Here is a 57671-nt window from a genome sequence, read left to right as displayed (position 1 = left end):
ACCGCCACCTTGCCGGTGTTGCGGGCAAAGTCACTGGCAGCCTGTACCTTCGGCCCCATGGAGCCTGCGGCGAAGCCGAGGCGTTCAAGTTCGTCCGGGTGGGCCTGGGCAATGGCTTTTTGCGTCGGCTTGCCCCAGTCAATGTAAGCCGCATCGACGTCGGTGGCGATAATCAGAAGGTCGGCTTCCAATTGCTCGGCCAGCAGTGCCGAGCACAGGTCCTTGTCGATCACCGCTTCGATGCCTTTGAGCTTGCGGTTTTCATCGTACATGGTGGGGATGCCGCCGCCGCCTGCGCAAATCACGATGCTGTTCTTTTCCAGCAGCCACTTGATCGGGCGGATTTCAAAGATGCGCTTGGGTTTCGGGCTGGCCACCACACGGCGGTACTTGTCGCCATCGGCCTTGACCACCCAGCCTTTCTCTTTGGCCAGGCGCTCGGCCTCTTCCTTGCTGTAGACCGGGCCGATGAACTTGGTCGGGTCCTTGAAGGCGGGGTCGTTGGCGTCCACTTCCACCTGGGTCAGCAGGGTGGCGAACGGCACCTCGAAGGCCAGCAGGTTACCCAGCTCCTGTTCGATCATGTAGCCGATCATGCCCTCGGTTTCGGCGCCCAGCACGTCCAGCGGGTAAGCCTCGTCAGGCTTGTAGGACAGCGCCTGAAGCGACAGCAGGCCGACTTGCGGACCGTTGCCGTGGGCGATGACCAGTTCGTTGCCGGGGTGAATCTTGGCGATCTGTTCGGTGGCGGTGCGGATATTGGCACGCTGGTTGTCAGCGGTCATGGGCTCGCCGCGACGCAGCAGGGCGTTGCCGCCCAATGCAACAACGATACGCATGGGGAATGTCCTTTAACGAAAGAAGGGAGCGCTGCTCTTGAGTGGGTGTCGCCGCCCCCTGTGGGAGCGGGTTTACCCGCGAATGCGTCAGTAGCCCCAGCCGGGTTGCCTGGGCTGACGCCTTCGCGGGTGAACCCGCTCCCACAAAGGGTCGGGTTGCCCGGCCTGTCGAGTCAGCCCTTACAGGTCAGCCAGGGTCGAAACCAGGATCGCCTTGATGGTGTGCATGCGGTTTTCCGCCTGCTCGAAGGCGATGCAGGCTGGCGACTCGAACACGTCGTCAGTCACTTCGATGCCGTTGGCCAGGTCCGGGTACTGTTCGGCGATCTGCTTGCCTACCTTGGTGTCGGAGTTGTGGAACGCCGGCAGGCAGTGCATGAACTTGGTCCGTGGGTTGCCGGTGGACTTCATCAGGTCGGCGTTCACCTGGTAAGGCTTGAGCTGCTTGATGCGCTCACCCCAGGCTTCGATTGGCTCGCCCATCGATACCCACACGTCGGTATGGACAAAGTCCACACCCTTGACCGCCGCTTTCGGGTCTTCGGTGAGGGTGATGCGGGCGCCGCTTTCTTCAGCGTACTTCTTGCAGCGCTCGACCAGGTCGTCATGCGGCCACAGTGCCTTGGGTGCGGCAATGCGCACGTCCATGCCGAGCTTGGCGCCAATCAGCAGCAGCGAGTTGCCCATGTTGTTGCGGGCGTCGCCCAGGTAGGCGTAGCTGATGTCGTGCAGCGGCTTGTCGCTGTGCTCGCGCATGGTCAGCACGTCGGCGATCATCTGGGTAGGGTGGTACTCATCGGTCAGGCCGTTGAACACCGGCACGCCAGCGAACTTGGCCAGCTCTTCGACGATTTCCTGCTTGAAGCCACGGTACTCGATGGCGTCGTACATGCGCCCCAATACGCGGGCGGTGTCCTTCATGCTCTCCTTGTGGCCGATCTGTGAAGAGTTGGGGTCGATGTAGGTAACGTTCGCGCCCTGGTCGTAGGCCGCCACTTCGAAGGCGCAGCGGGTACGGGTGGAGGTTTTTTCGAAGATCAGGGCAATGTTGTTGCCCTTCAGGTGCTGCTGCTCGGTACCGGTGTACTTGGCGCGCTTGAGGTCGCGGGACAGGTCCAGCAGGTAGCGCAGCTCGCGGGTGGTGTGGTGTTCCAGGCTGAGCAGGTTGCGGTTGTGAATGTTGAACGCCATGACTTTTCTCCTTGAGTTTGGTGAACGCACCGGCCGCCGCTTTGTGAGGGCGGCCGGGGGTAATGGGCGTTAGTAATCGATCGGGTCACGCACAATCGGGCAGGTCATGCAGTGGCCGCCGCCCCGGCCCCGGCCCAGTTCGCCGGCGCTGATGGTGATGACCTCGATGCCGGCCTTGCGCAGCAGGGTGTTGGTGTAGGTGTTGCGGTCGTAGCCGATGACCACGCCCGGCTCGATGGCCACCACGTTGTTGCCGTCATCCCACTGTTCGCGCTCGGCGGCAAAGCTGTTGCCGCCGGTCTCGACCACGCGCAGCTTGACCCCCAGTTGCTCGCCCACCACTTCGATGAACGACTTGTTGACGCGGCGTACATCCATGCCGTACGGCTTGCTTTCGTCCGGGCGGATGATGAAGGGTACGATCTCGCTCACCACTTCCGGGAAGACCGTGACCAGGTCGCGGTCGCAGAAGCTGAACACGGTGTCCAGGTGCATCGCGGCGCGGGACTTCGGCAGGCCGGCGACGATCACTTCCTTGACGGCGCCCTTGGCAAACAGGTTTTGCGCCAGTTGGCCGATGGCCTGGCGCGAGGTGCGCTCGCCCATGCCGATGAGCACGATGCCATTGCCGATCGGCATCACGTCACCGCCTTCGAGGGTGGCGTTGCCGTGGTCCTTGTCCGGGTCGCCGTACCACACCTGGAAGTCGGCGCCAGTGAACTCCTTGTGGAACTTGTAGATGGCGGTGGTCAGCAGGGTTTCCTGGCGGCGCGCCGGCCAGTACATCGGGTTGAGCGTGACGCCACCGTAGATCCAGCAGGTGGTGTCGCGGGTGAACTGGGTGTTGGGCAGTGGTGGCAGGATGAAGCTGGAGTGGCCCAGGTAGTCGTTGTACATCTTGACCACGTCGGCGCCTTCGCTCTGCGGCAGGTCCTGGCCCGCCACACCGCCGATCAGGAACTCGGCCAGGTGGCGTGGCTCAAGGCCTTCGAGCCAGCTGCGCACTTCGTTGGTCAGGCCCACACCGACGGTGTCAGGGGTGATCTTGCGGTCGAGGATCCACTTCAGGGCCTCTTTGTCCTGCACGATGTCGGTCAGCAGGTTGTGCATTTCCAGCACATCCACGCCGCGCTCGCGCATTTTGGTGACGAAGTCGAAATGGTCACGCTTGGCCTGGTCGACCCAGATAACATCGTCGAACAGCAGCTCGTCACAGTTGCTCGGCGTCAGGCGCTTGTGCGCCAGGCCCGGCGAGCAAACCATCACTTTACGCAGTTTGCCGGCTTCGGAGTGGACACCGTACTTCTGTTTTTCAGCGGACATGGTTTCATTCCTCCAATTGAACGAAGACGTGGATCAAAGCGTCAGGAAGCCGTCATACAGGCCAAAGGCTGCCACCAGGGCGCCGATGACCACGGCTGCGAAGATCAGTTTTTCCACGTTGGTGAAAACGGGTTGGCCTACTTCACGCTTGGCCTTGGCGAACAGGATGGCGCCAGGTGCGTAGAGCAGGGCAGAGAGCAGCAGGTATTTCACGCCGCCGGCATACAGCAGCCAGAGGGCGTACAACAGGGCGATGCTACCGATGACCAGGTCTTTCTTGCGTTCGGCCAGGGCCTGCTCGTAGGTTTCGCTGCGCAGTGCCAGCAGGAACGCATAGGCCGCTGACCACAGGTAAGGCACCAGGATCATCGAGGTGGCGAGGTAGATCAGCGACAGGTAGGTGCTGTTGGAGAACAGCGTGATCACCAGGAAGATCTGCACCATGGCATTGGTGAGCCACAGGGCGTTGGCCGGTACCTGGTTGGCATTTTCGCGGCGCAGGAACTCAGGCATGGTGTGGTCTTTGGCGGCGGCGAACATGATCTCGGCGCACAGCAGTACCCACGACAGCAGGGCCCCCAGCAGCGAGATGATCAGGCCGACGCTGATCAGCACCGCGCCCCAGTGGCCGACCACATGCTCCAGTACGGCAGCCATCGACGGGTTCTGCAGCTTGGCCAGTTCCGGTTGGGTCATGATGCCCAGCGACAGCACGTTGACCAGCACCAGGAACAGCAGCACGGTGACAAAGCCGATGACCGTGGCCTTGCCCACGTCGGAGCGTTTTTCCGCCCGGGACGAGAAGATGCTCGCGCCCTCGATGCCGATGAACACCCACACGGTGACCAGCATCATGTTGCGCACCTGGTTCATCACGCTGCCCAGCTCCGGCGTACCCAGAGCCCAGATGTCGGCGGTGAAGATGTCGAGCCTGAAGGCGAACAGGCAGATCAGGGCGAACAGCACCAGCGGCACCACTTTGGCCACGGTGGTGACCAGGTTGATGAACGCGGCTTCCTTGATGCCGCGCAGCACCAGGAAGTGCACTGCCCACAACAGGATCGACGCGCCAATGATGGCGGCCGGCGTGTTGCCTTCACCGAAGATCGGGAAGAAGTAGCCCAAGGTGCTGAACAACAGCACGAAGTAGCCGACGTTACCCAGCCAGGCACTGATCCAGTAGCCCCAGGCCGAAGAGAAGCCCATGTAGTCGCCGAAACCGGCCTTGGCGTAGGCATACACCCCGCCATCCAGGTCAGGCTTGCGGTTGGCCAGGGTCTGGAACACAAATGCCAGGGTCAGCATGCCGACCGCGGTGATGCCCCAGCCGATCAGCACGGCGCCAACCCCTGCGCTGGCGGCCATGTTTTGCGGCAGCGAGAATATCCCGCCGCCAATCATCGAGCCGACGACAAGTGCAACTAACGCGCCGAGCTTTAGTTTTCCGGATGAATCAGACATTTAACAACTCCTGCCAGGAGAAAGTTGACGTCAGCATAAATCCGACGCCGTTGCCGTAAGCTGACTTGTGTCAGTTTAAGGCGACGTGAAGGTAGGAAATTTCCTTCACGGGTGCTCCTGGAGAGTGCCGACAGCTTATGCTGCAAGCCTTGCGCGCTGGCACCTCCATGTCTTTCTAGAGCAAACGCTCTGTTCAGCCTGCGATGCTTGAAGCTAGCCGCTTTTGCCGCTTTCGCAAATTTTTCACAAGAATTTTGAGTTTTATCAGGAACTTTTCTAGTTGCTGTGCAGCTGCTAGCTTTTAAAGGAATGGTGCATAGACAAAGCAGTTATTAGTGCTATAGCTTGAATGGCTTGTTCCATTATAAGTAACAACATCTATATGGCCCGCAGGGCTGTTTCAAAGGCATGACAGCGCGAAAAAATGGGGGAAGCATGAGCGAACCGGGACAGAAGCTGCGCCTGGGCGCGCTGATCGCGCTGGTGGTCGGCTCGATGATTGGTGGCGGGATCTTCTCGCTGCCGCAGAACATGGCGGCGCGTGCCGATGTCGGCGCGGTGCTGATCGGCTGGGGCATCACCGCCGTTGGCATGCTGGCCCTGGCCTTCGTGTTCCAGACCCTGGCCAACCGCAAGCCGGAGCTGGACTCTGGGGTGTACGCCTATGCCAAGGCGGGTTTTGGCGACTACATGGGCTTTTCTTCGGCCTGGGGCTACTGGATCAGCGCCTGGCTGGGCAACGTCGGTTACTTTGTGCTGCTGTTCAGCACCCTGGGCTTCTACTTTCCGGTGTTCGGTGAAGGCAACACGCCAATCGCCATCGGCTGTGCCTCGCTGCTGCTGTGGTCGGTGCATTTTTTGGTGTTGCGCGGCATCAAGGAAGCAGCGTTCATCAACCAGGTGACCACCGTGGCCAAGGTGGTGCCGTTGCTGATGTTCGTGGTGATTGCGGCGTTCGCCTTTCGCGCCGACATCTTCACCCGTGACATCTGGGGCCTGAGCAACCCGCAATTCGGCAGCGTGCTGGAGCAGGTGCGCAACATGATGCTGGTGACCGTGTTCGTGTTCATCGGCATTGAGGGCGCCAGTGTGTACTCCGGGCGCGCCGAGCGTCGTTCGGACGTGGGCAAGGCCACCGTCATCGGTTTTCTCGGTGTGCTGGCGCTGCTGGTGCTGGTCAACGTACTTTCGCTGGGGGTGATGACCCAACCGGAACTGGCCGGGCTGCAGAACCCTTCACTGGCCTCGGTGCTGGAGCATATCGTCGGCCCTTGGGGCGCCTTGCTCATCAGCCTGGGCCTGGCGGTCTCGTTGCTGGGCGCCTTGCTGTCGTGGGCCCTGCTGTGTGCCGAGATCCTCTTTGCCACGGCGCGGGACAAGACCATGCCGCGCTTTCTGGCCAAGGAAAACGCCAACCATGTGCCCGCCAATGCCCTGTGGCTGACCAACTGCATGATCCAGGGCTTTTTGCTGATTACGCTGTTCTCGGCCGGTACCTACACCAGCCTCATCTACCTGGCTTCGTCGATGATCCTGGTGCCCTACCTGTGGTCGGCGGCGTATGCCGTGCTGCTGGCGGTGCGTGCAGAAACCTACGCCGGGCAGCCAGGGTTGCGGCGCAAGGACTTGCTGGTGGCGCTGGTTGCCTTGCTGTATGCCGTGTGGCTGTTGTATGCCGGCGGGCTCAAGTACCTGCTGCTGTCGGCGCTGCTGTATGCCCCCGGTGTGATCCTGTTTGCCAGGGCCAAGCATGAGCAGGGCCAGGCATTGTTCACCACCTGGGAAAAGCTGATTTTCGCCGCCGTGCTGGCGGGCGCTGCACTGGCGGCCTACGGCCTGTATTCAGGGCTGTTGAGCTTGTGACGGGGCAGGGCAGGCGTGCTCCGGGCGTGACCAGATCCACAGGTTGCCCAGGGTCATGCCGGCGATTGCCAGGAACACCGGCCAGTGGTGCTCCAGAAACGTCAGCATCAGGCCCGCGCACAGCAGCATGCTGATGGTCGCGCTTACCTTGGCCCGGCGCTGGATCACCTTGCCCTTGCGCCAGTTGTAAAGAATCGGCCCGAACAGCCGGTGGTTCTCCAGCCATGCAGACAGGCGCGGCGAGCTGCGGGTCGCCGCCCAGGCGGCCAGCAGGATGAATTCGGTGGTCGGCAAACCGGGTATGACGATCGCGACCAGGCCCACCCCGAGGCTCACGTAAGCCAGGATTCCATACAACAGGCGGGCGATCTTCGAGCGGGCAGGTTGGGTCATGGTCTCACTGCAAAAAACGGTTCGGCCACCGGTAGGGTGGCCGGGTACGGCGTATCAGACCAGCGCGGCATCCGCAGCATAGGCATGTTTGAGCAGTTCGGTGAAACGCTCGAAGGCGGCAACGGCACCGCGTTCGGCAGCGGCTTCCTCTTCAGCCGACAGCTCAAGGCCATCGAGGATGCGGGTGAACTGCTTCCAGCCTTCGGCACGGCCACCGGCTGGCTCGCCCAGGTGGCGGGCACCGAAGGTGTCGGACAGCTCCAGGGCCACGGCACGCTTGATCAGAAACGCAGCGCCCAGTTTGGAGCCTTCAGAGACGAAGATCCAGCCCATTGCCTCGCCCAGGCTCGGCTTGCCCACGGCGCCCGGCACGGCAGCCGGCACTTCGGTGTCGAGGTCGGCGAGGTCCAGGCGGGCCTGGTCGGCACGGCAGCGCTCGGCCAGGTCGGGGACGATGGCGATCAGTTGCGGGTCGTTGTACAGGGCTTGCAGCTCGGACTGGAACAGGTACTGGGCAACGACGAAGCGGGCGAAGCTTTCGCGGCTGTCGAAGGGCGCGTGGGATTTGACCAGGGCATCCAGCTCGGCGTGCGGGGCGTGGGTGATCTGGTTCAGGCGCTGGGAGCGCAGGGCTGGGCGTTCGGTCATGGGGGCAGTCCTTGGAAAGAGGGGCGTCTAGATACAAGACGAAACAGCGGCGGCGGGACAGTAAAAAAAACGCGTTTTTCTTCAGAGTTGCAGTGCCTGTGAGATCGAGCGCCGCCCGCGCGGCGCATCGCGAGCTGCGCTCGCTCCTACGTTTGTTTCGGGCCAGTCGCGCCTGTGACAGGCGCGCGCGACCGCCTTGTTTGCACGACGCAATCTCGCGCCATGCGCCAGAGCGTTCGCGCGCAAAACCCACAGGAAAAATTGGCCCGAAACAAACGTAGGAGCGAGCGCAGCTCGCGATGCGCCGCGCGGGCGGCGCTCGATCTGGCAGGCGCTGCAAAACTAAAGGCTTCAGATATCCCAAACCACATTGATACCGAAGTTGCGCCCCGGCATGGTCAGGCGGTCGATGTTGGCTGGCTGGGTCACAGCCGCTTCACCCTGGCCGTCGTAGCTGCGTACCGAATCCCACTGCCAGTATTTCTTGTCGGTGAGGTTGTACAGGCCGGCGTTGATGGTCACGTCGTCGGTGACCTTGTAGTAGCCGGTCAGGTCCAGCACGCCGTAGCCCGGGGTGCGGAACTTCGAGGTGGAACCGTCTGGCGAGTAGAAGCTGGAGTCGTCGACACGGGTCTTGCGCTTGACCAGCGTCCAGCTCAGCAGGCCGCCGTAGTTTTGCTGCTCGTAACCCAGGCCAAACACGCCCTTCAGCGGGTTGACGCTGTTCAGCGGCTCACCGGTGTCATCGTTGCGACCATAGGTGTAGGCAATCGAACCCTGGGTATAGAGGCCCTGTGGCGCGCCGAAGTGATCCAGGTTCAGGCGGCCCTTGACCTCGGCACCCTTGATGGTGGCGTGCTTGATGTTGTTGGCCTGGAAGGTCTGTTCCAGGTTGGCGCTTTGCACGGCATCTTCGTCGATGAAGTCGCGGTACTTGTTGTAGAACACCGCCACGTCGAAGTTACCCGCGTCGAAGTTGCCACGCAGGCCGGTTTCGTAGCTTTTGCTCTTTTCCGGTTCCAGGCCGGGGTTGCCTTCTACGCGGTACCCTTCTTCAAGGTTGACGAACTTTCCGTACATGGACTTGGCGGTCGGGGTGCGGAAACCTTCGGCGTATTGGCCATACCAGGTGTAGTTGTCGTTGAAGGCGTAGGTCACGCCGAGCTTGGGCGACACGCGGTGCCACTTCTTGTCCGCGTCGTCCTGGGAGGTGGGTGCCGTGCCGGTGGACTCCAGGCCACGCAGGAATTCGTCGGTGAACTTCGGCTCCATGCGCGTGTAGTCGTAGCGCGCACCGGGCATGAAGGTCCAGTTGTCCCAGCGGATTTCATCCTGTACGAACAGGCTGTAGGTGTTTACGGTCGGGTCCGGGAAGTCGCTGACCAGCACCTGGCCGTCTGCCGGGCGTTCGGCACCGGCGGCGGAGCAACCGGAGCCCACGGTCAGGCAGGTGCCGGTGCCGCTGCGCGTCCCGGTGATTTTCTCGTGCTTAATCGTGGTGCCATAGGTCAGCAGGTGGTCGGTGACGCCGATGCTGAAGGCCTTGTCCAGCTGGGCGTCGAATACCCACTGGCGGTCCTTGTAAGTGGTGTCACGGGTACGCAGTACCTGGCGGCCAGGCGGTGCGTAGACTTCGTCGGTGTGCTGGTCGGTCTTGGCGATCTGGTAGTTCAGGCTCCACTTCACGTGGTCGGCGACCAGCGAGTCCAGGCCGAACTCATGGTTGATGCCGAAGCGCTCGCGGGTGATGGTGTCGTTGCCGCTGCGCGCCTTGTAGTAGCCCATGCCGCCAAAGCCCGGAATGAACGGCCCGCCCACGGCGCTGAGGATGTTCTGGTCGCGGTCATCCTTGTAGCGCTCGTAGGTGATGCCCAGGCGCGCGTCGTCGGCGTAGTTCCAGCCAAGCTTGGCCAGTACGTTGGTGGTGCGCACGTCCATCGGGTTGGCTTCGGTGCGCGACAGGCCGGCACCGCTGTGGCTGCCGTGGGTTTCGGTCTCGTGGCCGTTGCGTTGGCTCAGGTGCAGCAGGCCATCGAAATCACCCTCGCGGCCGGCGACGGTGGCAGAGGTCAGCCAGCTTTCGTCGGCCGAGCTGTAGCCGGTCTTCAGCCGGGCACCCACATCCTTGCCGGGCTTGATGATGTCGTCGGGGTCGAGGGTGAAGTAGCTCACCGCGCCGCCGATGGCGTTGCTGCCGTATAGCACCGAGGCCGGGCCGCGGAGGATTTCCACGCGCTTGACGATTTCCGGGTCGACGTAGTTGCGTTGGGTCTGGGCGTAGGGGCCGTAGAAGAAGCTGTCGGGAATCGACACGCCGTCAACCTGGGTGAGGATCCGCTCGCCGTCGATACCACGGATGTTGTAGCCGTTCGTGCCGCTGCGCTGGCCGGTACCAGCCACCGACACACCCGGCTCGTAGCGCACCAGGTCCTGGATGTTGTTGACGTTCTGCCGGTCCAGCTGCTCGCGGGTCTGTACGCTGACGGTGCTCGGGACCTGGCTGACGTCCTGGGCACTACGGGTGGCGCTGACGGTCACCTGCTGCAGGGCGATTACGTTGCCGCCAGTCTGGCGCTCTAGGACCACGTTGCCGTTGCTGATCTTGCGAAAACTCAGCCCGGTACCCTGCAGCATGCGCTTGAGCGCGGCATCTGGCGGCAGCGAGCCTTGCACACCCGGGGAAGCCACGCCGTCGGCCAGCTCGGCGCTGAAGCCGACCTGCCAGCCGGTGACCTGGCTGAAGGCGTTGATCGCCGACACCAGCGGCTGCTGGCCGATGCTGAAGCGGTAGTCACCCATGCGCGGGCTGCTGGCCTGGGCCGGTTCGGCGGCCAGCGCGGGCAGGCTGCAGGCGCCACTGGCGAGCAGGGCCAGTGTCAACAGAGACAGTTGCCCTGTACGGCGGGGAAGGGTGGACGAGCGGGTTGGACCAGTGGACATCGAAAGCGCTCCCTGATGCGCGGGCTGTTATAGGTGATTGCTGTTCTCGTTTTCAAACAAGAATCAGTTGCATTGGCTATAACGAGACGGGCGGGGGAGTGCGATCGCGTAAAAATAATTTCGGGGTCAGTTCAAAATCACCAGCGCAGGGTACTCGTGCAGCTGTGCCGAGGTGATGTGGGCCAGTGCGCGCAGGGTTTCCAGCGGCTGGTCGAGGCGGTAGTTGCCGGTGACTGCAACGTCTTCGAGCTGGGCATTGCGGTTGATGATCCAGCCGGGATAGTAACGGCGCACTTCAGCCAGCACCTGGCTCAGCGGGCAGTTCTCGAACACCAGGCGGCCGTCGACCCAGGCCAGGTCCTTTTGCATGTCGGCGCGTTGGCGCTGGCCGAAGCCCTGCGGGCCGACGCTGATGCTGTCGCCGGCACTCAGGCGGATGCGCTGGTCGCGTGCCCCTTGCAGGTCGACATCGCCGCGTTGCACCCGCACCTGCGCTTCGCCATCGAGGTAGCGCACGGCAAAGTCGGTATCGCGCACCTGTGCGCGCACCGGCCCGGCCTCTACCTCAAGCGGCAGCAATGCGCCCTCGGGTATCTGGAAGTAGGCCTCACCCTGCAGCAGGCGGGCAACCTGGCGGCCGTCCCTGCGATCGCTGGCAAATGCCGAGTTGGTGTTGAGCAGCACTTTCGCGCCGTCTTCCAGCTGCAGGCGCTGGCGCTCGCCCACCACGGTCAGGTGGTCGGCCTGCAGGCGGGTGGGCAGGTTACCGACGGTGAACAGCCCGACCAGCAGCACTGCGGCGGTGGCCAGGGGTTTCCAGTGGCTACGCAGGCGCCCGCGCCACGAGCGGCGTTGCTGCTGGTGCATCTGCGTGGCCGCCTGGTGCAACGGCGTACCGTTCCACAGTGCTTCTGCCTCGACATAGGCCTCGGCGTTTTCCGGTGCGGCGCTCAGCCAGGCTTCGAAGGCCTGGGTGTCCTCGGTATCGGCGCATTGCAGGCGCACCAGCCAGTCCAGCGCCTCGTCCATGGCACGAGCACGGGCACGAGGCCCGGCAGGTGACGGGCGAGGGGCAGGGCTGTCGGTCACGGTGAATCCTTGAATGGTTTTTGCGAATGATCAAGGCTAAGGCGGGGTGTGGCAAGGGCTTTGCGTTACCGCCCGGCTGCGCTCGGCTCACTTGAGGCGTTCGGCAACACCCATGCAGATCGCCATGATCAGTTTCAGTTCCTTCTGCACCGTGCTGGGCGAAACACTCAGTTGTTCGGCAATTTCCAGGTAGGTGGCGCCATGCAGGCGGCTGAGGATGAAGATGCGCTGCTGGCGTTCGCTCAGCTGGTTGAGGCTGACGCTCAGGTGCTTGAGCAACTGCTCGGCATGGGCGGCATCCTCGCTGCTGGTAGCGGGCGCGGCCACGCTGTGCAGCACGTCGTCGGGCACATCGTCGACCAGCATGCGTGCCTGCACCCGGCGCGCGCGCAGGTGGTCCAGCGCCAGGTTGCGCGCGGTCTGGAACACGAACGGCTCGATGTGCTCGATGGGCCGCTCGCCCAGGGCGCGGGACACCCGCAGGTAGGTTTCCTGCAGCAGGTCTTCGGCCGTGCTGGGGTTGCCGACCATGCGCTGCAAGGTGCGCAGCAGGGTAAGGCGCTGGACGAGGAAGACGGAGTTGAACCGGGACTGACTCACGGGAGGACCTGGCCGACGAAAGGTTAATGATAATGCTTATCATCTATGCCGTTGGTCAAGTGTGAAAATGTTAGGAAAAGGTAAAGATTGTGAGTTCCCAGTCGCTGCGCATTCCTTGTAGGAGCAGCCTTGTGCTGCGAAGAGGCCGGTAGCCGCACAGAAAATGATGGGCTTTACCGGCCTCTTCGCAGCACAAGGCTGCTCCTACAGGGGAGCGTATGCCCTATGGATTACCGGGCCTGGCACAACGCCAGGCAGTTATCCAGCATGCGGTTGCTGAACCCCCACTCGTTGTCATACCACGCCAGCACCTTGAGCATGCGCCCGTTGGCCCGGGTATGGTTGGCGTCGAAGATCGAAGACAGCGGGTTGTGGTTGAAATCGCAGGAAACCAACGGCAAGGCGTTGTAGCCCAATACCTTGGAATGCTTGCTGGCTTCAAGGAACAGCTGGTTGACCTGCTCGGCCGTGGCTTCGCGCTGGAGGTTGACGGTGAGGTCCACCAGCGACACGTTGATCACCGGCACCCGCACGGCCATGCCGGTCAGCTTGCCGGCCAGCTCCGGCAGCACCAGGCCGACGGCCTCGGCGGCGCCGGTCTTGCTCGGGATCATCGACTGGGTGGCCGAACGCGCGCGGTACGGGTCGCTGTGGTACATGTCGGTCAGTACCTGGTCGTTGGTGTAGGCGTGAATGGTGGTCATCAGGCCTTGCTCGATGCCGAACTCGCGGTGCAGCACCTGGGCGATCGGCGCCAGGCAGTTGGTGGTACAGGAGGCGTTGGAAATGACCTGGTGCGAGGCCCGCAGGATGTCATGGTTGACCCCGTACACAACGGTGGCATCGGCACCCTTGGCCGGCGCCGACACAATCACCTTGCCCGCCCCGGCAGCAAGGTGTGCAGCGGCCTTGGCGCGGTCGGTGAACAGCCCGGTGCACTCGAACACCACGTCGATCGCCTCGGCCTTCCAGGGCAGTTCGGCCGGGTTGCGGATGGCACTGACCGCGATACGGTCACCATTGACCGTCAGGCTTTCGTGGTCGGCCTCGACCGTGGCCTCGAACGTGCCGTGCACGCTGTCGAACTTGAGCAGGTGGGCGTTCATGGCGCTGTCGCCCAGGTCGTTGATGGCGACGACCTGCAGGTCCTGGCGGTAGCCTTGGGTATACAGTGCGCGCAGGACGTTGCGCCCGATGCGGCCGAATCCATTGATGGCGATGCGAAGGGTCATGGCAGTACCTCTGGCAGTCCGAGTGAAACCTGTGGCAAAAAGGAGCTTCACTGAAACGGTTTTGTTGTTGGAATTACAAGATTATTCACTGGCTGATAGAAAACAAGCCTTTTTAGTGGCAGTATTTTGTTTAAACATACAACGAGTGGTTGGGCGATGTGCCTCCACCGATGCAGCAGGCTCCTTACCTTGAGCCTAGGCCGCAATCGTTTGGAGGGGAAATGCCCGGTAAACCGCCCTTACAATTAGCCTGGAGTCCAGTACATGCATCCGCGCATCCTTGAGGTCACCCAGCGGCTGATCGAACGCAGCCGTGCCACCCGCGAACGCTACCTGCAGCTGATTCGCGGCGCGGCCAGTGAAGGCCCCATGCGTGCCAGCCTGCAGTGCGCCAACTTCGCCCATGGCGTGGCCGGTTGCGGCAGCGAGGACAAGCAGACTCTGCGCCTGATGAACGCCGCCAACGTGGCCATCGTCTCGGCCTACAACGACATGTTGTCTGCCCACCAGCCGTACCTGCACTTCCCCGAACAGATCAAGCAGGCCCTGCGCGAGGTCGGTTCGGTCGGCCAGTTTGCCGGTGGCGTGCCGGCCATGTGCGACGGCGTGACCCAGGGCGAGCCGGGCATGGAACTGGCCATCGCCAGCCGCGAAGTCATCGCCATGTCCACGGCGGTAGCGTTGTCGCACAACATGTTCGATGCCGCGCTGATGCTGGGCATCTGCGACAAGATCGTCCCAGGCCTGATGATGGGCGCGCTGCGCTTCGGCCACCTGCCGACCATCTTTGTCCCGGGCGGGCCGATGGTGTCGGGCATTTCCAACAAGCAGAAGGCCGACGTGCGCCAGCGCTATGCAGAAGGCAAGGCCAGCCGTGAAGAGCTGCTGGAGTCGGAGATGAACTCCTACCACAGCCCCGGTACCTGCACCTTCTACGGCACCGCCAACACCAACCAGCTGGTGATGGAAGTGATGGGCCTGCACCTGCCGGGCGCTTCGTTCGTCAACCCGTACACGCCGCTGCGCGATGCCCTCACTGCCGAGGCCGCGCAGCAGGTGACGCGCATGACCAAGGCCAGCGGCAGCTTCATGCCGCTGGGCGAAATCGTTGACGAGAAGGCGTTGGTCAATTCCATCGTCGCCCTGCACGCCACGGGCGGCTCGACCAACCACACCCTGCACATCCCGGCGATTGCCCAGGCGGCAGGTATCCAGCTGACCTGGCAGGACATGGCCGATTTGTCCGAAGTGGTGCCAACCCTGTCCCACGTGTACCCCAACGGCAAGGCCGACATCAACCACTTCCAGGCTGCTGGTGGCATGGCCTTCCTGATCCGCGAGCTGCTCGATGCCGGGCTGCTGCACGAAGACGTCAACACCGTGGCCGGCCACGGCTTGCGCCGCTACACCCAGGAACCGTTCCTCGACAATGGCCAGCTGGTATGGCGCGAGGGGCCGCAACAGAGCCTGGACGAAAGCATCCTGCGCCCGGTGGCGCGGCCGTTCTCGGCCGAAGGCGGCCTGCGGGTGATGGAAGGCAACCTGGGCCGTGGCGTGATGAAGGTTTCTGCTGTCGCCCCCGAGCATCAGGTGGTCGAGGCCCCGGCGCTGGTGTTCCACGACCAGCAGTCGCTGGCCGATGCGTTCAAGGCTGGCGAGCTGGAGCGTGACTTCGTCGCCGTGGTGCGCTTCCAGGGCCCGCGTTGCAACGGCATGCCCGAACTGCACAAGCTCACACCCTTCCTCGGTGTGCTGCAGGACCGTGGCTACAAGGTGGCGCTGGTGACCGACGGGCGCATGTCCGGTGCCTCGGGCAAGATCCCGGCGGCCATCCACGTTTGCCCCGAGGCGTATGACGGCGGCCCGCTGGCGCGGGTGCGCGATGGTGATATCGTGCGGGTTGATGGTGTCGAAGGCACGTTGCGGGTCATGGTGTCGGCCGAGGAACTGGCCAGCCGCGACCTGCCGCCGGCCCCCCAGGGCAACGACCTGGGCTGCGGGCGTGAGTTGTTCGGCTTCATGCGCATGGCGTTCAGCCCGGCAGAGCAGGGCGCCAGTGCGTTCACCTCGGCCCTGGAGAACCTTAAATGAAGGACCTGCTGGTTGGCGACATCGGCGGCACCAATGCCCGTTTTGCGTTGTGGCGTGACAACCAGCTGCATGAGGTGAAAGTCTTCGCCACCGCGGACTACACCAGCCCGGAGCAGGCCATCGAGGCTTACCTCGAAGGCCAAGGCATTGCCCGCGGCGGGTTGGCGGCTGTATGCCTGGCGGTAGCCGGGCCGGTCGATGGCGATGAATTTCGCTTTACCAACAATCACTGGCGCCTGAGCCGTACAGCCTTCTGCAAGACCTTGCAGGTCGAGCGGCTGTTGCTGATCAACGACTTCACCGCCATGGCGCTGGGCATGACCCGCCTGCGCGAAGGGGAGTTCCGCGAGGTGTGCCCGGGTCAGGCTGACCCGTTGCGGCCTGCGTTGGTGATCGGGCCAGGCACTGGCCTGGGCGTCGGTTCGCTGCTGCGCCTGGGCGAGCAGCACTGGCAGGCCTTGCCCGGGGAGGGCGGCCATGTCGACCTGCCGGTGGGCAATGCCCGCGAAGCGGCGATCCACCAGCAAATCCACGGGCAGATCGGCCATGTCAGTGCCGAGACTGTGCTCAGCGGCGGTGGCCTGGTGCGGCTGTACCAGGCAATCTGTGCACTGGATGGCGACACACCCAGGCACAAGACCCCGGCGCAGATTACCGACGCCGCGCTGGGCGGCGAGCCACGGGCGCTGGCGGTGGTCGAGCAGTTCTGCCGGTTCCTTGGGCGTGTGGCGGGTAACAACGTGCTCACGCTGGGCGCGCGAGGCGGGGTCTATATTGTCGGCGGCGTGATTCCGCGCTTTGCCGAGCTGTTCCTGCGTAGCGGGTTTGCCGCGAGTTTTGCCGACAAGGGCTGCATGAGTGGCTATTTCGCTGGCGTGCCGGTGTGGCTGGTGACGGCAGAGTTTTCCGGGTTGCTGGGGGCCGGGGTCGCCTTGCAGCAGGCGTTGGATCACTGACTGGGGCCGCTTTGCGGCCCTTCGCAGCACAAGGCTGCTCCTACAGGATGGCGCAATTCCTGTAGGAGCAGCCTTGTGCTGCGAAGGGCTGCAAAGCAGCCCCTGTAAAAACAGGCAATGAAGACCTGTAACTAACAAGAGGAAGGACCACCTTGAGCACTGCCGGCAAATCGATCCTGATGGTCGACGACGACCAGGAAATCCGCGAACTGCTGCAAACCTACCTGAGCCGCTCCGGCTTCCAGGTGCATGCCGAAGCCGATGGAAAGGGCTTTCGTCACGCGCTGGAAACCACCCCCTGCGACCTGGTCATTCTCGACGTCATGCTGCCCGACGAAGACGGCTTCAGCCTGTGCCGCTGGGTGCGCCAGCACCCGCGCCAGGCACGGGTGCCGATCATCATGCTCACTGCCAGCTCCGATGAAGCCGACCGGGTCATTGGCCTGGAGCTGGGCGCCGACGACTACCTGGGCAAACCGTTCAGCCCTCGTGAACTTCAAGCAAGGATCAAGGCCCTGCTGCGCCGCGCCGAATTCGGCCAGTCGGCGCCGGGTAGTGCGGTGCTGGCTTTCGACGACTGGCGCCTGGACACGGTCAGCCACCGTCTGTTCCACCACGACGGCGAAGAGGTGATTCTGTCCGGCGCCGACTTCGCCCTGCTCAAGCTGTTCCTCGACCATCCGCAGCAGATTCTCGACCGCGACACCATCGGCAACGCCACCCGTGGTCGCGAGCCGATGCCGCTGGACCGCATCGTCGACATGGCGGTCAGCCGCCTGCGCCAGCGCCTGCGCGACACCGACAAGCCCCCTCGGCTGATCCGCACGGTGCGTGGCAGCGGCTACCTGTTGGCGGCGCATGTCTGCAGTGCGCCCTGAGCGGCGCTGGCGCCTGCTGCCGCGCTCGCTGTTGGGGCGCATGCTGCTGCTGACCCTGTTGGTGGTGCTGCTGGCCCAGGGCTTGTCGAGCATCATCTGGGTGGCCCAGCTGCGTGCCAGCCAGCTGCAGGGCCTGCGGGCCAGCGCCAGCAGCCTGGCCCATTCCATGAGCGCCAGTGTCAGTTACTTCCGCTCGTTGCCGGTGGCCTATCGGCCCATGGTGCTCGACCAGTTGCGCAGCATGGGCGGCACGCGCTTCTTCGTCTCGCTCAACGCCAAGCCGCTCGACATGCCGATGCTGCCCATCACCCCGCGCAAGCAGGCGGTGATCGATGTGTTCCAGCAGGTATTGCATGAGCGACTGGGCTCGCAGATGGACATTTCCGTCGAGTTCGTCGCGCCCGACGACCTGCGCATTTTCAACAGCGGCCTGAAACTCGATGAGCTACCGCGCTCCTGGGCGCATTACTCGCTGACCCTGGAGCCGCTCAAGCCGCCGGTGCTGGTGACGCAGATCCGCCTGGGCGAGGGCGAGTGGCTGTACATCGCCTCGCTGCTGCCCGAGCCCTATACCAGCCTTGAGGCCGAACGCCTGCCACGCCAGCAGATCGGTTTCATCGTGCTCACCACCGCCTTGCTGCTGTTGTTCATCGGTTTGCTGGTGCACTGGCAGAGCTGGCCGCTCAAGCGCCTGGCGCGGGCTGCGCGGGAAATGTCACTGGGCGCCGATGTGGCGCCGGTGGCAGAAGCGGGTGGCAGCGAAGTGGTCGAAGTAAGCCGGGCGTTCAACAGCATGCGCGAGCGCATCAGCCGCTACCTGACTGAACGCAGCCAGCTGTTCAGCGCCATCTCCCACGACCTGCGCACGCCGATCACCCGGTTGCGCCTGCGCGTCGAGCTGCTGGAGGACGAGCGCCTGCAGGCCAAGTTCAGCCAGGACCTGGACGAGCTGGAACTGCTGGTCAAAGGTGCGTTGCAGTGTGTGAAAGACACCGACATCCACGAGAACATCGAGCCGGTCGACCTCAACCAGGTGCTGGAGATTCTGGCAGAGCCTTATCTGCGTGATGGCCGCATCACGCTCGAAGGCCGGGGACTGGCGCCTTACCCAGGCAAGCCGCTGGCGCTGCGACGCTGCATCGGCAACCTGATCGACAACGCCATCAAATACGGCGAGCGGGCACGGCTGCGCATCATCGACAGTGCCGAAGGCTTTGTGCTGCAGGTGGACGACCAGGGGCCGGGGGTGCCGCAGCAGCAACTGGAGCAGGTGTTCGAGCCGCATTTCCGGCTGGCCGGGCAACAGCAGGGGTATGGGCTGGGGTTGGGGATTGCCCGCAACATTGCCCATAGCCATGGGGGCGAGGTGAGCTTGCTGAACCTGAGGGAGGGTGGGTTGCGGGTGACCTTGTACCTGCCGCGGGGCATGGAGTGAAGCGGTGTGTTGCCTGCGCGGGCAATGTAACCAAACGATGACATTCACGCATCGCTTCGTTACCTGGCGGGGCGGGCGCGCTGTTTAGACTGCATGCAACGCAAGCGACCGACTTGCACGGCATAACAACAAGAAAGGTGCTTCGATGAATCCCACGCTCCGTCTCGCTGCCGCAATTTCCCTGGCTTCCTTCCTCCCGCTCGGTGCCCAGGCTGCCGAACCCAAAGGCAGTGTCGAGGTGGTGCACTGGTGGACCTCCGGGGGTGAAAAAGCGGCTGTCGATGTGCTCAAGGCCCAGGTCGAGAAAGACGGCTTTACCTGGAAGGATGGCGCCGTCGCGGGCGGTGGCGGTGCCACGGCCATGACCGTGCTCAAGAGCCGCGCCGTGGCCGGCAACCCGCCGGGTGTCGCACAGATCAAAGGGCCAGACATCCAGGACTGGGCTGCCACCGGCCTGCTTGACGGCGACGTGCTCAAGGATGTGGCCAAGGAGGAAAAGTGGGACGCATTGCTCGACAAGAAGGTCGCCGACACCGTGAAGTACGACGGTGACTATGTCGCCGTGCCGGTAAACATCCACCGTACCAATTGGCTGTGGATCAACCCCGAAGTCTTCAAGAAAGCTGGCATCGACAAGGCGCCTGCCACCCTCGACGAATTTTACGCTGCTGCCGACAAGCTCAAGGCGGCCGGCTTCATCCCGCTCGCCCACGGCGGCCAGCCGTGGCAGGACAGCACGGTATTCGAAAGTGTAGTGCTGTCGGTAATGGGGGCAGACGGCTACAAGAAGGCCATGGTCGACCTCGACAGCACCGCCCTGACCGGCCCGGACATGGTCAAGGCGCTGACCGAACTGAAAAAGGTCGCTACCTACATGGACCCGGATGGCAAAGGCCAGGACTGGAACCTGGAAGCGGCCAAGGTCATCAACGGCAAGGCCGGCATGCAGATCATGGGCGACTGGGCCAAGAGCGAATGGACCCTGGCGCAGAAAACCGCCGGCAAGGATTACCAGTGCGTGCCGTTCCCCGGTACCGAACATGCCTTCCTCTACAACATCGACTCGCTGGTGGTGTTCAAGCAGAACAACGCCGGCACCTCTGCCGGCCAGCAGGACATTGCCCGCAAGGTGCTGGGCCAGGACTTCCAGAAGGTCTTCAGCAGCAACAAGGGGTCGATCCCGGTGCGTAACGACATGCTTGCCGACATGGGCAAGTATGGCTTCGATGCTTGCGCGCAGCGCTCTGCCAGTGACTTCCTGGCCGATGCCAAAAATGGCGGCCTGCAGCCGAGCATGGCGCACAACATGGCCACCACGCTGGCCGTGCAGGGCGCCTTCTTCGATGTGGTGACCAACTACATCAACGACCCCAAGGCCGACCCGGCCGATGCGGCGAAGAAGCTGGCGGCGGCGATCAAGGCTGCCCAGTAACGATCTGATGGCCTCATCGCCGGCAAGCCAGCTCCCACAGGGTATTCACCATCCTTGAAAACTGTGGGGTACCTGTGGGAGCTGGCTTGCCGGCGATAGGGCCAGTACCGACAACACAAAAGGCAGTGCCCCATGCTGCCTGGGCTCTGGGTACCACATAATGACCACAACTACCGCCCAACTGCGGGCCTCCCCCCTGGACGCGCTTCAGCGCTGGCTGCCCAAGCTGGTGCTGGCGCCCAGCATGTTCATCGTCCTGGTGGGCTTCTACGGCTACATCCTCTGGACGTTCGTGCTGTCCTTCACCACCTCGACCTTCCTGCCCACCTACAAATGGGCCGGCCTTGCGCAATACGCCCGGCTGTTCGACAACGACCGCTGGTGGGTGGCAAGCAAGAACCTGTTGCTGTTCGGTGGCCTGTTCATCGCCATCAGCCTGGCCATCGGCGTGCTGCTGGCGGTGCTGCTGGACCAGCGCATTCGCCGCGAGGGTTTCATCCGCACCATTTACCTGTACCCCATGGCGCTGTCGATGATCGTTACCGGCACCGCCTGGAAGTGGCTGCTCAACCCCGGCATGGGCCTGGACAAGTTGCTGCGCGACTGGGGCTGGGAGGGCTTTCGCCTGGACTGGCTGATCGACCCCGACCGGGTGGTGTATTGCCTGGTGATCGCTGCCGTGTGGCAGGCCTCGGGCTTCATCATGGCGATGTTCCTCGCCGGCCTGCGTGGGGTCGACCCGTCGATCATCCGCGCGGCGCAGATGGATGGCGCCAGCCTGCCGCGCATCTACTGGACCGTGGTGCTGCCCAGCCTGCGGCCGGTGTTCTTCAGTGCACTGATGATCCTTTCGCACATTGCCATCAAGAGCTTCGACCTGGTGGCGGCGATGACCGCTGGCGGCCCGGGCTACTCGTCCGACCTGCCGGCAATGTTCATGTACTCGTTCACCTTCAGCCGCGGCCAGATGGGCATGGGCTCGGCCAGCGCCATCCTCATGCTCGGGGCGATCCTGGCGATCCTCGTGCCGTACCTGTACTCGGAGCTGCGGAGCAAACGCCATGCATAGCCCTGTCGACAAACCGGCGCTCAACCTGAGCCGCATCGCCATCCACGCGGTATTGCTGAGCGCTGTGCTGCTGTACCTGGTGCCGCTGGTGGTGATGCTGCTGACCAGCTTCAAGAGCCCCGAAGACATCAGCACCGGCAACCTGTTGAGCTGGCCGACGGTGATTACCGGCATTGGCTGGGTCAAGGCCTGGGGCACGGTCAGCGGTTACTTCTGGAACTCGATCATGATCACCGTGCCAGCGGTGCTGATCTCCACCACCATTGGCGCGCTGAACGGCTATGTGCTGTCGATGTGGCGCTTTCGCGGCTCGCAGCTGTTCTTCGGCCTGCTGCTGTTCGGCTGCTTCCTGCCCTTCCAGACCGTGCTGCTGCCTGCCTCGTTCACCCTCGGCAAGTTGGGCCTGGCCAGCACCACCGGCGGCCTGGTGCTGGTGCACGTGGTCTACGGCCTGGCCTTCACCACGCTGTTTTTCCGCAACTTCTACGTGAGCATCCCCGATGCGCTGGTGAAGGCCGCGCGCCTGGACGGGGCCGGGTTCTTCACCATCTTCCGGCGCATCATCCTGCCGATGTCCACGCCCATCATCATGGTCTGCCTGATCTGGCAGTTCACCCAGATCTGGAACGACTTCCTGTTCGGCGTGGTGTTTTCCAGCGGTGATTCGCAACCGATCACCGTGGCCCTGAACAACCTGGTCAACACCAGCACCGGGGCCAAGGAATACAACGTCGACATGGCGGCAGCGATGATCGCCGGCCTGCCAACCCTGCTGGTCTACGTGGTGGCAGGCAAATATTTCGTCCGCGGGCTGACGGCCGGCGCGGTAAAGGGGTAAGTCATGGCAACGCTCGAACTTCGCAATGTGAACAAGACCTACGGCAGCGGCCTGCCGGACACCCTCAAGGACATCCAGCTGTCGATCAAGGATGGCGAGTTCCTGATCCTGGTCGGGCCCTCTGGCTGTGGCAAATCGACCTTGATGAACTGCATTGCCGGCCTGGAGCAGATCACCGGCGGTGCCATCCTCATCGACGAGCAGGACGTCAGTGGCATGAGCCCGAAGGACCGTGACATCGCCATGGTGTTCCAGTCCTACGCGCTGTACCCGACCATGAGCGTGCGCGAGAACATCGAATTTGGCCTGAAGATCCGCAAGATGCCGCAGGCGGCCATCGACGAAGAAGTGGCGCGGGTCGCCAAGCTGCTGCAGATCGAGCACCTGCTGGCGCGCAAGCCGGCACAACTGTCCGGTGGCCAGCAGCAACGGGTAGCCATGGGTCGGGCGCTGGCGCGACGGCCGAAGATCTACCTGTTCGATGAGCCGCTGTCCAACCTCGACGCCAAGCTGCGGGTCGAGATGCGCACCGAAATGAAACTGATGCACCAGCGCCTGAAGACCACCACCGTGTACGTCACCCATGACCAGATCGAGGCCATGACCCTGGGTGACAAGGTGGCGGTGATGAAGGACGGCATCATCCAGCAGTTCGGCACCCCGCAGCAGATCTACAACGACCCGGCCAACCAGTTTGTCGCCAGCTTCATCGGTTCGCCGCCGATGAATTTCATTCCGGTGCGCCTGGCCAGGCAGGATGGCCGCTGGCTGGCGCTGCTCGACAGCGGCCAGGCGCGCTGCGAGTTGCCGCTGGGGCTGGCGGCTGACGAACTGGATGGCCGCCAGATCATCCTGGGCATCCGCCCTGAGCAGATCGCCCTGGGCGCTGCAGAGGGCAATGGTCTGCCGGCTATTCGCGCCGAGGTGCAGGTTACCGAACCCACCGGGCCGGACCTGCTGGTGTTCGTCACCCTCAACCAGACCAAAGTGTGTTGCCGCCTGGCGCCGGATGTGGCGTGCCGCGTGGGTGACACCCTCAACCTGCAATTCGACCCGGCCCGGGTACTGCTGTTCGACGCCGACAGTGGCGAGCGCATACACCTGGCCAGCACTGGGGCAACCGCAAAGGACAACGTGGCTCACTTCAAAGGCCGTTGACTCGTCTACACCATCAATAAGAAAAAAGAGGACGCAAAGGGATGGAACAGCGCAAACGTATCAGGACATTGGGCTCGCTGGCTTTGCTCGCCGTTGTTGGCAGCAGCGGCGCGCAGGCTGCCGAGGCATTTTCCAGCGAATCGAAATGGATGACCGGCGACTGGGGCGGCACCCGTACCGAGTTGCTGGACAAGGGCTACGACTTCACTCTCGACTACGTCGGCGAGGTGGCCGGCAACCTGCACGGCGGCTACAACGACGACAAGACGGCACGCTACAGCGACCAGTTTGCCCTTGGCGCACACCTGGACTTGCAGAAGATCTTCGGTTGGCACGATGCCGAGTTCAAGCTGGCGATCACCGAGCGCAGCGGCCGCAACCTGTCCAACGACCGCATCAGCGACCCGCGCGCCGGGCAGTTCAGCTCGGTGCAGGAAGTGTGGGGCCGCGGCCAGACCTGGCGCCTGACCCAGATGTGGGTCAAGCAGAAGTACTTCGACGGCGCGCTGGACGTGAAATTCGGCCGCTTCGGCGAAGGCGAGGACTTCAACAGCTTCCCCTGCGACTTCCAGAACCTGGCCTTCTGCGGCTCGCAGGTGGGTAACTGGGTGGGCGGCATCTGGTACAACTGGCCGGTCAGCCAGTGGGCGCTGCGGGTGAAGTACAACATCACCCCGGAATTCTTCGTGCAGGTTGGCGCCTATGAGCAGAACCCCTCCAACCTGGAAACCGGCAACGGCTTCAAGCTCAGCGGCAGCGGCACCAAGGGGGCGATATTGCCGGTGGAGGCGGTGTGGTCGCCCAAGGTCAACGGCCTGCCGGGCGAGTACCGCCTGGGTTATTACTACAGCACGGCCAAGGCCGACGATGTGTTCGACGACGTCAACGGCAACCCGCAGGCGCTGTCGGGTGGGGCATTCAAGTCGCACTCCAGCAAGCACGGTTGGTGGGTAGTGGCGCAGCAACAGGTCACCGCCCATGGCGGCGACGTCAACCGCGGCCTCAGCCTGTTCGCCAACTTCACCGTGCACGACAAGGCCACCAACGTGGTCGACAACTACCAGCAGGTGGGGCTGGTCTACAAAGGTGCCTTTGATGCCCGGCCCAAGGATGACATTGGCTTCGGTGTGGCGCGTATTCATGTGAATGACGACGTGAAGAAGCGCGCCGAACTGCTCAATGCCCAGAGCGGTATCAACGATTATGACAACCCGGGCTTCGTGCCGCTGCAACGCACCGAGTACAACGCCGAGCTCTACTACGGCTTCCACGTTACCAACTGGCTGACCGTGCGGCCCAACCTGCAGTACATCAAGAGCCCGGGCGGGGTGGACGAAGTGGACAACGCGCTGGTCGCAGGCTTGAAGATTCAGTCGTCATTCTGAGGGCATTTGTTGTAAATTTACGCCAATCCCTTTTCGGTTCCCGGCACCCACTGGCCTGCAGTGGTTGTCGGGGATAGGCCGAGACAGCGCTATCTCAAACAACAAGAGCTCTGAACCATGCCCGAACATCCGCTCCATCGCTTCTTTTCCTCGCAGCGGCCAAGGCCGACATTCGAGTGGGAGCGTTACCAGCAGCGCGATGTGCTGATCATCGATCACCCCCGTTGCCAGGCGGTATTCAGCCGCCAGGGCGCGCAGTTGCTGCACTTTCAGCCGGCAGGTGAACGGCCTTGGCTATGGTGCGCCGAGCAGTGGCCGCAGGTGGGGGCGATCCGCGGCGGCGTGCCGGTGTGCTGGCCGTGGTATGGCCGCCACCCCAGCGAGGACCTGTGGCCGGCCCATGGCTGGGCGCGCCTTTTGGACTGGAAGCTGGTGGACAGCCGCGAAGACGAGGAGGGCGTTAGCCTGAAATGGCGCCTGGACCTGTGCGACTGGCAGGTCGACCTGCACGCAAGGCTGGGTAGCCGTATGGAACTGAGCCTGAGCACCGAGCACCAGGACAGCGAACCCTGCCAACTGAGCCATGCGCTGCTGGCCTACTGGCGTATCAGTGACGTGTCCGAGATAGCGCTGTCCGGGCTGGAGGATATCGAAGGCTACGACCGCCTCAGCCGTCAGGCATGCCGTGAAGAGGGCGCGCTGAAGCTCAAGGGTGGCTGCCAGAAGGTGTACCCGGGGACGCCGCGGGTGCAGCTGCAAGACCCGGCCTGGCAGCGCGAGCTGTGCATCGATACCGGTGACAGCGACGACACCGTGGTGTGGCACCCGGGCAACCGGCCGCTGATGGGCGTGACCGGCCGTGAAAGCCAGCGCTTCGTCTGCGTGGAGGCTGCCAGCGGCAGTGGCGAGGGCCTGAGCCTGGCGCCGGGGCAGCGCGCGCACCTGCGCCTGCAGGCGCACCGGCTCAGTTGAGTTCGTCGTCCTCGATCGGGTAGCGGCTGGCGTTCAGGCTTTCCTTGATCTTGCGCAGGTGGGGCTGGAAGTCGACGCCGCGGCGCAGGGTCATGCCGGTGGCGAGTACATCGAGCACGGTCAGCTGGATGATCCGCGAGGTCATTGGCATGTAGATGTCGGTGTCTTCCGGCAACGGAATGTGCAGGCTCAGGCTGCAGGCGCTGGCCAGCGGCGAGCCGGCGGCGGTCAGGCCCAGCACCGAGGCGCCGTTTTCCCGGGCCAGGCGGGCCACCTCGACCAGTTCGCGGGTGCGCCCGGTGTAGGAAATGATCACGAACAGGTCGCCGGTGTGGGCCACCGAAGCCAGCATGCGCTGCATCAGTACATCGGCGTGGGCCGACACCGCCAGGTTGAAGCGGAAGAACTTGTGCTGCGCGTCCAGGGCCACGGGGGCCGAGGCGCCCAGGCCGAAGAAGTGGATCTGCCGGGCCTGGATCATCATGTCCACGGCGCGGCTGACCTGCTGTGGGTCCAGCTGCTGGCAGGCGCCGTCTAGCGAGGCGATGGCACTGGCGAAGATCTTCTGGGTGTAGGCTGCCGGGTCATCGTCGGCCTCTACCGCGCGGCTGACGTAGGCGGCGCCGCTGGCCAGGCTCTGCGCCAGTTGCAGCTTGAGTTCGGGGTAGCCGCTGACGCCGAAGGAGCGGCAGAAGCGGTTGACGGTCGGTTCGCTGACCTTGGCCGCCTGTGCCAGCGCAGCAATGCTGAAGCGGGTGGCTTGTTGCGGGTTGAGCAGGATGACTTCGGCGACTTTGCGTTCGGCCTTGTTCAGCTCGTCGAGGCGTCCCTGGATCTGCTCCAGGAGGTTTCGCACGCGGTCCATGGGTGTGTCCTTGGGTCGGGAAGACAGCCGGCTGACGAAGCAGCAGGCTTTTTGCACGGTCGTCTATCGTACTGTCGGTGCGGGTGGCGCACCACTTGTCTGTAATACTTGTGTGTAATGTTGTGGTTTTTACTACATTATCCCTTGAAAACCGTATTCGAAAGCGGTATTCCTAGACCAACTTTAGGAAAGAACCTACATCATGGCTGCGATCAGTGTCGATCCTTGCACGTTTGCCCTGTTTGGCGCCCTTGGCGACCTGGCATTGCGCAAGCTGTTCCCTGCGCTATACCAGCTCGACCGGGCCAACCTGCTGCACCCGGACACGCGCCTGCTGGCGCTGGCCCGCGAGGCAGGTAGCGCGCAGGAGCACCTGAACAGCATCGAAGCCCACCTGCGCCGGCATGTGCCCGAGGCCGATATCGAGCCTGCCGCATTGGGCCGCTTCCTGGCCCGGTTGAGCTATCAGCACCTGGACTTCCTGCAACCCGAGGGCTACCAGACCCTGGCCGAGCAGTTACCGGGCGACCTGCCGCTGATCGCTTACTTCGCCACGGCGGCAGCGGTGTACGGGGCCATCTGCGAAAACCTCGACAACGCCGGGCTGGCCCCGCGTACCCGGGTGGTGCTGGAAAAGCCCATCGGCCACGACCTGGAGTCGTCGCGCCGGGTCAACGATGCCGTGGCGCGGTTCTTCCCCGAAAACCGGGTTTACCGTATCGACCACTACCTGGGCAAGGAGACGGTGCAGAACCTGATTGCCCTGCGGTTCGCCAACAGCCTGTTCGAAACCCAGTGGAACCAGAATTCCATCTCCCACGTGGAGATCACCGTCGCCGAAAAGGTCGGTATCGAAGGCCGCTGGGGTTACTTCGACAAGGCCGGCCAGCTGCGCGACATGATTCAGAACCACCTGCTGCAGTTGCTGTGCCTGATCGCCATGGACCCGCCCAGCGAGCTGTCCGCCGATGCCATTCGTGACGAGAAGGTGAAGGTGCTCAAGGCCCTGGCACCGATCACAGGCGAGGGTTTGAGCACCCAAGTGGTGCGTGGCCAGTACATTGCCGGCTACAGCGAGGGCAAGCCGGTACCTGGCTACCTCGAAGAAGACAACGCCAACGCCCGCAGCGACACGGAAACCTTCGTCGCCCTGCGTGCCGACATCCGCAACTGGCGCTGGTCGGGCGTGCCGTTCTACCTGCGCACCGGCAAGCGCATGCCACAGAAGCTGTCGCAGATCGTCATCCACTTCAAGGAAACGCCACACTACATCTTCGCCCCGGAACAGCGTTTGCAAATCGGTAACAAGCTGATCATTCGCCTGCAACCGGACGAAGGCATTTCTTTACGGGTGATGACCAAGGAGCAGGGCCTGGACAAAGGCATGCAACTGCGCAGCGGCCCGTTGCAGCTTAATTTTTCCGACACCTGGCGCAGCACGCGGATTCCGGATGCCTACGAGCGGCTGTTGCTCGAAGTGATGCGCGGCAACCAGAACCTGTTCGTGCGCAAGGACGAAATCGAGTATGCCTGGAAGTGGTGCGACCAGTTGATCGCCGGCTGGCGTAATGCGGGCGATGCGCCCAAGCCTTACGCAGCGGGTTCCTGGGGGCCGATGAGCTCGATTGCATTGATCACACGCGATGGGAGGGCGTGGTATGGGGATATCTGAACTGAAATTGCCGGCAGCCGTGAAGGTTCATGAACTGGCGGATGCCAAGGTGGCGGCTGCAACCCTGGCCCATGATGTGGCCGAGCGCCTGCGTGCAGCCATTGCTGCCAAGGGCCAGGCCTGCGTGGTGCTGTCCGGTGGCCGCAGCCCGGTGCCATTCCTTGAGAAGCTGGCCAGTGAACACCTGGACTGGGCCAAGGTTACTGTCAGCCTGGCCGATGAGCGCTGGGTGCCGGTGGAGCACGCTGATAGCAATGCTGGCCTGTTGGCCCGCCACCTGCTCAAGGGTGCGGCGGCCAAGGCCCGCTTTGTTGGCCTGTATCAGCAAGCGGAGAACCTTGATGCCGCTGCGCTAAAGGCCGACCACGCCTTGGCCGGGCTGCCGCCGATCGACGTGCTGGTGCTGGGCATGGGTGACGATGGCCATACCGCCTCGCTGTTCCCCGCCAGCCCCAACCTGGAAGCAGGCCTGGACCTGGCCAGCCCGCGTCGCTGCCTGCCGTTGCTGGCACCGAGCGTGCCGCACCAGCGCCTGTCGATGACCCGTTCGCTGCTGGCCAGCGCCGCCTTCATCGCACTGTCCGTGCAAGGGCCGGGCAAACTCGCTACCCTGCGCGCCGCGCTGGCTGGCAACGACCTTACTGAAATGCCGATTCGCGCTTTTCTTCACGACCCCCTGGACATCTACTGGTGCCCATGAGCCAAGGATCCACTGTCATGACCACCCTCGAACGCCCACAGCCAAAGCTCTCGATGGCCGACAAGGCCGCCCGGATCGATGCCATCTGCGAAAAGGCGCGCATCCTGCCGGTAATCACCATCGCCCGTGAGCAAGACATCCTGCCGCTGGCGGATGCCCTGGCCGCCGGCGGTATCCGTACCCTGGAAGTGACCCTGCGTTCCCGGCATGGGCTCAAAGCCATCCAGGTGCTGCGTGAGCAGCGCCCGGAGTTGTGCGTTGGCGCAGGCACCGTGCTGGATCGCAGCATGTTCGCCGCCGTCGAGGCTGCCGGCGCGCAGTTCGTCGTTACCCCGGGCATTACCCAAGACATTCTCGAAGCGGGCGTGGACAGCGAAATCCCGCTGCTGCCAGGCATCAGTACGCCATCCGAAATCATGATGGGCTACGCCCTGGGTTACCGCCGGTTCAAGTTGTTCCCGGCGGAAATCAGCGGCGGCGTGGCGGCGATCAAGGCCTTTGGCGGCCCGTTCGGTGACATTCGCTTTTGCCCGACCGGCGGCGTGAACCCGGCCAACGTGCGTAACTACATGGCATTGCCCAATGTGATGTGCGTGGGCGGCACCTGGATGCTCGACAGCAGCTGGATCAAGAACGGCGACTGGGCGCGGATCGAAGCGTGCAGCGCGGAGGCGATGGCGCTGCTGGACGCCAACTGAATTTGTTGTGTGCTTTACGGCTTATGGGGCGCTTGGTCGGCGCCCCTTTTTTTTGCCCATTGTTCACTCATGTATTCATGTTGAATCGGCTCAGGCGGTGGGCAGCGTCATGGGTCTTTCAGTGAAGCGTTTCATGCCGAGGAAGAATCGACGTATAGGCGCGGTCGGCCGAGTCGCATAGTTTCACATGTCCCAACGATATGTAGAGGTCTGCGATGGAAGAGTATGAGCGTTTCTCGCCCGAGGATTTTCCGGTGTTGAGCGGCTCCTATCCGATTGAAAGTTACCTGGTGGATACTGACGAATTTCATTGCGGGTGCTGGGTGGAGGGTGAAACGGTTCATGGCAGTTTTGGGTTACCTACTGGTAAGGGCAAAGTACTTACCCGGCCGGTTTTTGCATACCTTGACTACTTGGGTACTCATGCTGCACTGGATGAAGAAGAGTGTGAACTTGACTTCGCCAGGCGCTCCGGGCACGAGGTCTGGTTTGCTCATGAAGCCCAACACTTTTCTGCACCGAAAGCACTTGAATTGGTCAATGTCATTTCCGACCTGCTACCGGGGTCGTGTCCGTCTGAAAGTTGGCTGCCGTACTCGCTTGTTGCGCATACCGCGCGCGTAGCTGGGGCTGAGCGTTATATGGCTTGCCAGATGAAGTTAGTCTATGCGCATCGGTTGATTGCGGATCAGAGTGACTGTGCTGATTTGTTTACGGTACAGCCGGTGTCTGTAGCTGAGGACCACGGCGGCGTTTTTTTCCTGTCTTCGGTTGCCACCGACTTGGTATTGGTCAAGCCCGCATCCATTGAAGTCAACGCGCCCATTTCGCGCAAGATGATCTATCACCTGGTGTTCAATATGGCTTTTGGCGCATCCGGGCCCAGCGGCTGGAGTTTCAATGAGCAGGCATTAGAAAGCAAATTCCTACAGTATTGAGCAGCGGGAGGCTGAGGCGATGAGTAACCGTGTGAATGAAATTGAACAGTACCCGTTGAAGAACGGGTCTTTCGAAATCGAGCAGTATTTGATAGGTGACGAACTCAGGGCGGGTTGCTGGATTGATGGCGATACGAAATATGGTGATGTCTACAGTGGGAACCAGAATTGGGCCACGTACACGCGCCCGGTTTTTGCCTACCTGCAACATGTGGCCACGATTCGATCAAATGTCCAGACGGAGCATGAGCGTGAGGTGGTGGTGTGCGAAGGCTTCAGCAAAAGCTTTTCCAAAGGCATTGAGTTTTCGATAGGTTTCTCTGCTGACTTTGGCGCCGTCAACGTAGGTGCGGAACTTTCCGCCATGTTTTCCGTGACGGAAACTGTCAGTAGTTCAGAGTCAATAAAACGCGGCCTCAAGGTCAAGGGAGAAGGGACAATCATGGTGTATCAAGTGCACCTGGTTTACGCCCATCATATGACGTCTGCGGGTATCCTCGCCGGGTTGGTGCCTCACTCCAGGCATTCAGAAATATTCGATAGCACTGGGCGGCTGGTGCGGGAAGACCTCACCCTGCTCTCGTCAGTGGTGTGTGATCAGCTGGTTCCGGTCAAGCTCGAAAAATCAATAAAACCCCTGACCTGGAAGGAGGTCAATCAGGCCGTCTTGTTCAAGCAGTATGAGAAAGAACCAGGCGCCAGGCGGTGGACCTTCGATTACTCCGTCGCGTGAACGACTACTTTGTCTAGTCCTGAAATAGGTTTACACCTGTTCAGGTAGGCCGACAGGCCTCAAAACGCCCGATGCACTGCATCGGGCGTTTTGTTTTTCAGGGCCATATGGGGCCGTTCTGTGTTGTAGATCTGCACTGCCTCGTCAACCATCTGCCTCGCCTGCTCAAGATCTTCAGGGCTGCTCAACAGCAGCTCCATCTTGAGGATTCCGTTGATTCGCTCGGCCAGCGCGTTCTGGTAGCAGTCATACCCATCAGTCATGGAGCACTGAACATCGTGCCGTTGGTGCAGTGACTGGTACAGCGCCGAGCAATATTGGATGCCTCGATCCGAATGGTGGACTAATGGCTGGCGACGACGTCGCTTTCGTAATGCCTGCTTGAAGGCTTGCGCCACTGACTCGGCATGCAGGCTTTCATGGACATGGTGGCCAACAATTTTCCTGGAGTACGCATCCGTTACCAGGCTCAGGTACAGCGGGCCGTTACGTGCGGGCAGGTAAGTAATATCGGCAACCCAGACGTGCTCTGGCCTTGTCGGAACGACTTGGCTTGGGCCCGGCTTGAGTAAGTTGGGATGGCGGTAAAAGCGATGAAAGCTTTGTGTTGTCTTGTGGTAGGCCCGCTTAGGCAGCACTAGCAAACGGCGCTCTCCCAAAACCTGGAACAGCCTATCTCGGCCGACTTGGAATCGTTTGTCAGGTTGGCAATGCAGCAGATAGTGCAATTTGCGTGTACCCAGACGAGGCTGGCGCATCCGGACTTGCTGAACAAACTCAACCACCCGATCAGCCTGGCGCTCTTTGCCATCAGCCGCTCGGTTGCGCTTGTAGTAAGCCTGTCGACTGATGCCTAGAAACTGACAAGCCCTGGCAATGCTCAGTCCTACGACTTGACCTTGCGAGAGGACTTGCCGGATCGCTTTTTTACGACCGAGACACCATAGTCATTTTTCAGAACATCAACGACCGTCTCAAAAAACTGGGCCTTCTGGCTCATCAGTTCAAGCTGTTGCTCAAGCTCTTTGATCCGCTGCTCTGGAGTGAGCGTTTTCGGGTCAGACATCGCGCAGCTCCTCTCGTCTCGGATCGAGGCCCCTTGGCTCCAATCCTGGCGACCATGCTTACGCAACCATACCAGAACCGTCGACCGACCCTGGATGCCATACCGCACCTGGGCCTGCTTGTAGGTAAGTTCGCCTTTTTCGATCTGATCAACGACGGCCAGTTTAAAAGACAGCGAGTAATCTCGCTGCGTGCGCTTTACACCTTGCTCCATCTGCTTCTCCGGAAATTCGGGATGGGAGGTGTAAACCTTATTCAGGACGGGACAACTTGTAATTAAAAAGCCCGCTTCCAGGAAGCGGGCTTTTTGCAGGCCGGTATTACTCAGGCGGCCTTGGCATCCTGCTGGCTCAGCGAGCGGTTCAGCGCGCTGAACAGTGCCTTGAAGCTGGCCGTGGTGATGTTTTCATCGATGCCCACGCCATGCACCGGGCGGCCGCCGGCCACGCGCAGTTCAATGTAGGCCGCTGCCTTGGCATTGGTGCCCGCGCCAATGGCGTGCTCGTTGTAGTCCATGATTTCCACCGAGATCGGCAAGCCGGCCACCAGGGCTTCCAGGGCGCCGTTGCCCTTGCCGCGCCAGTGCAGGGTGGTTTCGCCTTCGCCGGCCACTTCCACTTCCACGGCGCTGTGGCCGTTTTCTTCCTGCAGGCGGTGGCTGACCAGCGCGTACGGCGCGTTGGCCTGGAGGTATTCCTTGTGCAGCAGGCTGTAGATCTGCTGGGCGGTCATTTCCAGGCCCAGGCGGTCGGTTTCACCCTGTACCACCTGGCTGAACTCGATCTGCATGCGGCGCGGCAGGCTGATGCCGTATTCCTGCTCGAGCAGGTAGGTGATGCCGCCTTTGCCCGACTGGCTGTTGACGCGGATCACCGCCTCGTAGCTGCGGCCGATGTCGGCCGGGTCGATCGGCAGGTACGGCACTTCCCACCGTTCGCCTTCCTGCTGCTTGGCGAAGCCCTTGCGGATGGCGTCCTGGTGCGAGCCGGAGAACGCGGTGTGGACCAGGTCGCCCACGTATGGGTGGCGTGGGTGCACCGGCAGCTGGTTGCACTCTTCGACCACTTTGCGCACGCCATCGATGTCGGAGAAGTCCAGCAACGGGTCGATGCCTTGGGTGTAGAGGTTCAGAGCCAGGGTCACCAGGTCGACGTTACCGGTACGCTCGCCGTTGCCGAACAGGCAGCCTTCGGCACGGTCGGCGCCGGCCATCAGGCCCAGCTCGGTGGCGGCGATGCCAGTGCCACGGTCGTTGTGGCAGTGCAGGCTGATGATCACGCTGTCACGACGGCTGACGTTGCGGCAGAACCACTCGATCTGGTCGGCATAGATGTTCGGCGTGGACACTTCCACGGTGGCCGGCAGGTTGAGGATGATCTTGTGCTCAGGCGTAGGGTTCCACACTTCGATGACCGCGTCGCAGACTTCCTTGGCGAAGTCCATCTCGGTGGCGCTGAAGGTTTCCGGCGAGTACTGGAAGGTCCACTGGGTTTCCGGCTGCTGGGCAGCGTACTTGACGAACAGCTTGGCCGCGTTCACCGCGATGTCTTTCACGCCTTGCTTGTCCTGGTTGAAGACAATGCGGCGGAACGACGGGCTGGTGGCGTTGTACAGGTGGACGATGGCCTTCTTCGCACCGCGCAGCGACTCGAAGGTGCGGGCGATCAGGTCTTCACGGGCCTGGGTGAGCACCTGGATGGTGGTGTCGTCCGGGATGTGGCCGTCTTCGATCAGGGTGCGCACGAAGTCGAAATCGGTCTGCGAGGCAGACGGGAACGACGCTTCGATTTCTTTCACGCCAACCTGCACCAAGGTCTTCCAGAAGCGCAGTTTCTTCTCCGAATCCATCGGCTCGATCAGCGACTGGTTGCCATCACGCAGGTCGGAGCTGCACCAGATCGGCGCGGCCGTGATGGTCTTCGACGGCCAGGTACGGTCGGGCAGGTCGATGGTCGGGAAGGCGCGGTACTTCTTCGAAGGGTCTTTGAGCATGGACATGGAAGCAATCCTTTTGTGTGCGGCCGAGATCGGGCCTGCCGAGCGATAACGAGATGAAGAGGCGAGGCGACGCGATTCAGCCTGGTAGTCGGGCGCTGACCAGGCAGAGGCTGCGATGTTGTCGGAGCAGGATGAGGGTGCTGAAGGTTTTCATGCCTTCAAACTTAACCAGTGGGGTGGGGGATGGCAAGCGTTCGCGGAAAATTGAGATAAATGCTTAAAAAACACCATTAAGCGAGATTTTATGGCTGCAATCTGCTGAGTGCTTATTTATGTTTGCTTATGTTTTTTCGATGACGCAACACAGTGGACTTGTTGTCGGCAGTGCCGGCCTATTCGCGGGTAAACCCGCTCCCACAGGGATCGCGCTGCGCCCCAAGACAGCGCAGTACCTGTGGGAGCGGGTTTACCCGCGAAGAGGTCAGCACAGCTAGCACAGATCTCAGGGTTGAAACGCGCCGATGAAAATCGCCGGGTCCACCCGCGCATCGTTCAGGCTGACGTTCCAGTGCATGTGCGGCCCGGTTGCCCGCCCGGTCGAGCCCACACGACCGACCACGTCGCCACGGCGCAGTGTTTGCCCGACCTGCGCATCGATCTTGGACATGTGGCAGAACATGCTGATAAAGCCCTGCCCATGGTCGACGAACACCGTGCGGCCATTGAAGAAATAATCCCCCACCAGAATCACCTTGCCATTGGCCGGGGTCTTGATCGGCGTGCCCGCTGGCACCGCGAAGTCCAGCCCGGCATGCGGGTTGCGCTCTTCACCGTTGAAGAAGCGGCGCACGCCGAACTTGCTCGACAGCGGCCCATTGACCGGTTTGTCGAGGATCAGGTTGCTCGGCAGGCTCGGGCTGAAGCTGCGGTAAGCCTTGATCTGCTCGGCCAGTTCGCGGTCGATGCGCTTGAGGTCGGCCGGGTTCGGGTTGACCTGGCGGGTGTTCTTCAGGGTGATGCGCTGCTCGGGGTACTTCTTGCTGCCGACGCTGAAGGGCAGGGTGCGGCCGTTTTGGTTCAGCACGGCAGTGCCGGGCTTTTGGGTCAGGGGGATGCCGACGATGGCCAGCCAGTTGTCCTGCTCCTTCACCACCAGCACCGGCTTGCCGTCGAAACGGGCGTTGGGCGCACTGGTGGCGGGGCCCAGGTCTACCACCGCCACGCCACCCGGCACCGGCTTGTTCAGTGTGCGGGTGATATAGCTGGCCTGGGCGCCGCTAGCCAGCAGCAGGAGGGAGAGGGCGAGCAGGGGCGCGAGCAGGCGGGGCATGTGTCAGTCCAGTAGTGAAAGGGTGACCGGGGTCAGGTGGTTGTCTTCGACCCGCACCTGCAGTTCGCCTTCGTTCAGGCGGGCGGTGAGGCGCTGGCCGTTGCGGGTCTGTTCGGCGCTGCGAATGGCCTGGCCCTGGTCGTCCAGCAGGATGCTGTAACCACGGGCGAGGGTGGCCAGCGGGCTGACCACTTGCAGGGTTTGCAGTTGGGCCTGGAAGCGTTGGCGACGGTCTTTCAACACCTCGCGCATGGCCCGTGGCAGGCGCTCGGCCAGGCTGTCGAGGCGCTGGCTCAGCAGTTTCAGGTTGCGCCCCGGGTGCTGCGCGGCCAGGCGGGTGTCCATGCGTGCCAGGCGATCGCGGCGCTGGTTGAGGCTGAGCATGAAGGCGCGGCGCAGGCGCATGTCCAGGTCATCCAGGCGCTGGGCCTGCTGGCGCAGGCGCTCGCCCGGGTGGCGCAGGCGCCGGGTCAGTGATTCCAGGCGCAGGCGGTCATGGGTCAGGCGATTCTGCATGCGCAGCAACAGGCGCCGTTGCAGGCCGTCCAGGCGTTGCTGCAAGCCACTGTTGTCGGGGGCCAGCAACTCGGCGGCGGCAGACGGCGTGGGGGCGCGTACGTCGGCGACGAAGTCGCTGATCGACACGTCGGTTTCATGGCCCACGGCGCTGACAATCGGGGTGACGCAGGCGGCCACGGCACGCGCCACGGCTTCTTCGTTGAAGCACCACAGGTCTTCCAGCGAACCACCACCCCGGGCCAGGATCAGCGCATCGAAACCAAGGCTGTCGGCCAGGCGAATGGCGCGCACGATCTGCGCAATGGCTTCGCGGCCCTGTACCGCCGTGGGGATCAGGTTCAGTTCCACCTGTGGAGCGCGGCGACCGAACACGCTGATGATGTCGCGGATCACAGCGCCAGTAGGCGAGCTGATGATGCCGATCCGTTGAGGGTGGGCCGGCAGCGGCTTTTTGCGTTCGGCGCTGAACAGCCCCTCGGCGCTGAGCTTTTCCTTCAGCGCCTCGAAGGCCAGGCGCAATGCGCCGTCACCGGCCGGCTCGACGGTGTCGAGAATCAGCTGGTAGTCGCCACGCCCTTCGAACAGCGAAACCTTGCCACGTACCCGCACCGCCAGGCCGTCGCGCAGGGCCTGGCGGACCCGCGTGGCGTTTTGCCGGAACAGCGCACAACGCACCTGGGCACCGCTGTCCTTGAGGGTGAAGTACATGTGGCCGGACGCTGGGCGGGCGAGGTTGGAGATTTCGCCTTCCACCCAGACGCTGCGGAACACGTCTTCCAGCAGCACGCGGGCGCGGCCGTTGAGTTGGCTGACGGTAAGGACCTCACGGTCCAGGCCGAGTCGTTCGAAGGGGTCTTTGATCATGGAGGCATCATAAAGGACATCGGCCCCGGTTGTCTGTCCCGGCCCTGTCACCAGGCTTGTCGCGGTCCTTGTAGGAGCAGCCTTGTGCTGCGAAGAGGCCGGTGGGCCTAATGATCATCTTCGGCTGCAATGGCCTCTTCGCAGCACAAGGCTGCTCCTACCGGGTGATGCGGTTGCTTCCACAAGTCTCAGTCCTGCATGGCCGCCACGAACTGCCGCACCATCTGCCCCGCATCACGACGACAGGCCAGCGCCACTGTGCTCTGGCAATCACCTTCCAGTGCCACGAAGCTGACCGAAGCCGGCGCAATCTCCCGCATGCACTCCGGCAACAACGCCACCCCGAACCCCGCCTGGATCAGCTGCAATTGCGTCGTCTTGCGTGACAGCACCTGCGCCGCCTGCGGGAAGAACCCTGCCTCCATGCATAACGAGGCCGACAAATAGCTCAACCCGCCGCGGTCCCGGTGTGGAATGGAAATGAAGCGCTCTTCCCGCAACTGCTCCAGTTTCACCTGTGGCGAGTTGGCCAGAGGGTGCCCGGCAGCGACTGCCAGCAACAAGGGCTCGCTGAACAGTTCATGCAGCACCACACCGTCGTGCTGGCGCAGCACCGGCAGGCGCAGCAGGCCGATATCCAGCCGCCCGGCAGCAATATCTTCCAGCTGTGCCTCCGACGACTGTTGGGCGATCTCCAGCGAAACCCCCGGGTTGTCTTCCAGGAAGTAGCCTAGGCGAGCCAGCAACGTGCCGGTCAGCGGCACGGTACTGGAATGGTTCAGGCGCAGACTGCCTTGCAGCCCCTGGCCAATGTCGCGGGTTACGCGCTCGGCCTGTGCCAAATCGGCCAGCAAGCGCCGCGATCGTTCAAGAAAGGCCTGGCCGGCCAGTGTCAGGCGTGGCAGGCGTGCGGTGCGCTCGAACAGCGGCGTGCCCAGTTGCTGCTCCAGCTCCTTTATCTGCCGGCTCAGCGCCGACTGGGCGATGTACAGCCGTTCGGCGGCAGCGCTGAAACTGCCGCACTCGGCGATTTCCACGAAGTAACGCAACTGGCGGATCGACGTCATGTCATGCCTTTTCGAGATGGCTGTGGCGATAAAGGCATATTAGTCGGCATGGCTCATCGCTGGCTAACCTTGGGCTGTCTTCTCAGGAATTGCTGCCATGCTCGCCCAACTGTCGTATTTCGGCCTTGACTGGCTACCCATCCTGCTGGGTGTCGGTGTTGCCTACATCGTCTTTGGCATAGCCGGCTTCGGCACCGCGCTGGTGGCCGGGCCGGTGCTGATCCATTTCATGCCGTTGTCACGCATCATCCCGCTGCTGGTGCTGCTGGACTTTGTTGCCGCGTTCGGCAACCTGCTGCCGTCGCGCCGGGATGTGGTGCGCAGCGAGTTGCTGCGGCTGTTGCCGTTCATGGCCCTGGGATGCACGCTGGGCGTGGTGTTCCTGCTGCAACTGAAGTCCGACCTCTTGCTGCTGTTGATGGGGGTGTTCGTGACCGCCTATGCGTTGTACGGGCTGGCAGTGAAGGTGCGGCCGGCCAGCCTGTCCGGCTTGTGGGCGGTGCCGATGGGTATGGCAGGCGGGTTGTTCGGGGCTCTGTTCGGCAGCGGCGGGTTTCTTTATGCCCTTTACCTGAGCGCACGGCTGGAGGTAAAGGAGCAGGTACGCGCCACCCAGAGCGCGCTGATCAGTTGCAGCACGGTGGTACGCCTGACGCTGTTCCTGATCGCCGGTGTCTATGCCGACCAAAGCCTGCTGCTGCTCGCCGCCTGCTTGCTGCCAGTCATGTTCGTCGGCCTTTGGGTGGGGCGCCGGCTGACCAACCGGCTTTCCCGTGAAGCCTTTGTACGCCTGGTCACCTGGCTGGTGCTGGCCAGTGGGCTGGCGTTGATCGGTCGCTACCTGAGCGCCTGAGCGGTAGAATTGCGTCATTACCGGCGTTTTTCAGGCTTGTCCCGTACATGAACACCCAGAGCATCATCGTTCCCAAGCTGTCCACCGTCCCGGTGCATGAAGCCCGCGCCCGCGCCATCCTGCGCTGGCTGGTGCGCGAGAAGGTCGTCGAAGAGCAACTGACCACCTGTGGCCGCACCGGCAACCGCATGGGCCATGCCCTGGCCGCCGGGGCGCGCAAAGTGGCCCTTCATCCGGAAAAACTGCCCTTCGACCAGCCGGTCAACGGCATGGAGGTGATGCTCAAACGCTGCATCTACACCCCCACCGAAGGTTTTCTCGAAGAAGCCGGCTGCCCGGAGTGCCGCCGCGAAGTCGGCGAGCCGCTGTTCGAAAGCCTGGAAGAATGGATGCCGCGCGTCAGTGACAACTTCACCTGCCCGCTGTGCGGCTTCGAAGATGACATCAATGGCTTCATTTACCTGCAGCCATGTGCCTTTTCCAACCTGGGGTTCATCTTCAACAACTGGGGCGAGGCCGGGTTTACCCAGGCCTTTCTCGACAGCTTCGCCGACTGGCTCGACCAGCCGGTGGCCGTGGTACAGGTAAAAGTGCCACAAGGCTGACCGAAGGCCCTTATTTTGCATTGAGCGGCGCGCCGTGCATGAGTATAATGGCGCGCTTCCATTTTTCCCGCCCGGGAGCCCCCGCGATGCTGCGTATCAGCCAAGAAGCCCTGACCTTCGACGATATCCTCCTTGTACCTGGCTATTCCGAGGTACTGCCCAATGAAGTCAGTCTCAAGACCCGTTTGACCCGTGGCATCGAGCTGAACATTCCGCTGGTTTCCGCCGCCATGGATACCGTGACCGAAGCGCGTCTGGCCATTGCCATGGCCCAGGAAGGCGGCATCGGCATCATCCACAAGAACATGACCATCGAACAGCAGGCCGGCGAAGTACGCAAGGTCAAGAAGTTCGAGGCTGGCGTGGTCAAGGACCCGATCACCATCGAAGCCGACGCCACCGTGCGTGACCTGTTCGACCTGACCCGCCTGAACAACATCTCCGGTGTTCCGGTGCTGGCGAACGGCGACCTGGTCGGCATCGTCACCTCCCGTGACGTGCGCTTCGAAACCCGTCTGGACGCCAAGGTCCGCGACGTGATGACCCCCAAAGAGCGTCTGGTCACCGTCCGCGAAGGCGCCGACAAGAACGAAGTCCGCGAGCTGCTGCACAAGCACCGCCTGGAAAAAGTCCTGATCGTCGACGACAAGTTCAGCCTCAAGGGCATGATGACCGTCAAGGACATCGAAAAAGCCAAGGCTTACCCGCTGGCCAGCAAGGACGACCAGGGTCGCCTGCGCGTCGGCGCTGCGGTCGGCACCGGCAAGGACACCGGCGAGCGCGTTGCCGCCCTGGTTGCCGCTGGTGTTGACGTGGTGGTTGTCGACACCGCACACGGTCACTCCAAAGGCGTGATCGACCGCGTTCGCTGGGTGAAGGAAACCTACCCGCAAGTGCAGGTCATCGGCGGCAACATCGCCACTGGCGCTGCTGCCAAGGCCCTGGCCGAGGCGGGCGCTGACGCCGTCAAGGTCGGTATCGGCCCAGGCTCGATCTGCACCACCCGTATCGTTGCCGGTGTCGGCGTGCCGCAAATCAGCGCCATCGCCAACGTCGCCGCGGCACTGGAAGGCACTGGCGTGCCACTGATCGCTGACGGCGGTATCCGCTTCTCCGGTGACCTGTCCAAGGCCATCGTGGCCGGTGCTTCCTGCGTGATGATGGGGTCGATGTTCGCCGGTACCGAAGAGGCCCCGGGTGAAGTCGAACTGTTCCAGGGCCGTTCCTACAAGGCCTATCGCGGCATGGGCTCGCTGGGTGCCATGGCACAGGCGCAAGGCTCGTCCGACCGTTACTTCCAGGACTCCTCGGCCGGCGCCGAGAAGCTGGTACCGGAAGGCATCGAAGGCCGTGTGCCTTACAAGGGCGCCCTGGCCGCGATCATCCACCAGCTGATGGGCGGCCTGCGTTCGTCCATGGGCTACACCGGCAGCGCAACCATCGAAGAGATGCGCACCAAGCCGGAATTTGTACGCATCACCGGTGCCGGCATGGCCGAGTCCCACGTGCATGACGTGCAAATCACCAAAGAAGCCCCTAACTACCGCGTAGGCTGAGGCTTCCAGCAATATAAGGATGCGGGGCTGTCACGACAGCCCCGCGTCGTTTCCGATTTCCACTGACGAGATTGAGTCATGGCCCTCGACATTCACGCTCACCGCATCCTGATCCTCGATTTCGGTTCCCAGTACACCCAGCTGATCGCCCGCCGCGTGCGCGAAATCGGCGTGTACTGCGAACTGCACCCGTTCGACATGGACGATGAAGCGATCCGCGAATTCAACCCGCGCGGCATCATCCTCGCTGGCGGCCCCGAGTCGGTCCACGAAGCCAACAGCCCGCGCGCTCCGCAGGCTGTGTTTGACCTGAACGTACCTGTACTGGGCATCTGCTACGGCATGCAGACCATGGCCGAACAGATGGGCGGCAAGGTCGAAGGTTCCGAGCTGCGTGAGTTCGGTTATGCCCGCGTAGACGTGGTCGGCAAGAGCCGCCTGCTCGACGGCATCGAAGACCACGTTGACGACGACGGCGTGCTGGGCCTGGACGTATGGATGAGCCACGGTGACAAGGTCACCCAGATGCCGGGCAACTTCAACATCCTGGCAAGCACTCCAAGCTGCCCGATCGCCGGCATGTACGACGACACCCGCGGCTACTACGGCGTGCAGTTCCACCCGGAAGTGACCCACACCAAGCAGGGCGGTCGCATCCTGTCCCGCTTCGTGCAGGACATCTGCGGCTGTGAAGCCCTGTGGACCGCCTCCAACATCGTTGAAGACGCCATCGCCCAGGTGCGCGCTCAAGTCGGTTCGGCCAACGTCCTGCTGGGCCTGTCCGGCGGCGTTGACAGCTCGGTGGTTGCTGCACTGCTGCACCGCGCCATCGGCGACCAGCTGACCTGCGTCTTCGTCGACAACGGCCTGCTGCGCCTGCACGAAGGTGACCAGGTGATGGCCATGTTCAAAGAGAACATGGGCGTCAAGGTGATCCGCGCCGACGCTGAAAAGCAGTTCCTCGACAACCTGGAAGGCGAAGCCGACCCGGAGAAGAAGCGCAAGATCATCGGCCGCACCTTCATCGACATCTTCGATGCCGAAGCCAGCAAGCTGGACAACATCCAGTTCCTGGCCCAGGGCACCATCTACCCGGACGTGATCGAGTCGGCTGGCGCCAAGAGCGGCAAGGCCCACGTGATCAAGTCGCACCACAACGTGGGTGGCCTGCCGGAGGAAATGAACCTCAAGCTGGTCGAGCCGCTGCGTGAACTGTTCAAGGACGAAGTGCGCAAGATCGGCCTGGAACTGGGCCTGCCGTACGACATGGTCTACCGCCACCCGTTCCCGGGCCCGGGCCTGGGCGTGCGCATCCTGGGTGAAGTGAAGAAGGAATACGCCGACATCCTGCGTCGCGCCGACCACATCTTCATCGAAGAGCTGCGCAAGGCCGACTGGTACCACAAGACCAGCCAGGCGTTCGTGGTGTTCCAGCCGGTCAAGTCGGTTGGCGTCGTTGGCGACGGCCGTCGCTACGCCTGGGTCGTTGCCCTGCGTGCCGTCGAGACCGTGGACTTCATGACCGCGCGTTGGGCACACCTGCCGTACGAGCTGCTGGAAACCGTCAGCGGCCGTATCATCAACGAAATCGAAGGCATCTCGCGCGTTACCTACGACGTGTCGAGCAAGCCGCCGGCCACTATCGAGTGGGAATAAGTTGAGCCACAAGGGCGCCGCAAGGCGCCCTTGTCGTATCTGGCGACAGGGTATGCCCGCTGTTCAAGGGCGCACGTAACGCAAGCCTCGGCGGGCGAGTGCGTCGCGTAACTGTGCCAGGCCATCCAGGCGGCGTCCGCTGATCCATGGCCAGTCAGGCTTTTCGATATGGACGTAACGCCCGTCCTGGCGCACCGGGGTGTATTTCAGTTGCCCGTCGTTGCTTCGATGGACCAGGGTCAGTTGGCCATCGAGGTCGCTGAAAGCAAACATGCCCTTGTTCACCAGCGCCGCTTCCAGATCCCCACTGCCCCTTGCGTCCTGCGCCACCGCAACCTGTACCCGAAGGTCGCCCTGAACGCGGTGCAGAGTAAAGTCGTCGCTGACAACCGTGCGTCCCGGGTCGACGTCTATGGTTCCCGCTTTGCCGATCTCGATGTCTTCGAAGCGCAGGCCGACAGCGCCTTGTAGTTCGCTCAGCCCAGGCACGCCTTCATAGGTGTTCGAGTGCGTGCTGCCCACCAGTGCTATCCACTTGCCAGGGCCGCGGGTGGCCTGGTCGGCGTCGATGGTCAGGTGCGCGAAGTAGTTCATCATCTTTTGCCGAATCTGCGGCAATGGCACGCCTTCCCACGCCTGGCGGTAGCTGGCCATGCAATCGATGGGCTGGATGCGAATGCCCTGTTTCTGGGCAGCGATCAGTACTTGTTTGAAGGTGTAGCGGCCTGAGCGGTCGGTCAAATGCCCCTCGTCCAGGTCCTCTACATAGGCCTCCAGGTCTTTGGGCATTTGCCCTGTGCGATTGAACACGTCCAGGTCCGCCTGCTGGAAGTCCGTCAGAAAATGCTCCATGTACAGGACGCTGACTTTCTGCTTTTTCAGCAGCGCCATGTTGTCGATCAGAAAGCGCTTGCTGCCCAGCTGCGAATGGCCTTCGCCGACAACGAGGCCGTGGCTGCGCTCATACAGGCTGCGGATGATCTGCTTGGGGCTCGACTCGCGGGGCAGTTCGGGCAGCTCGGGGCGAGGTGGCAGCTGTGCCGTTTCGAGGAACTGGCTGGCGTCGCTGGCCAGGGCATTGCGACGCCTTCTGAATTCGGCGTAGCGCTCATTGGCTACCGGGTCCAGGTCGGCAAAGATGCCGCTCAGTACCCGGTCATCGCCCCCTTGAGCGGCGGCTTGCAAACCGCTGCGCATGGCCTGGGGGATTTCGTAGGGGCTGTCAGGCAGTTCAGCTACCGCAGCCCCGGAAACCCTGCCCCAGCGAGCCAACAGCTTGCGCGGCAACATGCCACCGCGTAACCCGAGGCGCTCGAGAGGCTGCCATTGCCCATCGGCGCCCAGGCGCAGGGGAACGTTGCGGTAGAAAGAAAACGGGTTTTGCGGGTCGACGATGACCCAGCTGTTCATTTGCGTGACAAAGCGAACCTGATAGGGCAGTTCGTCGATCAACGCATAGAAGTTGCCTTCGTGGGTATAGATGCCTTCCAGAGGGCCGCTACCGGCGCTGCCGACCAGTATCTCATTGGTTTCGAAGGGCGCCAGCAAGGTGCCTTGATCCACAGGCCTGTGCGGTTCGGGGACCCAGTGTTCGATCTCGGCCGGCGTTGCCTGCTCGATATCGTCGGCGGGGTGTGATGTTTCGCCGGGTTCGACCGGCAGCGTCGTTTCGGTTTCGCCGATCTCGCCAAGGGATTCGTCTGGCACACCCGCAAGCATGGTCGCGCTGAACAGGGTATTGATGGCAGCCAGCACGGCACCGGTCACCCCCTGCTGGCGTTCGGCAGTGGTATGGCCATTGACCGCCTGGTCGATGCTCAGGCCGGTCTCCGCCAGGCCCGCGCCCACCACCGCCAGGGCGATGGGCCAGGACACGGCAGCCATGGACCCCGCAATCTCGCCGAAGGCCCTGAGGTAGCCGATCCACAGTTGCTTGCGCAGGTCGGCATTGGAGCGCAGGGCGAACTTCGCATCGTCAGCCATGCGCGTGTGTGCGCAATCTCGCAGATGGCTGAATGCATCACCAGGCACTGTGCGGTCGAGCTGATTGAGGCAGTGGTGGTCGTTGCCACCCCAGTTGAAGAACAGAAGGTCGATCATGTGGTTGAGGCCGACGCTGCTGTCTTTCTGATCGAGGGTGTCGAGCGGGAAATGCCCCATGAAACGCGCCCTGTTATCGGCCTGGTTGGTGTTTGTCAGCACCCACCAGTACAGCTCGCTGCGGTTGCGAAACAGGTGCAGGGCCTCAAGCTCTCCCGGCGTATAGAGCAGCTGGTAGCCATCGTCCATCTCGACCCGAAGGATATCGGTGGCCAGATGGCCACCGATGTCGAAGGTGCAGACGCGGTAGCCAGCGGCGGGCGTGTTGTGTTGTTGCAGTTGCTCAAGGCTTGGTGGCCAGCTACTTGCCCCGGTCAGGGCGCAGGCGACCCTGCGGGCGCGCCTGGCCAGCTCGCTCTGGCCGGCGTCCACGCACACCTCCAGGACTTTGGCGAGGAAGTTGACCTTGGCCAGGGTGCGATAGTCGTCGGCATGGCGCTGCCAGAAATCATTCAGGTGTTTGTGGAACATGCTGCTGAAGTCGATATCCCAGAAGTCTTGAAGGACATCCTGCGCAGCCAGGGGGATTTCGTTGTGTTCGTCGAATACCTGTTTGTCCGCACCGTCTTTGTAGAAACCGGTGAGGTAACCGAGCAGGTCGGCATTGTCCTGGTCGTGGACGTCGAAGCGGTGCATGACCAGTTGCGCAAGCGTGAACGATTGAACCGGTGTCTCGTAATGCTCCCAACCGCTGAATGTCCTTGGGCTGCTGGCTGCGGTGTTGAACCGGTTGAGGTGGACCTGGTCAGGGTCCAGTTGCCCCTGGTGGTGTTTGACCAGAATGGAGAGGGCTGTATCGCGCGCCATCTGGCGCATGTCTGGGCAGGCGGCAACCAGGGGCAAGGCCATTTCCCGGAGCTGCTGGAGGGTTTCCTGTTGCTGGGGGGAGACATTCATGGGTATTTGCTCGACGTGGGGGGAGGGTCGAGCCTGCATCGCAAGCGCGTGCGGGTAGCGGTAGATATCGCTCTGAAAGTGCCGCGGCAACACTTCACTTAATCTTTCTCACTTGCAGGTGTATCGTATTCGCCCTTCATCGCCAGCCCTGCTGGCAGGCTGATTGCGCAGAACACGAGGTACCCGCACCGATGTCCTTCACCCGTCGACAAATGCTCAAGGGCCTCACTGGCCTGGTTGTGGTTGGCCTGGGCGCCGGTGGCGCAGCGCGTTACTGGCTGGGCAAGGTCGAAGACGACAACGCCGGGCATGACTACGAGCTGATCGCCGCGCCCCTGGACGTCGAGCTGGTGCCGGGCTTCAAGACCGAGGCCTGGGCGTTCGGCCCATCGGCCCCAGGCACCGAGTTGCGCGTGCGCCAGGGCACCTGGTTGCGGGTACGCTTCATCAACCACCTGCCGGTCGAAACCACCATCCACTGGCACGGCATTCGCCTGCCCCTGGAAATGGACGGCGTGCCCTATGTGTCGCAATTGCCGGTCAAGCCGGGTGAGTACTTCGACTACAAGTTCCGTGTGCCGGACGCCGGCAGCTACTGGTACCACCCGCACGTCAGCAGCTCCGAAGAGCTCGGCCGCGGCCTGGTCGGCCCGCTGATCGTCGAGGAACGCGAACCCACGGGCTTCCTGCATGAACGCACGTTGAGCCTGAAAAACTGGCATGTGGACGAGCAGGGCGCCTGGCTGCCGTTCAGCATCCCCCGTGAGGCGGCGCGTAACGGCACGGCCGGGCGCTTGATCACCATCAATGGCCAGGCCGACTCGGTCACCGAGCTACCGGCCGGCCAGGTGGTGCGGGTGCGCCTGCTGAACCTGGACAACACCTGGACGTATCGCCTGAACCTCAAGGGCAACTGCGAGGCGAAAATCTATGCCCTCGACGGCAACCCGGTGACCCCGCGCCCGTTGGAAGACGAGTACTGGCTAGGCCCCGGCATGCGCATTTGCCTGGCCATCCGTATTCCCGAGGCGGGTGAGGAGATTTCCCTGCGCGACGGTTTCGTGCGCCTGGGCACCCTGCGTTCGGTGGCCAGTAATGGCGCGCCGAGTGACTGGCCGCCCGCACTGCCGGCCAACCCGATCGCCGAGCCGGACCTGGAGAATGCCGAAAAGCTCAACTTCAATTTCGAGTGGGCGGCCAGCGTCTCGGTCACCCCAGACCCGGACAAGCCGTCGAGCATGTGGCAGATCAACGGCCAGGCCTGGGATATCACCGACAAAACCTGCGCCGACCGCCCCATTGCCACGTTGAAAAAGGGCAAGAGCTACATCTTCGAGCTGAAGAACATGACCCAGTACCAGCACCCGATCCACCTGCATGGCATGAGCTTCAAGGTGATCGGCTCCAACCGTCACGACATCAAGGAGCCGTGGTTCACCGACACTTACCTGCTGGGCAAGAACGAGCGCGCACAGGTGGCACTGGTGGCGGATAACCCGGGCACCTGGATGTTCCATTGCCACGTCATCGACCACATGGAAACCGGCCTGATGGCCGCGATTGCGGTGGTCTGATGCGCCCGCAGATCATCGATCGCAGCCGCGATCAGGAGTTCATGCGCCTGGCCCTGGCACTGGCCGCCGAAGGTGCGGCGCTGGGTGAGGTACCCGTGGGTGCGGTGCTGGTGCAGCATGGGCAGGTGATTGGCCAGGGCTTCAACCGGCCGATCATCGACAGCGACCCCAGTGCCCATGCCGAGATGGTGGCCATCCGTGCAGCGGCGAAGTCGGCCAGCAATTACCGCCTGCCCGGCAGCACCCTGTACGTGACCCTGGAGCCGTGCAGCATGTGCGCGGGGCTGATCGTGCATTCGCGGGTGATGCGCGTGGTATTTGGCGCACTTGAGCCCAAGGCAGGCATTGTGCAGAGCCAGGGGCAGTTCTTCGGCCAGGGGTTCCTCAACCATCGGGTGATGGTGGAGGGCGGGGTGCTGGCAGAGGAATGCGGCCAGATCCTCAGCGACTTCTTCAAAGCCCGCCGGGCCAAAACCTAGCGCTCGAGAGAGGCTCGGTTCCTGTAGGAGCAGCCTTGTGCTGCGAAGAGGCCCGCATGGCAAAAGATTCTCTGTGGCCATACCGGCCTCTTCGCAGCACAAGGCTGCTCCTACAGGAAATCTATTGGCCTGAGGGCGATGGGGCCTACATCGGCGGCGACTGTTCCGCCGGCTTGGTCTTGTTGACCCCGGGCACATGCAGGTTGCCTTCGGCCACCTGGCCTTCGAGCTGCGGCTGGGTCACCCAGGTGAGAATGTCGTAGTAACGGCGGATGTTGGCCACGAAGTGCACCGGCTCGCCACCACGGGCATAGCCGTACTTGGTCTGGCGATACCACTGCTTCTGCGACAGGCGCGGCAGCATCTTCTTCACGTCCAGCCACTTGTTCGGGTTGAGCTTCTCGCGCTTGGCCAGGGTGCGGGCGTCTTCCAGGTGGCCGCTGCCGACGTTATAGGCCGCCAGGGCGAACCAGGTGCGGTCCGGCTCCTGGATGCTGTCGTCCAGTTCGGCCTTGATCTTCATGAAGTACTTGGCACCGCCCTGGATGCTCTGTTTCGGGTCCAGCCGGTTGGACACACCCATGGCCTGGGCGGTGCGCTGGGTCAGCATCATCAGGCCGCGCACGCCGGTCTTGGAGGTGACCTCCGGCTGCCACATCGATTCCTGGTAGCCGATGGCAGCCAGCAGGCGCCAGTCCACCTGCTCGACCTTGGCATAGCTCTTGAAGTGCTTTTCGTACTTGGGCAGGCGCTGCTGCAAGTGCTGGGCAAAGGTGTAGGCCCCCACATAGCCCAATACGTCGACATGGCCGTAATAACGGTCTTTCAGGCGCTGCAGGGTGCCGTTCTTCTGCGCCTTGTCGAGAAATTCGTTGATTTCGTTGAGCAGGCTGTTGTCTTCGCCCGCTGCCACTGCCCAGCGCTGATCGCGGGTGTCGCCCACGTCGAAGGCGACGCGAACGTTGGGGAAGTACACCTGGTTCATCGCCAGCTCGTTGGAGTCGACCAGGGTCAGGTCGATCTGGCCTTCGTCGACCATGCGCAACAGGTCGACCACTTCAACGGCATCCGACTCTTCGTATTCCAGGCCGGGGTTCTGCTTTTTCAGCTCGGCCAGCAGGTCGGCATGGCTGCTGCCTTTGAGCACCATGATTTTCTTGCCGACCAGGCCCTTGGCATTGGTCGGGCGGGGCCGGCCGTTGCGGTAGATGACCTGCGGGGTCACTTCCAGGTAAGGGTGCGAGAATTTCGCCTGGGCCGCGCGCCGCTCGCTGCTGACCAGGCCAGCGGCTGCCAGCACCGGGCCGGAGGGTTTGCCGAGGTCGTCGAACAGCTCATCGAGGTTGTCGGCAGTCTCGATCTCCAGCTTCACCCCGAGATCGTCGGCGAAATGCTTGACCAGCTCGTACTCGAAACCGGTTTCGCCGTTGCGATCCTGGAAGTAGGTGGCCGGGCTGTTGCGGGTGATCACGCGCAGCACGCCATCCTCCTTCACGCGCTCGAGGGTGCTGGGTTTTTCAACGCAGGCACCGAGCAGCAAAAAGAGTCCGGTTGCGAAAAGCCATTTGGCGCAACGCTGGCGCAAAGCAGTGTGGGCGAACATAGGTTGCAGTATACGCAAAGGACCGGTTCAACCATATCTCGACAACGGTTAGCTTGTCTGGTAGCGGGTTTTGTGGTGTGGGGCGTGGCGGAGGATTGTGTTTGGGCTTTCGGGTGCTTGCCGTGGGAGGTGTGGCGCCTGGGAGATCGAGCGCCGCCCGCGCGGCGCATCGCGAGCTGCGCTCGCTCCTACGTTTGTTTCGGGCCAGTTACGCCTGTGGCAGGCGCGCGCGACCGCCGTGTTGGTACGACACAATCTAACGCCATGCGCCAAGGCGTCCGCGCGCAAATCCCCCTGGAATAATTGGCCCGAAACAAACGTAGGAGCGAGCGCAGCTCGCGATGCGCCGCGCGGGCGGCGCTCGATCTCACAGGCCATAAACCTCTTGAGGCGAGCACCCGAAAATTTGACCCGAAAGTCCGGTTACGCCGCCCGGCAGCCGTGGCGTAGAGCGGGTGCCGAAAGCCATCGAATTAGGCTAGAATGCACGGCCTCTAAGCACACCCCTTCCTGAGGCTGTCCCGACGATGTTGATCCTGCGCGGCGCTCCTGCCCTTTCTGCCTTTCGCCACGGTAAATTACTCGAGCAACTGAGCCAGAAAGTCCCCGCTGTTACTGGTTTGTATGCCGAATTCGCCCACTTCGCCGATGTCGACGGCGAGCTGACCGCCGACCAGCAGCAGGTGCTGGGCCGTCTGCTCAAGTACGGCCCGAGCGTGCCGGTACAGGAGCCGACCGGCCGCCTGTTCCTGGTCGTGCCGCGCCTGGGCACCATTTCGCCGTGGGCCAGCAAGGCCAGCGACATCGCCCACAACTGCGGCCTGCAGTCGATCCAGCGCCTGGAGCGCGGCATCGCCTACTACGTTGCCGGCACCCTGAGCGACGCTGACGCTGCATTGGTCGCCGCCGAACTGCACGACCGCATGACCCAGCGTGTATTGGCTCAGCTGGAGCAGGCGGCCGACATGTTCAGCCACGCCCAGCCCAAGCCGATGACCTCGGTGGACATCCTGGGCGGTGGCCGCGACGCGCTGGCCAAGGCCAACATCGACCTGGGCCTGGCCCTGGCCGAAGACGAGATCGACTACCTGGTCAATGCCTTCCAGGGCCTCAAGCGCAACCCGAACGACATCGAACTGATGATGTTCGCCCAGGCCAACTCCGAGCACTGCCGCCACAAGATTTTCAACGCCAGTTGGGACATCGACGGCCAGGATCAGGAAAAAAGCCTGTTCGGCATGATCAAGAACACCTACCAGATGCACAGCGAAGGCGTGCTGTCTGCGTACAAGGACAACGCCTCGGTCATCGTCGGTAACGTGGCCGGCCGTTTCTTCCCGAACCCTGAAACCCGCCAGTACGGCGCGGTGCAGGAGCCGGTGCACATCCTGATGAAGGTGGAAACCCACAACCACCCGACCGCCATCGCCCCGTTCTCCGGCGCCTCCACCGGCTCCGGCGGCGAAATCCGCGACGAAGGTGCTACCGGCCGTGGCGCCAAGCCCAAGGCTGGCCTGACCGGTTTCACCGTGTCCAACCTGCGCATTCCGGGCTTCGAACAGCCTTGGGAGCAGGCCTACGGCAAGCCTGAGCGTATCGTCGACGCCCTCGACATCATGATCGAAGGCCCTCTGGGTGGCGCGGCGTTCAACAACGAATTCGGTCGCCCGGCCCTGACCGGCTACTTCCGTACCTTCGAGCAGTCGATCAACACCCCGCACGGCGAAGAAGTGCGCGGCTACCACAAGCCGATCATGCTGGCCGGCGGTATGGGCAACATCCGTGAGGACCACGTGCAGAAGGGCGAGATCACCGTCGGCGCCAAGCTGATCGTGCTCGGTGGCCCGGCCATGCTGATCGGCCTGGGCGGCGGCGCCGCTTCGTCGGTGGCGACCGGGGCCAGCTCGGCTGACCTGGACTTCGCTTCGGTACAGCGCGAAAACCCGGAAATGGAGCGCCGTTGCCAAGAGGTCATCGACCGCTGCTGGCAGCTGGGCGACAACAACCCGATCGCCTTCATCCACGACGTCGGCGCGGGCGGTATCTCCAACGCCTTCCCTGAGCTGGTCAACGACGGTGGCCGTGGTGGCCGCTTCGAGCTGCGCAACGTGCCCAATGACGAGCCGGGCATGGCCCCGCACGAAATCTGGAGCAACGAATCGCAAGAGCGTTACGTGCTCGCTGTCAGCGCGGTCGACTTCGAGCGTTTCCAGGCCATCTGCGAGCGTGAGCGTTGCCCGTTTGCCGTGGTCGGCGAAGCGACTGAAGAGCCGCACCTGACCGTAAGCGACAGCCACTTCGGCAACACGCCTGTGGACATGCCGCTGGACGTGCTGCTGGGCAAGCCGCCGCGCATGCACCGTTCGGTTACCCGCGAAGCCGAGCTGGGCGATGATTTCGACCCAAGCGAGCTGGACCTGGACAACGCCGTCCAGCGCGTACTGAACCACCCGGCCGTGGCCAGCAAGAGCTTCCTGATCACCATCGGCGACCGCACCATCACCGGCCTGGTTGCCCGCGACCAGATGGTCGGCCCATGGCAGGTACCGGTTGCCGACTGCGCCGTCACCGCCACCAGCTTCGACGTGTACACCGGTGAAGCCATGGCCATGGGCGAGCGTACTCCGCTGGCGCTGCTGGATGCCCCGGCGTCCGGCCGCATGGCCATCGGCGAAACCCTGACCAACCTGGCGGCCTCGCGCATCGAGAAGCTGTCCGACATCAAACTGTCGGCCAACTGGATGTCCGCCGCCGGCCACCCGGGTGAAGACGCCCGCCTGTATGACACCGTCAAGGCTGTCGGCATGGAGCTGTGCCCGGAGCTGGGCATCACCATTCCGGTCGGCAAAGACTCGATGTCGATGAAGACCAAGTGGAGCGATGAGGGCGGCGAGAAGAGCGTCACCTCGCCCATGTCGCTGATCATCACCGGCTTTGCCCCGGTCACCGACATCCGCAAGACCCTGACCCCTGAACTGCGCATGGACAAGGGCGAAACCGACCTGATCCTGATCGACCTCGGCCGCGGCAAAAACCGCATGGGCGCCTCGATCCTGGCCCAGACCTACGGCAAGATCGCTGCCCAGGCACCGGACGTCGACGACGCCGAAGACCTCAAGGCCTTCTTCGCCGTGATCCAGGGCCTGAATGCTGACGGTCACCTGCTGGCCTACCACGACCGTTCCGACGGCGGTCTGCTGACCACCGTGGTGGAAATGGCCTTCGCCGGCCACTGCGGCCTCGACCTGCAACTCGACCCGCTGACCGACAACCGCAAGGACGTGCCGGCCATCCTCTTCAACGAAGAGCTGGGCGCGGTCATCCAGGTTCGCCAGGATGCCACCCCGGACGTACTGGCACAGTTCAGCGCCGCTGGCCTGGGCGAAGAGTGCGTTGCGGTGATCGGCAAGCCGGTCAACAACGCTGAAGTGTCCATCAGCCTGAACGGCGAAGTGCTGTTCGACGACGACCGTCGCATGCTGCAGCGCCAGTGGGCCGAGACCAGCTACCAGATCCAGCGCCTGCGCGACAACGCCGACTGTGCCGACCAGGAATTCGACCTGCTGCTCGAGGAAGACAACCCGGGCCTGTCGGTGAAGCTGGGCTTCGACGTCAACGACGACATCGCCGCGCCGTACATCAAGAAGGGCGTGCGCCCGCAAGTGGCCATCCTGCGTGAGCAGGGCGTCAACGGCCAGGTCGAGATGGCAGCCGCCTTCGACCGCGCCGGCTTCGCCGCCATCGACGTGCACATGAGCGACATCCTCGCGGGCCGTGTCGACTTCGAGGCCTTCAAGGGCCTGGTCGCCTGCGGTGGTTTCTCTTACGGTGACGTGCTGGGTGCCGGTGAAGGCTGGGCCAAGTCGGCGCTGTTCAACGCCCGTGCCCGTGATGCCTTCCAGGCCTTCTTCGAGCGTACCGACAGCTTCGCCCTGGGCGTATGCAACGGTTGCCAGATGATGTCCAACCTGCACGAGCTGATCCCGGGTACTGAGTACTGGCCGCACTTTGTGCGTAACCGCTCGGAGCAGTTCGAGGCACGCGTGGCCATGGTCGAGGTGCAGAAGTCCAACTCGATCTTCCTGCAGGGCATGGCCGGTTCGCGCATGCCGATCGCCATCGCCCACGGTGAAGGCCATGCCGAGTTCGCCAACGAAGCGGCATTGCTGGAAGCCGACCTGTCCGGTTGCGTGGCCCTGCGCTACGTCGACAACCACGGCAAGGTCACCGAAGCCTACCCGGCCAACCCGAACGGCTCGCCGCGTGGTATCACCGGTCTGACCAGCCGTGACGGCCGCGTGACCATCATGATGCCGCACCCGGAGCGTATGTTCCGCGCCGTGCAGAACTCCTGGCGCCCGGATGAGTGGCAGGAAGATGCCGCGCTGATGCGTATGTTCCGCAACGCGCGGGTGTGGGTGAACTAAGGCGTGTACAAGCTCGCCTTCTTCGTCCCCGCCAGCCACGTCGAAGTGGTCAAGGCCGCTGTGTTCGCTGCAGGTGGCGGGCGCATCGGTGACTATGACCACTGCGCCTGGCAAACCCTGGGCCAGGGCCAGTTCCGCCCGTTGGACGGCAGCCAGCCGTACCTCGGGCAATCCGGTCAGGTCGAGGTGGTGGAGGAGTGGAAGGTAGAGCTGGTGGTGGCTGACGACCTGATTGCACAGGTCGTCGCAGCGCTCAGGCAAAGCCACCCGTACGAGACGCCAGCCTATGAAACCTGGCGGCTCGCCGAGTTCTAGACCGCATCACGGCCATCGCCGGCAAGCCAGCTCCCACAGGGATATCACCATTTTCAGATCCTGTGATATCCCTGTGGGAGCTGGCTTGCCGGCGATAGGGCCCTGTTAGCCAGCCACAATCTCTTTGCCTTGCTCAGGCTGCTTCAACATCCCACAAGCCAGCAACCCCACCTCGAACAGCACCCACATCGGCACCGCCAGCATCGTCTGCGAAAACACATCCGGCGGCGTCAGGATCATCCCCACCACAAAGCACCCGACGATCACGTAGGGCCTGCTGCGCCTCAGTGTGGGCACATCCGCCAGCCCCACCCAGACCACGATGAACGTCGCCACCGGGATCTCGAACGCCAGCCCGAACGCGAGGAACAGCGCCAGGATGAAGTCCAGGTACTGGCTGATATCGGTCATCATCGCCACACCGTCCGGAGTCACGCTGGCAAAAAAGCCGAACATCATCGGGAATACCAGAAAGAACGCGAACGCCATGCCGGCATAGAACAGCACGATGCTCGACACCAGCAGCGGCAAGGCAATGCGCCGCTCACGGCGGTACAGCCCCGGCGCCAGAAACCCCCAGGCCTGGTGCAGCAGCAGCGGCATGGCCACGAACAGCGCGCACATCGCGGTCAGCTTGAAGGGTGTCAAGAACGGCGAGGTGACGCTGGTGGCGATCATGCTCGCGCCTTCCGGCAAAAAGCGCCGCAGCGGCTCGGATATGAGCGTGTACAGCGTCTGGGCGAACGGGAACAGGCCGGCGAACACCAGTGCCACCAGCGCCAGGCAACGCACCAGGCGTTTGCGCAGGTCGCGCAGGTGTTCGGTCAGCGGCATGCTGGCCGCCGGGTCCATGGCACTACTCATGAGGCGTTTTCCTTGGGCGGCGCGATGGTGGCCGCGTCATTGGCCGGCTCCGTGGTCAGGCTGATGCCTTGGCGGATCTCCTGTTCCAGGCGCTGCAATGGGGCGCTGTCGAGGTTGGGCAACTCGATCTCGCGTTCTACCTGCGTGCGCAAGGCATGCATGGCCCGGCGCGCCTGGCCCAGGCCGCGGCCGAGGGTGCGCGCCGCCACCGGCAGGCGCTCCGGGCCCAGTACCAGCAGCGCGACGACGCCAACCAGCAGCAGCTCGCTGAAGCCTATCTCGAACATCAGGCCTGGCGGTCCGCTTGAGGCTGCGGCGTGGCCTGGCCGGTCAGCGGGGCCTGTTGCTGAACCTGCGCCTGGCCAGGTGCGCTGGCGTCAGCCTCGCCGCCCATGGACTTGCGAAAACCTTGGATCGCCTCGCCCACATCGCTACCCAGGCCCTTGAGGCGCTTGGTACCAAACAGCAGAAACACGATCAGCAGTACGATCACCAGTTGCCAGATTCCAATGCCACCCATTGCGACCACTCCTGTAAGGCCATGAAAAGGAGGGGCAATCCTGCCTCTTGTAGATGACGAGCACATGACGAACGGGCATTGCCATCTACCTGCAACACGCCGCGTGTTGACTGGCGTCTTTATTGCGCGAGCGAGGCACGCACGGATGGGTGGCAGGCAACAGCAGGGTGCGGCCCTGCTGATGGTGATGGTGGTGCTGGCAATGCTGGCGGCGGGCATGGCCTGGCTGGTGGAGGATGGCCGGCGCCAGGTGGATGAAGTGCGCCTGCTGCACCAGCGGGTGCAGGCACGGGCCATGGAGCAGGCCGGCCTGGCCTATGCCGAGCAGGCCCTGCGCGACCCCGCCTGGCGGCTTAGTCCGCTTTTCTGGCAGGCCTTGCGTGGGCAGCCGCTGAACTACGATTTTGGCGCAGGTCAGGCGCAACTGCGGGTGCGCGACCAGCACACCTGCTTCAACGTCAATGCGTTGCTGGGTGCCGATGGCGAGCGTGCCGAGCGCCAGTTGCGCTACCTGCTGGGCGACGACATGGCTGCCGAGCGCCTGACCGATGCGCTGGCCGACTGGCTCGACGCCGACAGCGACACCCGCCTGCAGGGCGCCGAAAGCGCCCAGTACCTGCGCCAGCAACCGCCGCGCCTGGCGGCCAACCAGCCGATGCTCGACACCAGCGAGCTGAACCTGCTGCTGGAGCCGGACGCCGCCCGCCAGGCTCGTTACCCGATGCTGTGCGCCTTGCCCCAGGTCACCGGCTGGCGCCTGAACGCCAATGCGCTTGGCCTGGAGCACCTTCCGTTGCTGGAGGCGCTGTACGAAGGGCGGTATTCGCGGTCGTTGCTCAGCCGCATCATCAGCGGGCGGCCGGCGTCGGGGTACGTGGATGCAGCCGCGTTGCGCCAGGCATTGGGGGCGGTGGATGACGAGACGTTCGAACGGCTGAGTGAAGGGTTGCTGCTCAACAGCGGGTACTTCCTGTTGCAGCTGTCGTTCGAGGAAGAGGGGCGGGCGATACGCAGCGAATTCCAGGTGGAGGCGCTGGGGGTGGTGCAGTGGCATGCCCGGGTGCCGGCGCAGCAAGTGCGGGTGCGTAGCCGCGAGCCGATGGCCTGGTAAGTTTCACTGGCCTCTTCGCGGGTAAACCCGCTCCCACAGGTACTGCACAGGTTTTGAATCATGCGCGGTCCCTGTGGGAGCGGGTTCACCCGCGAAGAAGCCAGTACAGCCAGCACAAGGCTGGCTGTGTTGCCACAGAATCAGGCAGTTCCGATCTCGCCGCCATCAATCCGCTGAATCACCACCGTCGAAGCCCGCGGCCTCACCTTGGCCCCAGCCGGCGTAGCATCGGTGGCCTTGTCGGTATACGGCCAGTTCCCCGGGTGCTGAATGTTGACGAACAGCGTCTTGTTGTCCGGGGTAAAGGCAATCCCGGTCACTTCGCAATCATTCGGCCCGACGAAGAAGCGGCGCAGGTCCACCTGGTTCTGTGCGTTCACCGGCACCTGCTTGCCGGTGGCGTCCACCAGGTCGGTAGGGATCACTGCCAGCAGCTGGTCGTTGGTGTAGTCGGTGAGGGTGCTCTCGCCGTTGTCGGTCTCGAACCACAGCACGCCGCGGCTATCGAAGCTCATGCCGTCGGGGCTTGCGAACTGGTTCAGTTCGGTCAGGCCGGAGCGGTTGATGTCGGCAGTACCGGCGGCGTTGGCGCCGAACACGAAGATGTCCCAGTTGAAGCTCAACTGGTCGTCGCTGTCGTGCCAGCGAATGATGTGGCCGTGGCGGTTCGGGCCCCGCGGGTTGGCCGCATCGACCTTTTCCGGGGTACGTGAACTGTTGTTGGTCAGGGTCAGGTACACGTCGCCGTTCAGCGGGTTCACCGTCGTCCATTCCGGGCGGTCCATCGGCGTCGCGCCCACAGCATCGCCAGCCCCACGGGTGTTGAGGATGATGCCTGGCAGGTCACCATACAGCGCGCCCAGGGTGCTGCCGCCCTTGGTGGCGGTGCCCACGTCCAGCAGTAGCCATACACCAGTGCCATCGGCATT

The 57671-nt window shown here is 63.0% G+C and carries 47 protein-coding genes (2 of these 47 cut by a window edge); 25 read left to right on the top strand and 22 right to left on the bottom strand.

The window, feature by feature from the left end:
* The 4 genes from arcC to arcD (ABOC32_RS27000) all read right to left on the bottom strand — a co-directional run.
* On the bottom strand, positions 1–839 hold the 5' portion of the coding sequence (gene arcC, locus ABOC32_RS27015; RefSeq protein ID WP_043196856.1) for a carbamate kinase. The gene continues 91 nt to the left of window position 1, outside the view; 839 of the gene's 930 nt are visible here — the first part of the coding sequence; the start codon lies at positions 837–839; its stop codon lies off the left edge, out of view.
* A gap of 180 nt (positions 840–1019) precedes the next feature.
* Positions 1020–2030, bottom strand: a complete 1011-nt coding sequence (locus tag ABOC32_RS27010) for an ornithine carbamoyltransferase (RefSeq protein ID WP_086978995.1) — start codon at positions 2028–2030, stop codon at positions 1020–1022.
* A 69-nt stretch (positions 2031–2099) separates the two neighbouring features.
* Positions 2100–3353, bottom strand: a complete 1254-nt coding sequence (gene arcA, locus ABOC32_RS27005) for an arginine deiminase (protein ID WP_426809528.1) — start codon at positions 3351–3353, stop codon at positions 2100–2102.
* A 33-nt stretch (positions 3354–3386) separates the two neighbouring features.
* The gene (arcD, locus tag ABOC32_RS27000) at positions 3387–4814 is read right to left on the bottom strand and encodes an arginine-ornithine antiporter (RefSeq protein ID WP_234227403.1); all 1428 of its coding nucleotides are present in this window, start codon (positions 4812–4814) and stop codon (positions 3387–3389) included.
* 435 nt (positions 4815–5249) lie between these two features.
* Between arcD (ABOC32_RS27000) and arcD (ABOC32_RS26995) the strand changes: the two genes are divergently transcribed.
* Entirely contained in the window at positions 5250–6677 is a 1428-nt protein-coding gene (gene arcD, locus ABOC32_RS26995) for an arginine-ornithine antiporter (protein ID WP_426809527.1), read from the top strand.
* On the opposite strand, the gene ABOC32_RS26990 is transcribed toward arcD (ABOC32_RS26995), so the two are convergent.
* From ABOC32_RS26990 to gap, 6 genes are all read right to left on the bottom strand, one after another.
* Positions 6657–7070: a YbaN family protein gene (locus ABOC32_RS26990; RefSeq protein WP_426809526.1), complete on the bottom strand. Its 414-nt coding sequence runs from the start codon at positions 7068–7070 to the stop codon at positions 6657–6659. The two genes, arcD (ABOC32_RS26995) and ABOC32_RS26990, sit on opposite strands and share 21 nt — an antisense overlap.
* A 54-nt stretch (positions 7071–7124) precedes the next feature.
* Positions 7125–7718: a biliverdin-producing heme oxygenase gene (locus tag ABOC32_RS26985; RefSeq protein ID WP_086978989.1), complete on the bottom strand. Its 594-nt coding sequence runs from the start codon at positions 7716–7718 to the stop codon at positions 7125–7127.
* A gap of 351 nt (positions 7719–8069) precedes the next feature.
* Entirely contained in the window at positions 8070–10658 is a 2589-nt protein-coding gene (locus ABOC32_RS26980) for a TonB-dependent receptor (protein ID WP_426809525.1), read from the bottom strand.
* Positions 10659–10784: 126 nt separating this feature from the next.
* Positions 10785–11747: a FecR family protein gene (locus ABOC32_RS26975; RefSeq protein WP_426809524.1), complete on the bottom strand. Its 963-nt coding sequence runs from the start codon at positions 11745–11747 to the stop codon at positions 10785–10787.
* Between the two features lie 87 nt (positions 11748–11834).
* A complete protein-coding gene (locus ABOC32_RS26970; RefSeq protein ID WP_426809523.1) occupies positions 11835–12347 on the bottom strand; it encodes an RNA polymerase sigma factor in 513 nt (170 codons plus the stop codon).
* Positions 12348–12577: 230 nt separating this feature from the next.
* On the bottom strand, positions 12578–13579 hold the full coding sequence (gene gap, locus ABOC32_RS26965) for a type I glyceraldehyde-3-phosphate dehydrogenase (protein ID WP_234227398.1): 1002 nt from the start codon (positions 13577–13579) through the stop codon (positions 12578–12580).
* A 264-nt stretch (positions 13580–13843) separates the two neighbouring features.
* Here gap and edd point away from each other — a divergent pair, with 264 nt between their 5' ends.
* From edd to ABOC32_RS26915, 10 genes are all read left to right on the top strand, one after another.
* Positions 13844–15670, top strand: a complete 1827-nt coding sequence (gene edd / locus ABOC32_RS26960; RefSeq protein ID WP_426809522.1) for a phosphogluconate dehydratase — start codon at positions 13844–13846, stop codon at positions 15668–15670.
* On the top strand, positions 15667–16626 hold the full coding sequence (locus ABOC32_RS26955) for a glucokinase (RefSeq protein ID WP_426809521.1): 960 nt from the start codon (positions 15667–15669) through the stop codon (positions 16624–16626). The genes edd and ABOC32_RS26955 overlap by 4 nt, the downstream gene beginning before the upstream one ends.
* 152 nt (positions 16627–16778) lie before the next feature.
* Positions 16779–17504 carry a two-component system response regulator GltR gene (gltR, locus tag ABOC32_RS26950; protein ID WP_043196841.1) on the top strand — a complete coding sequence of 242 codons (726 nt, stop codon included), beginning with the start codon at positions 16779–16781 and terminating at the stop codon, positions 17502–17504.
* A complete protein-coding gene (locus tag ABOC32_RS26945; protein WP_426809520.1) occupies positions 17485–18939 on the top strand; it encodes an ATP-binding protein in 1455 nt (484 codons plus the stop codon). Before gltR ends, ABOC32_RS26945 begins: the two co-directional genes overlap by 20 nt.
* A 145-nt stretch (positions 18940–19084) precedes the next feature.
* On the top strand, positions 19085–20371 hold the full coding sequence (locus tag ABOC32_RS26940; protein WP_426809519.1) for an ABC transporter substrate-binding protein: 1287 nt from the start codon (positions 19085–19087) through the stop codon (positions 20369–20371).
* A 160-nt stretch (positions 20372–20531) separates the two neighbouring features.
* The gene (locus ABOC32_RS26935; RefSeq protein WP_003255050.1) at positions 20532–21440 is read left to right on the top strand and encodes a carbohydrate ABC transporter permease; all 909 of its coding nucleotides are present in this window, start codon (positions 20532–20534) and stop codon (positions 21438–21440) included.
* Positions 21433–22278, top strand: coding sequence for a carbohydrate ABC transporter permease (locus tag ABOC32_RS26930; RefSeq protein WP_426809518.1), 846 nt, complete (start codon positions 21433–21435; stop codon positions 22276–22278). Before ABOC32_RS26935 ends, ABOC32_RS26930 begins: the two co-directional genes overlap by 8 nt.
* A 3-nt stretch (positions 22279–22281) precedes the next feature.
* The gene (locus ABOC32_RS26925; protein WP_426809517.1) at positions 22282–23436 is read left to right on the top strand and encodes an ABC transporter ATP-binding protein; all 1155 of its coding nucleotides are present in this window, start codon (positions 22282–22284) and stop codon (positions 23434–23436) included.
* A 41-nt stretch (positions 23437–23477) separates the two neighbouring features.
* Positions 23478–24821: a carbohydrate porin gene (locus tag ABOC32_RS26920; protein ID WP_426809516.1), complete on the top strand. Its 1344-nt coding sequence runs from the start codon at positions 23478–23480 to the stop codon at positions 24819–24821.
* Positions 24822–24938: 117 nt separating this feature from the next.
* The gene (locus ABOC32_RS26915; protein ID WP_426809515.1) at positions 24939–25793 is read left to right on the top strand and encodes a D-hexose-6-phosphate mutarotase; all 855 of its coding nucleotides are present in this window, start codon (positions 24939–24941) and stop codon (positions 25791–25793) included.
* On the opposite strand, the gene hexR is transcribed toward ABOC32_RS26915, so the two are convergent.
* Positions 25786–26649 (bottom strand): DNA-binding transcriptional regulator HexR, encoded by an 864-nt coding sequence (gene hexR / locus ABOC32_RS26910; protein WP_426811665.1) that lies wholly within the window; start codon positions 26647–26649, stop codon positions 25786–25788. The genes ABOC32_RS26915 and hexR overlap by 8 nt on opposite strands.
* A 211-nt stretch (positions 26650–26860) precedes the next feature.
* Here hexR and zwf point away from each other — a divergent pair, with 211 nt between their 5' ends.
* The 5 genes from zwf (at position 26861) to ABOC32_RS26885 (ending at position 31399) form a co-directional block, all read left to right on the top strand.
* The gene (gene zwf, locus ABOC32_RS26905) at positions 26861–28330 is read left to right on the top strand and encodes a glucose-6-phosphate dehydrogenase (protein ID WP_426809514.1); all 1470 of its coding nucleotides are present in this window, start codon (positions 26861–26863) and stop codon (positions 28328–28330) included.
* A complete protein-coding gene (gene pgl / locus ABOC32_RS26900; RefSeq protein WP_426809513.1) occupies positions 28317–29030 on the top strand; it encodes a 6-phosphogluconolactonase in 714 nt (237 codons plus the stop codon). The genes zwf and pgl overlap by 14 nt, the downstream gene beginning before the upstream one ends.
* Positions 29031–29047: 17 nt before the next feature.
* Entirely contained in the window at positions 29048–29728 is a 681-nt protein-coding gene (locus ABOC32_RS26895) for a bifunctional 4-hydroxy-2-oxoglutarate aldolase/2-dehydro-3-deoxy-phosphogluconate aldolase (protein ID WP_426809512.1), read from the top strand.
* A gap of 215 nt (positions 29729–29943) precedes the next feature.
* Positions 29944–30666 (top strand): monalysin family beta-barrel pore-forming toxin, encoded by a 723-nt coding sequence (locus ABOC32_RS26890; protein WP_426809511.1) that lies wholly within the window; start codon positions 29944–29946, stop codon positions 30664–30666.
* 19 nt (positions 30667–30685) lie between these two features.
* Complete coding sequence (locus ABOC32_RS26885; RefSeq protein ID WP_426809510.1) at positions 30686–31399, top strand: monalysin family beta-barrel pore-forming toxin; 714 nt, start codon at positions 30686–30688, stop codon at positions 31397–31399.
* A gap of 59 nt (positions 31400–31458) precedes the next feature.
* On the opposite strand, the gene ABOC32_RS26880 is transcribed toward ABOC32_RS26885, so the two are convergent.
* From ABOC32_RS26880 to ABOC32_RS26860, 5 genes are all read right to left on the bottom strand, one after another.
* Positions 31459–32678 (bottom strand): IS3 family transposase gene (locus ABOC32_RS26880; RefSeq protein ID WP_426809509.1). Its coding sequence is split into 2 segments (ribosomal slippage): positions 31459–32330 and positions 32330–32678, totalling 1221 coding nucleotides; the frame shifts between segments, so codons are not numbered across the junction.
* Between the two features lie 110 nt (positions 32679–32788).
* The gene (leuA, locus tag ABOC32_RS26875; RefSeq protein ID WP_234227385.1) at positions 32789–34462 is read right to left on the bottom strand and encodes a 2-isopropylmalate synthase; all 1674 of its coding nucleotides are present in this window, start codon (positions 34460–34462) and stop codon (positions 32789–32791) included.
* A gap of 442 nt (positions 34463–34904) precedes the next feature.
* Complete coding sequence (locus ABOC32_RS26870) at positions 34905–35732, bottom strand: peptidoglycan DD-metalloendopeptidase family protein (RefSeq protein WP_426809508.1); 828 nt, start codon at positions 35730–35732, stop codon at positions 34905–34907.
* A 3-nt stretch (positions 35733–35735) separates the two neighbouring features.
* A complete protein-coding gene (gene xseA, locus ABOC32_RS26865; RefSeq protein ID WP_426809507.1) occupies positions 35736–37115 on the bottom strand; it encodes an exodeoxyribonuclease VII large subunit in 1380 nt (459 codons plus the stop codon).
* A gap of 188 nt (positions 37116–37303) precedes the next feature.
* Positions 37304–38182: a LysR substrate-binding domain-containing protein gene (locus ABOC32_RS26860; protein ID WP_426809506.1), complete on the bottom strand. Its 879-nt coding sequence runs from the start codon at positions 38180–38182 to the stop codon at positions 37304–37306.
* A 97-nt stretch (positions 38183–38279) separates the two neighbouring features.
* Here ABOC32_RS26860 and ABOC32_RS26855 point away from each other — a divergent pair, with 97 nt between their 5' ends.
* The 4 genes from ABOC32_RS26855 to guaA all read left to right on the top strand — a co-directional run bounded on the left by ABOC32_RS26855 (position 38280) and on the right by guaA (position 42852).
* Positions 38280–39035, top strand: coding sequence for a sulfite exporter TauE/SafE family protein (locus ABOC32_RS26855; RefSeq protein WP_426809505.1), 756 nt, complete (start codon positions 38280–38282; stop codon positions 39033–39035).
* Between the two features lie 47 nt (positions 39036–39082).
* On the top strand, positions 39083–39640 hold the full coding sequence (locus ABOC32_RS26850; protein ID WP_426809504.1) for a sugar ABC transporter ATPase: 558 nt from the start codon (positions 39083–39085) through the stop codon (positions 39638–39640).
* 86 nt (positions 39641–39726) lie between these two features.
* Positions 39727–41196, top strand: coding sequence for an IMP dehydrogenase (gene guaB / locus ABOC32_RS26845; RefSeq protein WP_016501267.1), 1470 nt, complete (start codon positions 39727–39729; stop codon positions 41194–41196).
* Positions 41197–41274: 78 nt separating this feature from the next.
* On the top strand, positions 41275–42852 hold the full coding sequence (gene guaA / locus ABOC32_RS26840; RefSeq protein WP_426809503.1) for a glutamine-hydrolyzing GMP synthase: 1578 nt from the start codon (positions 41275–41277) through the stop codon (positions 42850–42852).
* Positions 42853–42915: 63 nt separating this feature from the next.
* On the opposite strand, the gene ABOC32_RS26835 is transcribed toward guaA, so the two are convergent.
* The gene (locus tag ABOC32_RS26835) at positions 42916–45849 is read right to left on the bottom strand and encodes a dermonecrotic toxin domain-containing protein (protein WP_426809502.1); all 2934 of its coding nucleotides are present in this window, start codon (positions 45847–45849) and stop codon (positions 42916–42918) included.
* Between the two features lie 191 nt (positions 45850–46040).
* On the opposite strand from ABOC32_RS26835, the gene ABOC32_RS26830 reads away from it, so the two are divergent.
* Both ABOC32_RS26830 and tadA read left to right on the top strand, forming a co-directional pair.
* Positions 46041–47423: a multicopper oxidase family protein gene (locus tag ABOC32_RS26830; protein WP_426809501.1), complete on the top strand. Its 1383-nt coding sequence runs from the start codon at positions 46041–46043 to the stop codon at positions 47421–47423.
* Positions 47423–47902, top strand: coding sequence for a tRNA adenosine(34) deaminase TadA (gene tadA, locus ABOC32_RS26825; RefSeq protein WP_426809500.1), 480 nt, complete (start codon positions 47423–47425; stop codon positions 47900–47902). The genes ABOC32_RS26830 and tadA overlap by 1 nt, the downstream gene beginning before the upstream one ends.
* Before the next feature lie 145 nt (positions 47903–48047).
* Here tadA and mltF read toward each other — a convergent pair whose 3' ends face one another.
* Positions 48048–49505 (bottom strand): membrane-bound lytic murein transglycosylase MltF, encoded by a 1458-nt coding sequence (mltF, locus tag ABOC32_RS26820; RefSeq protein ID WP_426809499.1) that lies wholly within the window; start codon positions 49503–49505, stop codon positions 48048–48050.
* A gap of 527 nt (positions 49506–50032) precedes the next feature.
* Between mltF and purL the strand changes: the two genes are divergently transcribed.
* Together purL and ABOC32_RS26810 are read left to right on the top strand one after the other, a co-directional pair.
* The gene (gene purL, locus ABOC32_RS26815; RefSeq protein ID WP_426809498.1) at positions 50033–53932 is read left to right on the top strand and encodes a phosphoribosylformylglycinamidine synthase; all 3900 of its coding nucleotides are present in this window, start codon (positions 50033–50035) and stop codon (positions 53930–53932) included.
* Positions 53933–53935: 3 nt separating this feature from the next.
* Positions 53936–54247, top strand: a complete 312-nt coding sequence (locus ABOC32_RS26810) for an NGG1p interacting factor NIF3 (RefSeq protein WP_426809497.1) — start codon at positions 53936–53938, stop codon at positions 54245–54247.
* Between the two features lie 105 nt (positions 54248–54352).
* Here ABOC32_RS26810 and tatC read toward each other — a convergent pair whose 3' ends face one another.
* The 3 genes from tatC to ABOC32_RS26795 are packed head-to-tail and all read right to left on the bottom strand — an operon-like array spanning position 54353 to position 55631.
* Positions 54353–55111, bottom strand: coding sequence for a twin-arginine translocase subunit TatC (gene tatC / locus ABOC32_RS26805; RefSeq protein ID WP_426809496.1), 759 nt, complete (start codon positions 55109–55111; stop codon positions 54353–54355).
* Positions 55108–55398, bottom strand: coding sequence for a Sec-independent protein translocase protein TatB (gene tatB / locus ABOC32_RS26800; RefSeq protein ID WP_426809495.1), 291 nt, complete (start codon positions 55396–55398; stop codon positions 55108–55110). Before tatB ends, tatC begins: the two co-directional genes overlap by 4 nt.
* Entirely contained in the window at positions 55398–55631 is a 234-nt protein-coding gene (locus ABOC32_RS26795; protein ID WP_426809494.1) for a Sec-independent protein translocase subunit TatA, read from the bottom strand. The genes tatB and ABOC32_RS26795 overlap by 1 nt, the downstream gene beginning before the upstream one ends.
* Positions 55632–55776: 145 nt before the next feature.
* Here ABOC32_RS26795 and gspK point away from each other — a divergent pair, with 145 nt between their 5' ends.
* On the top strand, positions 55777–56742 hold the full coding sequence (gene gspK / locus ABOC32_RS26790; protein ID WP_426809493.1) for a type II secretion system minor pseudopilin GspK: 966 nt from the start codon (positions 55777–55779) through the stop codon (positions 56740–56742).
* A 140-nt stretch (positions 56743–56882) separates the two neighbouring features.
* On the opposite strand, the gene ABOC32_RS26785 is transcribed toward gspK, so the two are convergent.
* Positions 56883–57671 carry the 3' portion of a PhoX family protein gene (locus ABOC32_RS26785; RefSeq protein ID WP_426809492.1) on the bottom strand. The gene runs 1287 nt beyond the window's last position, so the window shows 789 of its 2076 coding nt (coding positions 1288–2076); the start codon falls outside the window, past its right edge — the gene reads right to left on this strand; it ends in the stop codon at positions 56883–56885.

This window comes from Pseudomonas sp. WOUb67, assembly GCF_050058005.1.
Lineage (GTDB): Bacteria > Pseudomonadota > Gammaproteobacteria > Pseudomonadales > Pseudomonadaceae > Aquipseudomonas > Aquipseudomonas putida_R.
Note: the sequence above shows the minus strand (reverse complement) of the source record. Positions and strands in the feature narration are given on the sequence as shown.

What these genes read in the sequence shown, in the direction of transcription:
- ABOC32_RS26985 (WP_086978989.1), bottom strand. Translation starts at nt 7,718, where the DNA reads ATGACCGAACGCCCAGCCCTGCGCTCCCAGCGCCTGAACCAGATCACC.
- ABOC32_RS26980 (WP_426809525.1), bottom strand. Translation starts at nt 10,658, where the DNA reads ATGTCCACTGGTCCAACCCGCTCGTCCACCCTTCCCCGCCGTACAGGG.
- pgl (WP_426809513.1), top strand. Translation starts at nt 28,317, where the DNA reads ATGGGGATATCTGAACTGAAATTGCCGGCAGCCGTGAAGGTTCATGAA.
- ABOC32_RS26935 (WP_003255050.1), top strand. Translation starts at nt 20,532, where the DNA reads ATGACCACAACTACCGCCCAACTGCGGGCCTCCCCCCTGGACGCGCTT.
- ABOC32_RS26895 (WP_426809512.1), top strand. Translation starts at nt 29,048, where the DNA reads ATGACCACCCTCGAACGCCCACAGCCAAAGCTCTCGATGGCCGACAAG.
- guaB (WP_016501267.1), top strand. Translation starts at nt 39,727, where the DNA reads ATGCTGCGTATCAGCCAAGAAGCCCTGACCTTCGACGATATCCTCCTT.
- ABOC32_RS26990 (WP_426809526.1), bottom strand. Translation starts at nt 7,070, where the DNA reads ATGACCCAACCTGCCCGCTCGAAGATCGCCCGCCTGTTGTATGGAATC.
- tatC (WP_426809496.1), bottom strand. Translation starts at nt 55,111, where the DNA reads ATGAGTAGTGCCATGGACCCGGCGGCCAGCATGCCGCTGACCGAACAC.
- ABOC32_RS26945 (WP_426809520.1), top strand. Translation starts at nt 17,485, where the DNA reads ATGTCTGCAGTGCGCCCTGAGCGGCGCTGGCGCCTGCTGCCGCGCTCG.
- edd (WP_426809522.1), top strand. Translation starts at nt 13,844, where the DNA reads ATGCATCCGCGCATCCTTGAGGTCACCCAGCGGCTGATCGAACGCAGC.
- ABOC32_RS26955 (WP_426809521.1), top strand. Translation starts at nt 15,667, where the DNA reads ATGAAGGACCTGCTGGTTGGCGACATCGGCGGCACCAATGCCCGTTTT.
- ABOC32_RS26920 (WP_426809516.1), top strand. Translation starts at nt 23,478, where the DNA reads ATGGAACAGCGCAAACGTATCAGGACATTGGGCTCGCTGGCTTTGCTC.
- leuA (WP_234227385.1), bottom strand. Translation starts at nt 34,462, where the DNA reads ATGTCCATGCTCAAAGACCCTTCGAAGAAGTACCGCGCCTTCCCGACC.
- purL (WP_426809498.1), top strand. Translation starts at nt 50,033, where the DNA reads ATGTTGATCCTGCGCGGCGCTCCTGCCCTTTCTGCCTTTCGCCACGGT.
- xseA (WP_426809507.1), bottom strand. Translation starts at nt 37,115, where the DNA reads ATGATCAAAGACCCCTTCGAACGACTCGGCCTGGACCGTGAGGTCCTT.
- ABOC32_RS26940 (WP_426809519.1), top strand. Translation starts at nt 19,085, where the DNA reads ATGAATCCCACGCTCCGTCTCGCTGCCGCAATTTCCCTGGCTTCCTTC.
- mltF (WP_426809499.1), bottom strand. Translation starts at nt 49,505, where the DNA reads ATGTTCGCCCACACTGCTTTGCGCCAGCGTTGCGCCAAATGGCTTTTC.
- gap (WP_234227398.1), bottom strand. Translation starts at nt 13,579, where the DNA reads ATGACCCTTCGCATCGCCATCAATGGATTCGGCCGCATCGGGCGCAAC.
- ABOC32_RS26890 (WP_426809511.1), top strand. Translation starts at nt 29,944, where the DNA reads ATGGAAGAGTATGAGCGTTTCTCGCCCGAGGATTTTCCGGTGTTGAGC.
- ABOC32_RS26850 (WP_426809504.1), top strand. Translation starts at nt 39,083, where the DNA reads ATGAACACCCAGAGCATCATCGTTCCCAAGCTGTCCACCGTCCCGGTG.
- ABOC32_RS26870 (WP_426809508.1), bottom strand. Translation starts at nt 35,732, where the DNA reads ATGCCCCGCCTGCTCGCGCCCCTGCTCGCCCTCTCCCTCCTGCTGCTG.
- ABOC32_RS26925 (WP_426809517.1), top strand. Translation starts at nt 22,282, where the DNA reads ATGGCAACGCTCGAACTTCGCAATGTGAACAAGACCTACGGCAGCGGC.
- ABOC32_RS26795 (WP_426809494.1), bottom strand. Translation starts at nt 55,631, where the DNA reads ATGGGTGGCATTGGAATCTGGCAACTGGTGATCGTACTGCTGATCGTG.
- zwf (WP_426809514.1), top strand. Translation starts at nt 26,861, where the DNA reads ATGGCTGCGATCAGTGTCGATCCTTGCACGTTTGCCCTGTTTGGCGCC.
- tadA (WP_426809500.1), top strand. Translation starts at nt 47,423, where the DNA reads ATGCGCCCGCAGATCATCGATCGCAGCCGCGATCAGGAGTTCATGCGC.
- gspK (WP_426809493.1), top strand. Translation starts at nt 55,777, where the DNA reads ATGGGTGGCAGGCAACAGCAGGGTGCGGCCCTGCTGATGGTGATGGTG.
- ABOC32_RS26855 (WP_426809505.1), top strand. Translation starts at nt 38,280, where the DNA reads ATGCTCGCCCAACTGTCGTATTTCGGCCTTGACTGGCTACCCATCCTG.
- ABOC32_RS26835 (WP_426809502.1), bottom strand. Translation starts at nt 45,849, where the DNA reads ATGAATGTCTCCCCCCAGCAACAGGAAACCCTCCAGCAGCTCCGGGAA.
- ABOC32_RS26915 (WP_426809515.1), top strand. Translation starts at nt 24,939, where the DNA reads ATGCCCGAACATCCGCTCCATCGCTTCTTTTCCTCGCAGCGGCCAAGG.
- guaA (WP_426809503.1), top strand. Translation starts at nt 41,275, where the DNA reads ATGGCCCTCGACATTCACGCTCACCGCATCCTGATCCTCGATTTCGGT.
- arcD (WP_426809527.1), top strand. Translation starts at nt 5,250, where the DNA reads ATGAGCGAACCGGGACAGAAGCTGCGCCTGGGCGCGCTGATCGCGCTG.
- ABOC32_RS27010 (WP_086978995.1), bottom strand. Translation starts at nt 2,030, where the DNA reads ATGGCGTTCAACATTCACAACCGCAACCTGCTCAGCCTGGAACACCAC.
- arcD (WP_234227403.1), bottom strand. Translation starts at nt 4,814, where the DNA reads ATGTCTGATTCATCCGGAAAACTAAAGCTCGGCGCGTTAGTTGCACTT.
- ABOC32_RS26830 (WP_426809501.1), top strand. Translation starts at nt 46,041, where the DNA reads ATGTCCTTCACCCGTCGACAAATGCTCAAGGGCCTCACTGGCCTGGTT.
- ABOC32_RS26930 (WP_426809518.1), top strand. Translation starts at nt 21,433, where the DNA reads ATGCATAGCCCTGTCGACAAACCGGCGCTCAACCTGAGCCGCATCGCC.
- ABOC32_RS26860 (WP_426809506.1), bottom strand. Translation starts at nt 38,182, where the DNA reads ATGACGTCGATCCGCCAGTTGCGTTACTTCGTGGAAATCGCCGAGTGC.
- ABOC32_RS26885 (WP_426809510.1), top strand. Translation starts at nt 30,686, where the DNA reads ATGAGTAACCGTGTGAATGAAATTGAACAGTACCCGTTGAAGAACGGG.
- tatB (WP_426809495.1), bottom strand. Translation starts at nt 55,398, where the DNA reads ATGTTCGAGATAGGCTTCAGCGAGCTGCTGCTGGTTGGCGTCGTCGCG.
- arcA (WP_426809528.1), bottom strand. Translation starts at nt 3,353, where the DNA reads ATGTCCGCTGAAAAACAGAAGTACGGTGTCCACTCCGAAGCCGGCAAA.